We start from the raw sequence: 57,029 nt of genomic DNA on the forward strand, positions 1-57,029 counted from the left end.
CCGTTATTTCAGGATTTTTTCTCTTCAACCGACCGGGTTAACTGTGAAGTGATTCACATCCGCCGTGTCGATGGAGGCGCATTATAGGGAGTTCTCCGCAGCCCGCAACAGAAAAGTTGCAAAAAAATGACTGACTGCTGTATTCCCCAGCAAAACCCCGCCTTATACCCTTTTACGCACAGACTTATCCACAATTACAGCAAGATCCTGATGCGATCCTGCGAACTGAAAGAGAAGATCAACTATACTAGCGGCAAATATTCTTCTCCGCAGAGCTCCCCCTGATGAATACACAACGCCTGCCTCGCGACTGGCGCCTCCCTACGGCCGGATTGATGCTGCTGACCATCCTCTTCGCCGCTTTTACGCTGCATACGCATTGGAACGCCTTTATCCAGTGGTGCCTTGCCACGCAGATTACGCTGCACCGTTATCTGGTGATGTATCTACTGCAGCTTAATAACAACCAGTACAGCGGTGGATTATGGCTCTTAACAGGCGCTTTCTTTTATGGCGTCCTTCACGCCATCGGGCCGGGGCACGGGAAGTTCATCGTGACAACCTACCTGAGCACAAATAAGGAGAGCGAACTGGCCGCACGCACCGTTCCCTTTCTTGGCAGCCTGATGCAGGGCGTCAGCGCCATTCTGTTTGTCTTTATTCTGGCAGTAGGATTTAACCTCGCGTCAGGGGATATCAGCACCAGCCGCTGGTATGTCGAGAAGATAAGCGCCGTGCTGATTGGCGCGTTTGGTGCTTTCATCATTTACCAGGCGCTGAAAAGCCTGCGGCCTCAAAGAATGAGGATCTCAGCCATCACTCCCCTTCATCAGCACGATGAACACTGTGGCTGTGGTCATCACGGCGTGGGCGCAGATCTGACACAAGGTGACTGGAAAACGCGTCTGGGCGTTATTCTGGCGATTGGCGCACGTCCGTGCAGCGGTGCAATCATGATTCTGATGTTTTCGAACGCGCTGGGCATTGTCACCTGGGGAATGGCGGCCGTTATGACCATGTCTTTAGGTACGGCACTCGCTATTATGGGGCTATCACTGGCGGTTCGTTATGCCCGTGAACGCACGGTGGCATGGTTCGGGGGAGATAGCGCGTTCAGATGGCTGGTGCCGGCAGTTAAAATTGCCGGAGGTATCATCCTGATCCTGTTCGCGACCGTCCTGTTCCTGACCGTCATCCCCATTAGCGCCAACGGCGACTACATCGCCGCCGGATGCTAATAAAAGAAAACCCGCCAACGGCGGGTTTTTTATTACTCGTTAATGCGTGGATGTTGATCAACAAGACGGGAGCGTTTCTTCTGCAGCTCTTCAATCTCTGCGTCGATATCCTCAATTTTCTGCTCAACGTTATCGTAATGCTCGCGCAGGATTTCTTTCGCTTCCTGAATATCAGATGCCGCAGGCGTCGCCCCTTTCAGAGGACGGTTCGCCGTCTCCTTCATGGTCAGGCCGGTCGCCAGGCCGACTAGCGCAATAACCATCAGGTAGTAGGCAGGCATCATCAGGTTCTGCGTGCTTTCCACCAGAGAGGCGGCAAGCGTAGGCGTCAGGCCGGCAATCAGGACGGAGATGTTGAACGCCGCCGCCAGCGCACTATAACGAATGTGCGTCGGGAACATCGCAGGTAATGTGGATGCCATCACCCCGATAAAGCAGTTCAGGATCACCGCCAGCATCAGCAGACCCGCGAAAATCAGACCCAGCACGTTACTGTTGATCAGAATAAACGCCGGGATCGCCAGCGCGAACAGCGCTACGCTACCCAGGATGATAAACGGTCGACGGCCAAAGCGGTCGCTCAGCAGACCCATAATCGGCTGTACAAACAGCATACCCACCATGATGGCGATAATAATCAGTACGCCGTGATCTTCCGAGTAGTGCAGGTTATGCGACAGATAGCTCGGCATGTAGGTCAGCAGCATGTAGTAAGTGACGTTGGTGGAAATCACCAGACCAATACAGGTCAGCAGGCTGCGCCAGTGCTTTGTCGCAATCTCTTTAAAGGACACTTTCGGGCCGTCCTGCAACCCTTCGCGGTCGCCCTGCTCCAGTTTCTCAACGTGCTGCTGGAACGCAGGTGTCTCTTCCAGCGCATGTCGCAGGTAAAGACCGATAATACCCAGCGGGAGCGCGATAAAGAACGGGATACGCCAGCCCCAGTCGAGGAAGTTCTCCTCACCGACCACGGTTGAAATCAGAACCACGACGCCCGCACCCATCACAAACCCGGCAATCGAACCGAAGTCCAGCCAGCTGCCCATGAAGCCGCGCTTACGGTCAGGGGAATACTCCGCGACGAAGATCGACGCCCCGGTATACTCGCCCCCGACGGAGAAGCCCTGCGCCATCTTACAGAGCAACAGCAGAATAGGTGCCCAGATGCCGATCGTGGCATAGGACGGTATTAGGCCGATACAGAACGTACTGATCGACATAATGACAATGGTGATAGCGAGTATTTTCTGGCGACCGTATTTGTCACCGAGCATACCGAAGAACAGACCACCCAGCGGGCGGATCAGGAAAGGAACGGAGAATGTACCCAGCGCGGCAATCATCTGCAGGCTTGGGTCAGCACCGGGGAAGAACACTTTACCTAATGCATAGGCAACAAAGCCGTAAACACCGAAATCGAACCATTCCATCGCATTACCGAGCGAGGCGGCGGTGATCGCTTTACGCAGTTTAGCGTCATCAATAATGGTGACGTCGCGAAGCGTAATGGGTTTAACCTTTTTCCTTCTTAGCATAGCTTTCCTCGTAGACTTAGCCCTGTCCGTTCCACAGCCAACTCGCACTCTGTGAACCCGAGATCCGCTCCGTGCGAACCTCCATCTTCAAGCGTAGCAGGTTTACTTACATTGACGTTTTCCGTCGATACAACCGAACCTGTTGACGCCTGCCTGGGCAGTTAATGACCTTTTTACCCTACCAGCGTTTATATTTGTGATCAACTTCACACATATATTTATACTGCGTCAGGTGAAGACAGTTTTTGTCAACTTCCGCAAATAAGTACTTTCTCAACCTTCCAGAGCCCCCATTTTCGCCCTCATCTTTTTTCTTTTCCCAACAGAATAAAAAGCCATATTTTTTACAAGAGATTTACATAAATTTTCAGCTCTCACAACGCGCCGTAAAGTTTACATTCAATATGTGATGAAGATAACTAAAACACCGTTTTATTTTCATTGAATCAATATTCCATCGATCGCATGATAATTCCTGAAACATAGCGACGCATGTTTTCTGACGAGAGGAAACGAGAGCGCTAACTGAATTTCGGTGCAGGGTTATCACAAACCAATCATCAAGAGCACCCTTCATCAGATTGAATTTATTGATTTTTTTATTCGCACCTGCCGCTCACCATGAGAGGCGAAATTGTGAGGGTTAGAGATGAAGATTAAAGCCACGATAGAACGCATACCGGGGGGTATGATGCTGGTGCCGCTGGTACTCGGTGCTATTCTGAATACATTAGCACCTGAAACCGGGGCTTATTTTGGTGGTTTCACAAAGGGGATGATTACGGGTACCGTTCCCATCCTGGCGGTCTGGTTCTTTTGTATCGGCGCATCCATTAATTTGCGGGCAACCGGTACCGTATTACGCAAATCCGGAACGCTGGTGATAACCAAAATAGCGGTTGCCTGGGTGGTCGCAATGATATGCGCGATGTTCATTCCTGAAAATGGAATTCAGACCGGTTTCTTCGCCGGGTTATCCGTCCTGGCGATTGTCTCGGCGATGGACATGACCAACGGCGGGCTGTATGCCAGCCTGATGAACCAGTACGGAACCAAAGAGGAGTCCGGCGCGTTTGTTTTGATGTCTCTGGAGTCCGGCCCGCTCATGACGATGCTGATCCTGGGGTCCGCTGGCCTGGCTTCTTTTGAGCCCCATCATTTTGTCGGCGCGATCCTGCCATTCCTGATCGGCTTCGCGCTGGGCAATCTGGATCACGATCTGCGTGATTTCTTCAGCAAAGCCACGCCGGTGCTGATCCCATTCTTTGGCTTTGCGCTGGGTAACACCATCAACCTGAACGTGATTCTGGATACGGGACTGCTGGGGATTGTGCTGGGTGTCGCGGTTATCATCATCACCGGTATTCCGCTGATCATTGCTGACCGCGTAATCGGGGGAGGAAACGGCACGGCGGGCGTCGCCGCCTCTTCAGCCGCAGGCGCTGCCGTTGCAAACCCGGTGATTATCGCCCAGATTAACCCGGCCTTCGAACCGGTGGCCGCGTCCGCGACGGCACTGGTTGCCGCCAGCGTGATTGTCACCGCAATCCTGGTGCCCATCATCACGGCGCTATACGCGAAACGCTACGGAAATGTGCAAGAGATCCCGCCTGAACCGAAACCGATAGAAATGAATCACTAACACACCGCGCCAGCCATCCTCTCTCCCCTGGGGGGAGAGGGTCAGGATGAGGGGTTCAACCAAAAATCTCTTCCACCATTGCATCCACCAGCCGTTTTGCCGAACACAGCCTCGGCATACCCAGCGCGACGGTCTGCCAGTTTTGCGTCACTGACCAACTCACCGGGTGTATATCCGCCTGACACCAGTCGCCCAGCCAGCCCAGCATGTCTTTGTGATCGATTAAACCCGCAGAAGCGGGTGTGGTCAGCCATTGATGATAGAAATGGCGCGTTGTGGGAGACGCATTGATGCCCTGCGCGAGGTAGTTGGCGGCCATGCTGCGTAAATTATCCTTGAGCATTGCCGACACATCGTTGTTCGCCAGACGGCAGGCATCGCCAAATGCTCCCCAGCGCAGCTCTTCCAGAACAATGAAGCAGCGCCCGGCCAAAGACCAGCCATCATAGTGACCGGCTCGCCAGCGGGTGAAAATTTGTTCACTGTGCTCGCCCGCCTGTACCGTCAGTCCACGCTGGGTCAGCGCCTTTTCTTTATAGGCGGCACGTTGGGTAAAATGAGAGGAGAGCTCCGCATACTGTTCAAGCAGGCCGGGAGATGGCTGAGCGCGCAGGTGAGCCTGCTGGCACAGTGCAGTCAGTTTATCGGCCATCAGCGTCAGCGCAAGATGGCCTGGATCCAACATGCCGGCGAGTTTTTCCGCCAGCCCCAGGCGCAGGGCCGCGTTCTCGTTAAGCATTCCCGCCATCGCCCAGGGCCGTAGCCGGGTATGCGTCATGATCTCCTGAGTCAAACGTTCACGAAACTGCAGCTGCTGCGGCCCCAGATGGGGATGGCGCGCCGCGTCCACGCCCTGCACAAGATCGACCATAAACCTGGGATGAATACACTCCAGCGTCCGCCCGGGACCGTCCAGTAGCTGTGTTGTCATGGTTGCTCTGCTGCGAATAGAGTTTGAATGTCATCGCGTAACAGTCGGGTGTCTTCCTGAATCCACGTCGCAGTCGTAATGCTTTGCTTCAACAGCTGGCTGAGCGCTCGGGTTGAATGCTCATTTTGTTGACGCACTGCGAGGCTATCACGCAAGCTTTCCTGTAACCCGGTCAGGCATAACGAAAATTCTGCAAAGAACGTCGCCATTCCGGCCGTAACAGAGACATCGACCTGCGCGGACAAAGCTTTACGTATTTGTTCACAAAACTGATCAATATGTTGCTTAAATTTGTCATGCAGTTGCGCAATGTCGATAACATAGTGCGTGCGCGTGACCACGTACTCATCCCAGCCCCAGCCCGGATTATTGAGCCAACGCGAAACGGTTTCACGCATACTGCTCCCGGCGGAAAGTTGACCTGCCGGGCGGTTATCCTGTGCAATGGCATCGTTAAACAGTGCCCGCGTATTGAAGTCAAGCTGGTTTGCCTGAAAAGCGGGGAAGCTGATCCGCGCCCGGAAGCCGGCATGGCTCAGATGCTCTTTTATACGCGTTTCAATGGGGCGGATAGCGTCATTCAGCGAGCGCGCCAGCGTAGATTCCAGCTGATCGAAGCGTAACGCCAGCTCCCGGGCGATTTTTGCCTGCGCATCCAGCATGATGAGTTCACAGGAGGAGCGAATTTTACTCAGGACGATCTGCGCCTGACCTTCATCATCCAGAACCAGCGGTTCCCGCTCTTGCAGTTCGTCACTGCGGCGATTCAGTCGCTCAATGCCTGCCAAAGCAAGAATATTTTGACGGCTGAAAACATGGCCCACTGCCTGGTGAAGCGCCGATTTTTCGGCCTCCATAAAGTCCGCAGTCGCGTTCAGCGCCTGGTCAACTTCATGTTTCACCTCATCGCTCACCGCGCTCTGGCGCGTCTGCAGCTGCGCCATATCCTCTTCAAGACGCGCGATGTTCAGTTCCAGCCCCTCAAAGGCCACCGTCAGCCCCTGATAGCGGAAGTCGAGATACTCCCGGGCATTTTGCGCGTAGTTGAGCAGCTTATGCGAGGCCGAGCGCAGCGCGAATAGCGAGGCATTGGCATAGGCGGCGTAAATCAGTTTGCGTATCGGCTGTTCAAACAGCGAATCTTCCCAGAGCAAATCGGCTGCGTGACGGATATGGTTTATATCGTCCAGGTCCGCCGAACGCCAGCGGCGTCCGAGTGCGGCTTCGGCAAAATCCTGCACCCAGGGCTGCTCCTGATGATCCGGCAGGCGTCCACGGGCATTCATCTCGTTGCGGGCGCGGTTTGCCAGATACGCCCACATAGAGGAAACAGGGTAGATCTGGCCAGGCGAAATAGTGCCTTTCATTAAGGTACCGGAGATCATCGCCCTGACCTGCTCTTCATCGTCGCTATTGCGATCCTTCTGGTCGAATTTATTCACCAGCGCATACAGAGGCACTGATTTCCCCGCAACCGAAATAGCCTGACGGACCTCTTCATCAGAAATAGATTTAAGCTGGGTATAATCCATCACCGCCAGCACCGCCGACGCGCGGGCTAGCTGTTCGCTAAGCATTTTTTGCAGATGCGGTTGTCCGGCCTCATTGGGGCCGGGGGTATCGAGCAGCGTCAGTTGCCCGAGGTGCGCATCCAAACCCGCAAGATGCACGAACTCCACTTCAATCACCGGAATATGTTCGATGGCCGCGTATTCGGAGAACGGAAACGCCACGCCCAGCGCCTGGGAGAGCCTCACCAGGTCATTGAGACTTTTCAGGCAATGAAATATTGGCTGCGCCCCGAGATGATGCTTTTCAAAGGCCTCGCCTTTCTCAATACGCTCCAGCAGCGTATTCATGTCCTTATCAATTTCCAGTTGCAGAGCCAGCTTGCCGCGATCGTAATCGCCAAGCTTTTTCTGCAGCAGGTGAATCAAATCATCAATAGGAGAGACATGTGAGAAGTGGAGCACCGGCTCTTTTTGGCCTGGCGTATGACGGATCAGCGTAGGCAGCGCCGTCATTGGGCGGTTGCGGTTCGGCAACACTTCGGTACCCACAATGGCATTAATGGTGGTCGATTTCCCCGCTTTCATCGTGCCAACGATAGCCAGAACCATTTCCAGACGTGTTATTTTGCGTAATTCATTATTCAGCGTTGCCTGCTGCGCTTCGACGCCTCGCGCACTAAAATGCAAAGGCAGCACGTTGTTCTTTTCACCTGTAATAGCAGCCGTCGTGCTCTCCAGCTTCGCTGTCGGCATTGATTTCAGGGTATCGAGATTTTGCAGGGCAAGCTGTAACAAACGCTCAGCTTCCTGACTTAATTCAAAAATGGTCTGTGTGTGCATGATAAAAGCCTTTCCTTAACGCAAATTTATTACTTTTATTAAGCCACTTGTATTAATTATGATGTTCAGGCTTATATGATCACGTGTGGAAAACATGTTCACCAAAATATAACTAATTGAAGATAATCAGAAATAAATGGCTATCCCTGCATGGCGTGTAAAGCTCTCCTCAAGGCCTGAAAGCCAAAAGATAAAAAGCCTGGCCCATTTTAAGAAGCTTCAGGATATATCATCATTATTTACCCACCTAAAAAGAGAGGGATAGGCCGCCAACATAAGAAATGCATGGCAGTAAAGTTCGAAGATAAATAACAATGCGTTGCTTCACCTTATCCGAAATGAAGGTGCGTAGCAATTTGCCGCAATAAAATATTCGATATATTTAGCGACTTCTCTTTCCACCGTGTTAATGACGTTAGCATCGCTTAGCTGACTGACAGTAAGTGTCACTCGCAACACATTTTCTGCGTTTTTTAAATTCACAATAGCACCGACAAAAGTGTGGATTTGCGTTATACTTGCCGCCTTTTTCGGCACTCTGCCGTCATTTAGCTGGCACTTTCCAGCGCGTTAACACTTTTGAGGATACCGACATGCAACTCCCACACTGCCCAAAATGCAATTCTGAATACACATACGAAGATAATGGCATGTTCATCTGCCCGGAATGTGCACACGAATGGAATGATGCCGAGCCAGCGCAGGACGCTGATGCGCTGGTCGTCAAAGATGCCAACGGTAATCTGCTGGCGGATGGCGACAGCGTCACCGTGGTGAAAGATCTTAAGGTGAAAGGTAGCTCTTCCATGCTGAAGATCGGCACCAAAGTGAAGAATATCCGTCTGGTGGAAGGCGATCATAATATCGATTGTAAAATTGACGGCTTCGGTCCGATGAAACTGAAATCCGAGTTCGTGAAAAAGAACTGATTTACCCGCCCGGTAGCGCTTCGCTTACCGGGCTTTCGGGAACTACACTTAACGGGCTTTTCTTACGTGAGGTAAAGATTATGCCGTTAAGTCCCTACATCTCTTTTGCCGGCAACTGTGCAGAGGCTACCGCCTTCTATCAGCAGGCCGTCGGCGCAGAACTCCTCTATAAAATCACCTTCGGCGAAATGCCAAAAAGCGATAACAGCGAAGAAGGCTGTCCGTCCGGCATGCAGTTTCCGGATTCGGCTATCGCTCACTCCAACGTTCGCATTGCGGGCAGCGATATCATGATGAGCGACGGGCTGCCGCCGGGCAGCAGCGCACAGTACGCGGGCTTCACGCTGGTGCTCGACACGCAGGATGTGTCAGAAGGCAAGCGCTGGTTCGACAACCTTGCCGATGGCGGGAATATCGACATGGCCTGGCAGGAAACCTTCTGGGCGCACGGCTTCGGTAAGGTCACCGACAAGTACGGCGTGCCGTGGATGATTAACGTCGTTAAGCAGCAGCACTAATTTTCGGGCGGTGGGCGGTCTGCCTCCGCCTGTCATCAAACTCCCCTCAACTCTTCAAACTCCCGCAACCTGCACTTAACCCAAATGTCATATTGATGCGCCAGCATGAGGCCACATTTATCGTGAGGCCCAGCACATGCACACTGTCATCCGCGTCGAGAAACTGAGCAAGACCTTCAATCACAACAAGGCGCTGCATGCCGTTGATCTGAGCGTCCAGCAGGGCGAAATGGTGGCGCTGCTGGGGCCGTCCGGTTCAGGAAAATCCACCCTTCTGCGTCACTTAAGCGGCCTTATTACCTGCGATAAAACGCCGGAAAGCCGCGTCGAGCTGCTGGGTAACACCGTGCAGCATGCGGGCCGTCTGGCGAGCGATATTCGCAAAAGCCGCGCCCGGACGGGCTATATCTTTCAGCAGTTCAACCTGGTGAACCGCCTGACGGTGCTGGAGAACGTGCTGATTGGCGCGCTCGGCAGCACCCCGTTCTGGCGCACCTGCCTGCGCTGGTTCTCCCCATCACAGAAGCAGGAAGCGTTACAGGCGCTGACCCGCGTCGGCATGGCGCACTTCGCCCACCAGCGCGTGTCCACGCTGTCCGGCGGGCAGCAGCAGCGCGTCGCTATCGCCCGCGCCCTGATGCAGAAAGCCAAAATCATTCTGGCCGATGAGCCCATCGCCTCGCTGGATCCGGAGTCGGCCCGCATCGTGTTGGAAACCCTGCGCGACATCAACCAGAACGACGGCATCACCGTGGTGGTGACGCTGCATCAGGTGGATTACGCCCTGCGCTACTGCGAGCGCATCGTCGCCCTGCGTCAGGGACACGTGTTCTTCGATGGCGCCAGCCACCAGTTTGATAACGAACGTTTTGACCATCTCTACCGCAGCGTAAACCGCGTCGAAGAACGCGCGCAGGCTGCTTAACGCCCCGATAACGAGGAATGGAAATGAACTACAAAGCCGTTGCCGCGCTGGCCTTCACCAGCATGTTCAGCATCAGCACCCTGTTAAGTCCGGCGTACGCCGAAGAGCAGGAAAAAGCGTTGAACTTTGGCATCATTTCAACGGAATCACAGCAAAACCTGAAGCCGCAGTGGGAACCGTTCCTGAAAGATATGGAAACCAAACTGGGGATCAAAGTGAACGCCTTCTTCGCCCCGGACTACGCGGGCATCATTCAGGGGATGCGCTTTAACAAAGTGGACATCGCCTGGTACGGCAACCTTTCCGCCATGGAAGCGGTGGACCGCGCCAACGGTCAGGTCTTTGCCCAGACCGTTGCGGCAGATGGTTCTCCAGGATACTGGAGCGTGCTGATCGTCAACAAAGACAGCCCGATCAACAACCTCAACGACATGATCGCCAAACGCAAAGATCTGACCTTTGGCAACGGCGATCCGAACTCCACCTCCGGCTTCCTCGTCCCTGGCTACTACGTCTTCGCGAAAAACAACATCTCCGCCAGCGACTTTAAGCGCACCGTCAACGCCAGCCACGAAACCAACGCGCTGGCCGTGGCGAACAAGCAGGTGGACGTTGCCACCAATAACACCGAAAACCTCGACAAGCTGAAAACCTCCGCGCCGGACAAGCTGAAAGAGCTGAAGGTCATCTGGAAATCCCCGCTGATCCCCGGCGACCCGATCGTCTGGCGCAAAAACCTCTCCGAAAGCACCAAGGACAAGGTCTACGACTTCTTTATGAACTACGGCAAAACGCCGGAAGAGAAAGCGGTTCTGGAACGTCTGGGCTGGGCACCGTTCCGCGCGTCCAGCGATCTGCAGCTGGTCCCGATTCGCCAGCTGGCGCTGTTTAAGCAGATGCAGGCCGCGAAGGACAACAAAGGGCTGAAGGAAGAGGAGAAGACCAGCAAAGTCTCTGAAATCCAGGCCCAGCTGGAAGACCTCGACCGCCTGACCGCCGCGCTGGGTGCGATGACGAGCGTGAATAAAGCGGTGCAGTAACACAAGTCCCCTCTCCCTTGAGGGAGAGGGAGAACAGATTAAGGAGCCAACATGCAAACCATCACCCTCCCGCCGCCGAAGCGCAGCTGGTTCTCGCTCATAAGCTGGGCCATCCTGCTGGCGGTACTCGTTATCTCCTGGAAGGGCGCGGAGATGGATCCGCTGCTGCTCTTCAAAGATTCCGGCAACATGGCGACCTTCGCCGCCGACTTCTTCCCGCCGGATTTCAGCCAGTGGCAGGACTACCTCAGCGAAATGGCCATCACCCTGCAAATCGCCGTCTGGGGCACCGCCCTCGCCGTCGTTCTCTCCATTCCGTTCGGCCTGATGAGCGCCGAAAACATCGTACCGTGGTGGGTTTACCAGCCGATGCGTCGCCTGATGGACGCCTGTCGCGCCACCAACGAAATGGTCTTTGCGATGCTGTTCGTGGTCGCCGTTGGCCTGGGTCCGTTCGCCGGCGTGATGGCGCTGTTCATCCACACCACCGGCGTGCTCTCCAAGCTGCTCTCGGAAGCGGTCGAAGCCATCGAGCCCGGCCCGGTGGAAGGTATTCGCGCAACCGGCGCCAACAAAATCGAAGAGATCCTCTACGGCGTCCTGCCGCAGGTGATGCCGCTGCTGATCTCCTACTCCCTATACCGCTTCGAGTCCAACGTTCGCTCCGCCACCGTGGTCGGTATGGTGGGCGCAGGCGGGATTGGCGTCACCCTGTGGGAAGCGATTCGCGGTTTCCAGTTCCAGCAAACCTGCGCTCTGATGGTGCTCATCATCGTCACCGTCAGCCTGCTGGATTTCCTCTCTCAACGCTTGCGTAAGCACTTCATCTGATTAGCGAGGCTTTGATTGGTATGCACTTATCCAGACATCCGACCAGTTACCCTACCCGCTGGCAAGAGATTGCGGCCAGGCTCGAAGTGGAGCTGCGTACACATTACCGCTGCGGAGACTACCTGCCCGCCGAGCAGCAGCTTGCCGACCGCTACGAGGTGAACCGCCACACTCTGCGCCGCGCCATTGACCAGCTGGTGGAGCGCGGCTGGGTCCAGCGCCGTCAGGGCGTCGGCGTGCTGGTGCTGATGCGCCCGTTTGACTACCCGCTCAACGCCCAGGCGCGTTTTAGCCAGAATCTGCTTGATCAGGGTAGCCATCCAACCAGCGAAAAGCTGCTCTCGGTACTGCGCCCGGCCTCCCGCCACGTGGCGGATGCGCTCGGGATTCAGGAGGGTGACAACGTCGTACACCTGCGCACGTTGCGCCGGGTCAACGGCGTGGCGGTCTGCCAGATCGACCACTACTTCGCGGACCTCACCCTCTGGCCAGTGCTGCAACATTTCGCCAGCGGTTCCCTGCATGATTTCCTTCAGGACGCGACGGGTATCGCGCTCAAACGCACCCAGACGCGCATCAGCGCCCGCCGTGCACAGGCGAAAGAGAGCAAGGTGCTGGAGATCCCCAACATGGCCCCGCTGCTCTGCGTGCGCACCCTCAACCACCGTGACGGCGAGATCAACGCGACGGAATACTCCGTCAGCCTGACCCGCGCCGACATGATTGAATTCACCATGGAGCACTGAATGCACTTCGACACCTCCACCCGACAGCGCTGGATGCGCGTGCTGGCCCATAGCCAGCCTGCTGCGCTGGCCGCCCGCATGAACGCACTCGGCCTGACGCCGGACTACGACACGATCCGCGCGCCGGAGATCGGCCTGGTGCAGGTCCAGGCACGCATGGGCGGCACCGGCGAGCGCTTCTTCGCCGGCGATGCCACCCTCACCCGCGCGGCTATCCGCCTTAACAGCGGCACGCTGGGTTATAGCTACGTACTTGGGCGAGACAAAACGCACGCCGAGCGCTGCGCGGTGATCGACGCGCTTTTACAGGAACACCCGCATTTCCAGACGTTAATGGAAACCCTTATTGCCCCGCTGGAAGCCGACCGCGCCGCACGCCTTGCCGCGCGTCAGGCCGAAGTGAACACCAGCCGGGTCGACTTCTTTACGCTCGTTCGCGGAGACAACGCATGACGCTTCAACCTGCTTTTACCCTGGCCGTCCAGGATGCCCAACAGAGTTTCCGTCGCCTGCTGAAGGCCATGAGCGAGCCGGGGGTGATTGTTTCCTTGCACCAGCTCTCGCAGGGCTGGCTGCCGCTGAACCTCGCCTCTACCAGCGTGCTGCTGACGCTGGCGGACAACGACACCCCGGTATGGCTGTCAGGCGCATTGCTGAACGATATCGCCAGCCAGAACCTGCGCTTTCACACCAGCGCGCCGCTGGTCGATCAGCCCCAGCAGGCGGTCTTTGCCGTGGCCGACGAACAGATCAGCCATGAACAGCTTAACGCCCTGAGCGAAGGCAGCGCCGTCGCACCGGAAACCAGCGCCACGCTGATTTTGCAGGTCTCCAGCCTGAGCGGTGGCCGCATGCTTCGCCTGACGGGCGCAGGCATCGCCGACGAGCGGATGGTCGCGCCCCAGCTACCGGAGTGCATCATCCATGAGCTGACCGAGCGCCCGCACCCGTTCCCGCTCGGCATTGACCTGATCCTGACCTGCGGCGAGCGCCTGCTGGCAATCCCGCGGACTACCCACGTGGAGGTGTGCTGATGTACGTTGCCGTCAAAGGAGGCGAAAAGGCGATCGCCGCCGCTCATGCCTTACAGGAGCACAGACGCCGGGGCGATGAACAGCTTCCCGAGCTGAGCGTCGCCCAGATTGAGCAACAGCTTAACCTCGCGGTTGACCGTGTGATGACCGAGGGCGGCGTTGCTGACCGCGAGCTTGCAGCGCTGGCGCTGAAGCAGGCCAGCGGCGATAACGTGGAAGCCATCTTCCTGCTGCGCGCCTGGCGCACCACCGTTCCCCGTCTGGCAGTCAGCGAGCCGGTGAACACGGCGGAAATGCGTTTAGAGCGCCGTATTTCAGCGGTGTACAAAGACATTCCCGGCGGCCAGCTGCTTGGCCCGACTTACGACTACACCCATCGTCTGTTGGACTTCACGCTGCTGGCGAACGGCGAAGCCCCAACACTCAGCACTTCAGACGTCGAACAGGAACCGTCTCCGCACGTCTTCAGCCTGCTGGCAAACCAGGGGCTGGCGAAAGCGGAAGAAGACACTGGCGCCACGCCGGACGACGTCACCCGCACGCCGCCGGTCTACCCGTGCTCACGCTCGTCCCGCCTGCAACAGCTGATGCGCGGCGACGAAGGGTATCTGCTGGCGCTGGCCTACTCCACACAGCGCGGCTACGGGCGCAACCACCCGTTCGCGGCAGAGATCCGCAGCGGCTATCTCGACGTCGAAATCGTGCCGGAAGAGCTGGGTTTTGCGGTGAACGTCGGCGAACTGCTGATGACCGAGTGCGAAATGGTCAACGGTTTCGTCGCGCCAGAGAATGAAGACCCGCATTTTACCCGCGGCTACGGGCTGGTGTTTGGCCTCGGCGAGCGCAAAGCGATGGCGATGGCGCTGGTTGACCGCGCCCTGCAGGCGCCGGACTACGGCGAGCACATTGCCGGCCCGGCGCAGGACGAAGAGTTCGTGCTGGCCCACGCGGACAACGTCGAGGCCGCAGGTTTTGTCTCGCACCTCAAGCTGCCGCACTACGTCGATTTCCAGGCCGAACTGGAACTGCTGAAACGCCTGCAACGGGAGCGCGCCAATGGCTAACTTAAGCGGCTACAACTTTGCCTATCTGGATGAGCAAACTAAACGCATGATCCGCCGCGCCATTTTAAAAGCGGTGGCTATTCCGGGCTATCAGGTGCCGTTTGGTGGCCGTGAAATGCCGATGCCGTACGGCTGGGGCACGGGCGGCATTCAGATCACCGCCAGCGTGATTGGCGAAGCGGACGTGCTGAAGGTTATCGACCAGGGCGCGGACGATACCACCAACGCCGTGTCGATCCGCAACTTCTTTAAGCGCGTGACGGGCGTCAACACCACCGAAAAAACCGAAGACGCGACGCTGATCCAGACTCGCCACCGCATTCCGGAGACTCCGCTGACGGAAGATCAGATTCTGATTTTCCAGGTGCCGATCCCGGAGCCGCTGCGCTTTATCGAGCCGCGCGAAACCGAAACCCGCACCATGCACGCGCTGGAAGAGTACGGGATCATGCAGGTCAAACTGTATGAAGATATCGCCCGCTTCGGCCATATCGCCACCACCTACGCCTACCCGGTGAAGGTCAACGGGCGCTACGTCATGGACCCGTCGCCGATCCCAAAATTCGATAACCCGAAGATGGACATGATGCCTGCCCTGCAGCTCTTTGGTGCCGGACGTGAAAAACGCATCTACGCCGTACCGCCGTATACGCGTGTCGAAAGCCTGGATTTCGACGATCACCCGTTTACGGTGCAGGAGTGGGACGAGCCGTGCGCCATCTGCGGATCCAAACACAGCTATCTCGATGAAGTGGTGCTGGACGATACGGGCAAACGGATGTTTGTCTGCTCCGACACCGATTACTGCCGCCAACAGAGCGAGGCGAACGGCCAATGAAACCGCTGCTTTCGGTTAATAACCTGACCCACCTTTATGCGCCGGGAAAAGGCTTCAGCGACGTGTCGTTCGAGCTGTGGCCGGGCGAAGTGCTGGGCATTGTCGGCGAGTCCGGCTCCGGCAAAACCACCCTGCTGAAGTCCATCTCCGCGCGTCTGACGCCGCAACACGGCGAGATCCTGTATCAGGGACGCTCCCTCTACGACATAAGCGAGGCCGAGCGCCGTCGCCTGCTGCGCACCGAGTGGGGCGTGGTGCATCAGCACCCGATGGACGGCCTGCGCCGTCAGGTGTCGGCAGGAGGCAATATCGGCGAACGGCTGATGGCCACCGGCGCGCGCCACTACGGCAACATCCGCGCCACCGCACAGCACTGGCTGGAGGAGGTGGAGATCCCCGCCTCGCGTATTGACGACCTGCCTACCACCTTTTCCGGCGGTATGCAGCAGCGTTTGCAAATTGCCCGCAATCTGGTCACTCATCCAAAGCTGGTGTTTATGGATGAACCCACCGGCGGGCTGGACGTCTCCGTGCAGGCCCGCCTGCTCGACCTGCTGCGCGGCCTGGTGGTGGAGCTGAACCTGGCGGTGGTAATTGTCACCCACGATCTGGGCGTTGCGCGCCTGCTGGCGGATCGCCTGCTGGTGATGAAGCAGGGTCAGGTGGTGGAAAGTGGGCTGACCGACCGCGTGCTCGACGACCCGCATCATCCATACACCCAGCTGCTGGTGTCCTCGGTATTACAGAATTAAGAGGCCAACATGATCCACGTTGAAAATGTCAGTAAGACCTTTGTGCTCCACCAGCAAAATGGCGTGCGCCTGCCGGTGCTGCAAAACGCCTCGCTAGAGGTGAGTCAGGGTGAATGCGTGGTGCTGCACGGCCACTCCGGCAGCGGTAAATCGACCCTGCTGCGCTCCCTGTACGCCAACTATTTACCGGACGAAGGCCACATCCATATTCGCCATAACGAAGAGTGGGTCGATCTGGTTCAGGCCCCGGCGCGCAAGGTGCTGGAAGTGCGCCGCTCAACGATCGGCTGGGTTAGTCAGTTCCTGCGGGTGATCCCGCGGATCTCCGCCCTGGACGTGGTGATGCAACCCCTGCTGGATCTCGGCGTGCCGCGCGAAACCTGCGCCGCCAGGGCCGCCAGCCTGCTGACGCGCCTCAACGTGCCGGAGCGCCTGTGGCACCTCGCCCCGTCGACCTTTTCCGGCGGCGAGCAGCAGCGCGTGAATATCGCGCGCGGGTTTATCGTCGACTATCCGATTTTACTGCTGGATGAACCCACCGCCTCGCTCGACGCTAAAAACAGCGCAGCGGTGATAGCGCTGATCGAACAGGCCAAAGCGCGCGGGGCGGCGATCGTCGGGATCTTCCACGACGACGCCGTCCGCACCCGCGTGGCGGACAGGCTGCACCCGATGGGGACAAACGCATGATTATCAATAATGTCAGGCTGGTGCTGGAAAATGAGGTCGTGAAGGGTTCGGTTGAAATCCAGGACGGCGTCATCCGCGCCTTTGCCGAAACCCAAAGCCGTTCTCCAGAAGCGATGGACGGCGACGGCGGTTGGCTGCTGCCGGGGCTGATTGAGCTGCATACCGATAATCTGGATAAATTCTTCACCCCACGCCCGAAGGTGGACTGGCCCGCCCATTCGGCAATGAGCAGCCACGACGCGCTGATGGTCGCCAGCGGCATTACCACGGTGCTGGACGCGGTGGCGATCGGCGACGTGCGCGACGGCGGCGATCGTCTGGAAAATCTGGAAAAGATGATCAACGCCGTGGAGGAGACGCAAAAGCGCGGCCTCAACCGCGCCGAGCACCGCCTGCACCTGCGCTGCGAGCTGCCGCACCACACCACCCTGCCGCTGTTTGAAAAGCTGGTCGGGCGCGAGCCGGTCTCGCTGGTCTCCCTGATGGATCACTCCCCGGGACAGCGCCAGTTCGCCAACATTGAAAAGTACCGTGAATACTATCAGGGCAAGTATTCACTCAGCGATGCGGAGATGGCGCGCTATGAAGAAGAGCAACTGGCGCTTGCGGCACAATGGTCGCAGCCGAACCGTCTCTCCATTGCCGCGATGTGTCGGGACCGCAACATTGCGCTGGCCAGCCATGACGATGCCACTCACGATCACGTGCGCGAATCCCACCAGCTTGGCAGCGTGATCGCCGAATTTCCCACCACGTTCGAGGCGGCAGAGGCATCGCGCAAACACGGCATGAACGTGCTGATGGGCGCGCCGAACATCGTGCGCGGCGGATCGCACTCCGGCAACGTGGCGGCAAGCAAACTCGCTTCCCTCGGCCTGCTGGATATCCTCTCGTCTGACTACTACCCCGCCAGCCTGCTGGACGCGGCCTTCCGCGTTGCAGACGACGAGGACAACCGCTTTACGCTGCCGCAGGCGATTCGACTGGTGACGAAAAACCCGGCCAGCGCGCTCAACCTTCACGACCGCGGTGAGATTGCCGAAGGCAAACGGGCAGACCTGGTGCTGGCGCACCGCAAGGGCGAGCACGTTCATATCGACCACGTCTGGCGTCAGGGAAAAAGGGTGTTCTGATGGGAAGACTCATCTGGTTAATGGGCCCGTCCGGCTCGGGAAAAGACAGCCTGCTGTCGGTGTTACGGCAGCGGGAACATTCACAGCTGCTGGTGGCGCACCGCTACATTACCCGCGCGGCGAACGCTGGCAGTGAAAACCATATCGCCCTGAGCGAGCAGGAGTTTTTTACCCGCGCCGGGCAAAATCTGCTGGCGCTGAGCTGGCACGCGAACGGCTTTTATTACGGCGTCGGCATCGAGATCGACCTCTGGCTGCACGCGGGCTTCGACGTGCTGGTTAACGGCTCGCGCGCGCATCTGCCGCAGGCCAAAGCCCGGTACGAAGCGGCGCTGCTGCCGGTCTGTTTGCAGGTTTCTCCGGATATTCTGCGCAGCCGCCTGCAAAGCCGGGGGCGCGAAAATGCGCGTGAGATCGACCAGCGGCTGGAACGTGCGGCGCGCTACACTCCGTCGGGCTGTCACGTCCTCAATAACGACGGAAGTTTGCTACAGTCAGTCGAGACCTTTTTATCGCTTATTCGCCAGAAGGAGAGACAGCATGCCTGACTGCCAGCTTCGCCCCGCCACCGCCGACGACGCGCAAATCGTTTACGCTCTGATCTGCGAGCTTAAGCAGTGTGAATTTGACCATCAGGCGTTTCACGCCGGATTTCTGGCCAATCTGCAGGATCACAACATGCGCTACCAGCTTGCCGAGCTGGACGGAAAAGCTGTCGGCATGATCGGCCTGCACATGCAGTTTCACCTCCATCACGCCCGCTGGATCGGCGAGATCCAGGAACTTGTGGTGATGCCGCAGGCGCGCGGGTTAAAGATTGGCAGCCAGTTACTGGCATGGGCAGAAGACGTTGCGAGGCAGGCCGGTGCCGAGCTAACGGAGCTCTCCACCAGCGTGAAGCGCACGGACGCCCACCGCTTTTACGTTCGTGAGGGATATACGCAGAGCCATTTTCGCTTCACCAAACCGCTGTAGAGGTGCGTTATGAGTCTGACCATCACGTTAACGGGAACCGGAAGCGCCCAGCTGGTCCCGGTCTTTGGCTGCGACTGCGCGGCGTGTCGCAGGGCGCGTTTGCAGGACAACTATCGCCGTCGCCCCTGTAGCGCGGTGGTCAAATTCAACGATGCAGTCACCCTGCTGGATGCGGGCATTCCGCACCTGATGGACGACTGGCCGGCGGGAAGCTTCCAGCAGTTTTTGCTCACGCACTATCATATGGATCACGTCCAGGGGCTGTTCCCCCTGCGCTGGGGCGTGGGCGCAACCATCCCGGTCTACGGCCCGCCGGATGAAGCGGGCTGTGACGACCTGTTTAAACATCCCGGCATTCTGGATTTCAGCCACACGGTCGAGCCGTTCGTGATGTTTGAGCTGCAGGGACTGCGGGTCACGCCGCTGCCGCTCAACCATTCAAAACTGACCTTCGGGTATCTGCTGGAATCGGCCCATAGCCGCGTGGCGTGGCTTTCTGATACCGCCGGGCTGCCGGATAAAACGGTGAGGTTTCTGCTCAACAATCAGCCACAGGCGATAATCATCGACTGCAGCCATGAACCGCGTCCGGAGACACCGCGCAACCACAGTGATTTAAATACGGTGATGGCCCTGAACGAGGTGATTGGCTGTCCGCAGGTGATCCTGACGCACATTAGCCATCAGTTTGACGCATGGATGATGGATAACCCGCTGCCGGACGGCATTGAAGCGGGATATGACGGGATGGTACTGGTGCTGGATTAGGTTTTCTCCCTCTCCCGTGGGAGAGGGTTGGGGTGAGGGCAACAGGCCGCACTTAGCCGCGATCGTAATCGTCTTCCAACCTGCGCTCGTCCTCTTCTAACCGACGCCTGTCGTCGTCCAGCTGACGCTGACGCTCGTCTAAGCGGCGGCGTCTGTCTTCGAGCTGCCGACGACGATCGTCGTACTGTCGGCTGTCGATTTGACGGCTGCGGTCGTAACGATCGTCGTCATCGTCATTACGGCTGCTGCTGGGGTTGTAGGCATCGTTGATCGCCTGCTGAATGTTGCCAATGGCGTCATCAATCACATCGGCATGCGCCAGTTGGCTTGTGAGTGACAGCAGACCAAATAACAGAGCGGTAGAGTAACGTTTCATAAGGCCAGACTCGCAGGTGAACTGGCCTTACGGTAATGAATGGCTGGGAACCGGGGTAGCGGAGGATTCTCAAATTACCATCACCTTCCGCAGCGCCTGCGCCAGCTGCTGGCGGGTAAACGGCTTACGCAGTAACGGAACGTCCGGCAGTTGCGGGTTATGCGCCGGGCGCAAATCCTGCCCGCTGATCAGCAGCACCGGAAGCTGCGGATAATGGCTGCGCACATGGTTAATCACCTCGGCTCCGCTCAGGCTTCCGGGCAGCATCAGATCGCTGATAAACATGCCAATATCCGGCGACGCCGCCAGCATGTTCAGGGCCTGTTCGCCGCTGTCCGCTTCGAGCGTCAGGTAGCCAAGCTGATGCAGCTGTTCGCACAGGGTCTGGCGAACGTCCGCCTCATCTTCCAGCACCAGTACAAGCCGCTCGTTATCCACGGACGTTGTGGCAGCCAGCGCTTCATCCTCCGAAACGGCGGGCAGCGTCGAGCGCGGGAGGTGGAGCCGCACGGTCGTTCCTTGTCCCGGCGCGCTTTCGATCTCTACCCGCCCCCCGGACTGACGCACAAAACCGTACACCATCGACAGGCCCAGCCCGCTTCCGCTTCCGGTCTGCTTGGTGGTGAAGAACGGTTCAAAAACCCGGGATTTCACCTCCTGCGACATCCCGCTGCCGCGATCGATGACCTCCAGCGCTACCATATCCTGCCTGCGTCCGTCGCTGCGGGTCACGCGCTGGTTCCAGGTGCGAATTTTGATCGCCCCGCTCTGGCCTTCCATCGCATCCCGGGCGTTCATCACCAGGTTGATAATGGCGTTTTCCAGCTGGCTGACGTCAATCCACGCGGGCCATGCCGGGGTTTGCGCTTCAATCTCCAGGGTAAGCGTGGCGGGCAGCGAGTGGCGCATCAGTTCCCGAAGGTTTTCCAGCAGGGGCAGCATCTCTACTGCATGCGGCGTCAGGGACTGTTTGCGGGAAAACGCCAGCAGCCGCTGGGTCAGCAGCGCGCCGCGTTCGGCTGCCTTCAGCGCACGGGTAATGCGCGGCGCGTCGTTTGATTCGGGGTCTGTCAGCTCAAGGCTGCCGATAATTACCGCCAGCAGGTTGTTAAAATCATGCGCCAGCCCGCCGGTCAGCTGTCCGACGGCCTTCATCTTCTGGCTGTGCAGCAGCGCCTCTTCCAGCCCCTGACGCTCGATGCGGTCGATCTCCATCTGCGTGGTTTTCTCTTTCAGCAGACGTGTGGTGTGCTCAAGCGAGGCGGTGTTGCGGGCAAAAACGTTAAACGCGCGCGCCAGCTCGCCCAGCTCGTCGCGCCGCTGCAGCGCAGGAACAGAAACATCCTGTTCACCGTGGGCAAGTCGCGACATCGCCCGGGAGATGGCCGTCAGGTTGGAGCCCAGATTGCGGTAGATATACCAGCAGGCGCAGCCGGTGATGATCAGCGCCAGCACGGCGAAGATGCTGATAAACACGCTGATGGATTGCAACTCGTGATGGCTCTGGGCCGTGCGAAGCCGGGAAGCCTGCGCCACCTGCTCAACGTACTGATTAATATCGCTATTAAGGATCGCCACCAGCGCCTTAATGTGGAACATATACCAGCTGATGGACAGATCGCTCTCCTCCAGCTGCTTCGACAGCGGGGCAAGCTTGCGCAGCTCGGCGTTAAAATCGGGCAGAACGCCCTCCACGACCGGCTGTATGGCGCTTCGGGGCAGCGTGGCGGTCACGGCGTCCAGCTGCTGAACGGTAGCACGCGGCGAAGGTGTATCAATCGCGGCCGCGATCAGCCGATCCATCTCCATCAGCTGCCGCGCGTCCGGCACGTTGCTGCCGAAGCGACGGTTGATGTCCTGAAGATGGCGTAAATAGCTCTGGCTTTGATAGAGCGAGCTCAGCAGCGCGTTACGCTCAAGATGCCGCTTTTGCCCGCGCTCCAACATCCCCGTTACGCTTTGCTGTAATTCATTGCTTCTGCGAATAATCCGCGCCACCAGCGCCGGCTCCTGCTGCGCCAGCGGGGCATCCGCCAGCTGTTCCAGCGAGCGGCGCAGCGCCGTTTGCATCTGCTTCAGCCGCTCGGCCTCGCCTTTGTACTCCAGCGCCCCTACCACCTGCGAAAGCCGCACCGCCGCCGTTGCCACGTTGGCCGTGTCGCGCGCGAGGTTCATGCTCCCGGTCATGTCGTCCAGCGTTTGCTGTTGGACCTGCTCCTGGATCTGGCTGGCATGACGAAAGCCGAGCACCGCCACGCCGCTCACCATCAGCGTGACGGCGACCACCAGCAGGTTAAATATCAGCAGGCGACCGCGGGCGCTGGAGAAGAACGGGGGGCGTGAAGACATGTTGACTCCGTAACTGTGATCCACATTCGCTATTCATAACTATGACAAATATGAACAGCTTCTGACATTTTGCATTTACGCACCTGTGATGAAGTGCAGATATCGACATTCACAGGAGATCCGCCATGAGCAGAACCCCGGTTTTAGAGATGCGCCACATTGCCAAAACCTTTGGCAATTTCCACGCGCTCAAGGGCGTGGATTTGACGGTCTTCCCCGGTGAGATCCACGCGCTGATGGGGGAAAACGGCGCGGGAAAAAGCACGCTGATGAAGATCCTCGCGGGGGCCTATACCGCCACCGGCGGCGAGATCCTGATCGACGGCCAGCCGTTTCACATCAAAGGGCCGAAGGACGCGCTGGCCGCAGGCATTACCCTGATTTACCAGGAGATGCAGCTCGCCCCCAATCTGACCGTCGCGGAAAATATCTTCCTCGGCAGCGAGTTGTCGCGCGGCGGGCTGGTGCAGCGCAAGGAGATGGCCGCCCAGGCGCAGGCGGTGATTGACCGTCTCGGCGCGCAGTTCAGCGCCACCGACCTGGTGATGAAGCTGACCATCGCCGAGCAGCAGCAGGTGGAAATCGCCCGCGCGCTGCACCGCAACAGCCGCATCCTGGTGATGGACGAACCCACCGCCGCCCTCTCCTCCCGCGAAACCCACCGCCTGTTCGAACTGATTTTGCGCCTGCGCGATGAAGGGATGGCGATCATCTATATCAGCCACCGCATGGCGGAAGTGTATGAACTCTCTGACCGCGTGAGCGTTCTGCGCGACGGGCAGTACGTCGGCAGCCTGACGCGTGACAAGCTCAACGCCTCCGAGCTGGTAAAAATGATGGTGGGCCGCCCGCTCAGCGATCTGTTCAACAAAGAGCGCGATATCCCTCTCGGCAGCCCGCGTCTCAACGTGCACCACCTCACCGACGGTAAAAAAGTGCAGCCATGCAGCCTGCAGGTGCGCTCCGGTGAAATCGTCGGGCTGGCGGGGCTGGTCGGGGCCGGACGCTCCGAGCTGGCGCAGTTGATTTTCGGCGTGCGCAAGGCCACCGGCGGGATGATTGAGGTGGACGGCGAGCCGGTGGTGATCCACTCCCCGCGCGCGGCCATTGAAAACGGGATTGGTTTTCTCACCGAGAACCGCAAGGAGCAGGGGCTGTTTCTGGAGCTGGCGGCGCAGGAGAACATCACCATGGCGACGCTGGAGCGCGACGCCACCTTCGGCATGCTTAACCGCAAAAAAGCCCAGTCCATTTCCGATGATGCTATCGCCCTGCTTAACATCCGCGTGCCCCATTCTCAGGTGCGCGCGGGCGGGCTCTCCGGCGGCAACCAGCAAAAGCTGCTGATCTCCCGCTGGGTGGCGATTGGCCCGCGCATTCTGATTCTCGACGAACCCACGCGCGGGGTGGACGTCGGTGCCAAAAGCGAGATCTACCGCATCATGAACCAGATGGCGCGCAAGGGGGTGGCGATTCTGATGATCTCCAGCGAGCTGCCGGAAGTGGTAGGCATGAGCGACCGGGTGTACGTAATGCGGGAAGGCAGCATTGCGGGTGAACTGCACGGGCGCGACATCTCTCAGGAAAATATTATGACGCTGGCAACCGGCGTGAACGACACACATCATCAGGCGGTGCAATCATGACAACTCCAACCCATCCGCAGCAGGTGGCGAAATCCGCCTCCGCCAAAAAAATGCTGATGAGCGATCTGATGCAAACGGTCGGCATTTTGCCGATTTTAATCCTGATTGTGGCGGTGTTTGGCTTTATCGCCCCGAACTTCTTTACCGAAAGTAACCTGCTCAACATTACCCGTCAGGCGTCGATCAACATCGTGCTGGCGGCGGGAATGACCTTCATCATTCTGACCGGCGGGATTGACCTCTCCGTGGGCTCGATTCTCGGCACCACGGCGGTGGCGGCGATGGTGGTCTCGCTTATTCCTGAATTCGCGATGCTCTCCATTCCGGCGGCGCTGATGCTCGGCATGGTGCTGGGGCTGTTCAACGGCGCGCTGGTGGCCTTCGCCGGGCTGCCGCCGTTTATCGTCACGCTCGGCACCTATACGGCGCTGCGAGGCGCGGCGTATCTGCTGGCGGACGGCACCACGGTGATTAACTCCAACATCAGCTTCGAGTGGATCGGCAATAACTACCTCGGCCCGATTCCGTGGCTCGTAGTCATTGCCCTGGCGGTCATCGCTATCTGCTGGTTCATCCTGCGCCGCACCACGCTCGGCGTTCATATCTACGCGGTCGGCGGCAACATGCAGGCGGCGCGCTTAACCGGCATCAAAGTCTGGCTGGTGCTGCTTTTTGTCTACGGCATGAGCGGCCTGCTCTCCGGCCTCGGCGGGGTGATGAGCGCCTCGCGCCTCTACAGCGCCAACGGCAACCTCGGCACGGGTTACGAGTTGGATGCGATTGCGGCGGTGATCCTCGGCGGCACCAGCTTCGTCGGCGGGATCGGCACGATCACCGGCACGCTGGTGGGGGCGCTGATCATCGCCACCCTCAACAACGGCATGACGCTGATGGGCGTCTCCTACTTCTGGCAGCTGGTGATCAAAGGGGCGGTGATCATCATAGCGGTGCTGATCGACAAATACCGTACCCGACACCATCAAAGTGCATAACAACAATACCCTACAAGCGAGGAAGACAAGATGCGTTTGAAACCCTTAGTGACCGCGCTCTGTGCTGGCGCCCTGCTGGCCGCAACGCCGTTTGCGCAGGCAAAAGATCTGAAGTCCATCGGCGTGACGGTGGGCGACCTGGCTAACCCGTTCTTCGTGCAGATCACCAAAGGTGCCGAGCTGGAAGCACGCAAGCTGGCTGGCGATAACGTCAAGGTGACGCTGGTTTCCAGCGGGTACGATCTGGGCCAGCAGGTGTCGCAGATCGATAACTTCATCGCCGCGAAGGTGGACATGATCATCCTCAACGCTGCGGATTCCAAAGGGATCGGCCCGGCGGTGAAGCGCGCGAAGGACGCCGGGATCGTGGTCGTGGCGGTTGACGTCGCGGCGGAAGGGGCTGATGCGACCATCACCTCCGATAACACCCAGGCGGGTGAGATGGCCTGTAAGTACATTACCGACCGCCTGAAAGGCAAAGGCAACGTGGTAATCATCAACGGACCGCCGGTCTCAGCGGTGCAAAACCGCGTGGAAGGTTGCCAGACGGAGTTCAAAAAACATCCGGATATCAAGGTGCTCTCGGACAACCAGAATGCCAAAGGCAGTCGTGAAGGCGGTCTGGAAGTCATGACCTCCCTGCTGGCGGCCAATCCGAAGATCGACGGCGTGTTTGCGATTAACGATCCGACCGCGATCGGTGCCGATCTGGCCGCGAAGCAGGCGCAGCGCAACGAGTTCTTTATCGTTGGCGTGGATGGTTCGCCGGACGGTGAGGAAGCGCTGAAGCGCGAAAACTCCCTGTTTGTCGCAACCCCGGCGCAGGATCCGCAGGTCATGGCGGCAAAAGCGGTGGAGATCGGCTATGACATTCTTCAGGGTAAACCCGCGCCGAAAGAGCCTGTGCTGATCCCGGTGACGATGATCGATAAAAAGAACGTCGGCACGTATAAGGGGTGGACGGTTAAATGATCCTTTTCCCTCTCCCACAGGGAGAGGGAACTGTTTTCAAGGAGTCCCCATGAAACGCTCCGACATTAACAAAATCCTCGGCCACACGCGGCAGTTCTTTTCCATGCACGACGTGCATCTCCCGCCGTTTGCCAGCTTTCCACCCACAAAATGGCAGCAGCTTGATCGGGCCGCATGGCAGGAAGTGTTTGACCTCAAGCTCGGCTGGGACGTGACCGCTTTCGGCGGCAACAGCTTTGCCGCGCAGGGTCTGACCCTGTTTACCCTGCGCAACGGCTCCCCCAACGGCGTGCCCTATGAGAAGTGCTACGCCGAAAAAATCATGCACGTGCGCGACGGCCAGGTGACGCCGATGCATTTTCACTGGCGCAAGCGGGAAGACATCATTAACCGGGGCGGCGGGAACCTGATTATTGAGTTATGGAATGCCGGGGCGCATGAAGAGACCGAAAACACCGACGTGACCGTCACGATTGACGGCTGTCGGCAAACCCATGCTCCCGGCAGCCAGCTGCGCCTCACACCAGGGGAAAGCATCTGTCTCACGCCCGGTCTGTATCACAGCTTCTGGGGCGAACGCGGCTTTGGCGACGTGCTGGTGGGCGAAGTGTCGTCGGTGAATGACGACGAGCACGACAACCACTTTTTGCAGCCCGTTGCCCGCTATAACAACATCGAAGAAGACGAACCGGCGGTGCTGGTGCTGTGCAACGAGTACAACCTGTTTCGGAGATAAGGAGTGAATGATGCCACTGATTTCTCTTGCCGACGGTCTTGAGCACGCCAGGAAACACCGCTACGCGCTGGGCGCGTTCAACGTGCTCGACTCCCATTTCCTGCGCGCGCTGTTTGCCGCCGCAAAGCAGGAACGCTCGCCGTTTATCATCAACATCGCCGAAGTGCACTTTAAGTATGTGTCCCTGGATTCGCTGGTCGAAGCGGTTAAGTTCGAAGCCGCCCGCCACGATATTCCCGTGGTGCTGAATCTCGACCACGGTCTGCATTTCGAGGCCGTCGTGCGCGCCCTGCGCCTGGGGTTTAGCTCGGTGATGTTCGACGGCTCGACGCTGAGCTACGAGGAGAACATTCGTCAGACCCGGGAAGTGGTGAAGATGTGCCACGCGGTGGGCGTCTCGGTGGAGGCGGAGCTGGGCGCGGTCGGCGGGGATGAAGGCGGCGCGCTGTACGGACATGCGGATGAAGCGTTCTTTACCGACCCGCAGCTGGCGCGGGAGTTTGTCGATAAGACCGGCATCGACGCGCTGGCGGTCGCCATCGGCAACGCGCACGGCAAGTATAAAGGCGAGCCGAAGCTCGATTTCCCGCGCCTGGAGGCCATTCGTCAGCAGACGGGACTGCCGCTGGTTTTACACGGCGGCTCCGGGATTAGCGATGCCGACTTCCGCCGCGCCATCGAGCTGGGCATTCATAAAATCAATTTCTATACCGGCATGTCGCAGGCCGCGCTCGCCGCCGTGGAGCAGCGCATGGCGAACCGCCAGCCGCTGTACGACGAGTTTGCCGAACTGCTGCTCGGCATTGAAGAAGTGATTACCGATACGGTCGCCGAACAGATGCGCATCTTCGGCAGCGCGGGGCAGGCATGATGGAACGCAAAGGTATCATCGCCGCAGGCAATATGCTGGTGGACCACGTCCACCAGATCGTGCAGTGGCCGGAGCGCGGCTGGCTGGCGGAAATCACCCACAGCGAACGCTCAACCGGCGGCGCGCCGCTCAACGTCCTGCTGACGCTGGCAAAAATGCACGTTGGCCTGCCGCTGCAGGCGGTGGGGCTGATTGGCGAAGACGGCGACGGGGACTACATTCTGGCAATGCTCGACCAGTACCACGTCAACCGCCAGCGCTTACAGCGCACCACCTTTGCGCCAACCTCCATGTCGCAGGTGATGACCGATCCCAGCGGACAGCGCACCTTTTTCCACTCGCCCGGAGCCAACCGCCTGCTGGATCTTCCCGCCTTCGATCGCTTAGACGGATCGATGAAGATCTTCCATCTCGGCTATCTCCTGCTGCTCGACAGCCTGGATATGCCCGATGACGAATTTGGCACCCGCAGCGCGCGACTGCTGGCGCAGATGCGTGACCAGGGGTATGAAACCTCGCTCGATCTGGTTTCCCGCAAGGGCGACCCGCGCTATCAGCCGCTGGTGCTCCCTGCCCTTCGCCATCTCGACTATCTGGTAATTAACGAGCTGGAGGCCGGTGAGTTTAGCGGCCTGACAATGCGTGACGAAAACGATGCCCCGCACATTGCCCATATCGCGGACGCCGCGGCGCAGCTGCTAGCGGCCGGCGTACGCCAGCGGGTGGTGATCCACTGTCCGGAAGGCGCATGGGGAGAAGCTCGCGGTGAAGCGGGTCGCTGGATCCCGTCATGGATGCTGGAGCAGGAAGAGATTATCGGCAGCGTCGGCGCGGGCGATGCCTTTTGCGCGGGCTTTTTATACGGCTGCCATGAATCGCTGCCGCTGACAGAAAGTATTTATCTGGCGCACGCCTGCGCGCGGGCAAGCCTGCTGGCCGCCAATGCGATTGACGGCGCAAAAACGCTGGCCGAGCTGCAGGCGTTTATTCGCGAGAGTATTTAATTTAACAATAATTGCGATTTTTCATTACAGTTCTATGAATTTTATATTCCCGAACTACACTCTCTCCATCTGGCATATTCGGCGTGGGCAGCACTCTGTCCGCACGCTTTTCCGAAATGAGATAGAAAGAGGACAAGGGAAAAATGTTCGCAGTCATCATCATCGGTATTTTCATTATCAGCGTTATTTATGCGCATTCCCGCGGCAAAGAAAAACAGACGCTTTCCCGTCAGCTCTTCGACCATTCGACGTTTATGGCGCCCATCAATATGTTTATGACGGCGTTTTCTTCCCTGCCCGCCAGGCAGCCTTTCTTTGAAACAGAGCGCTTCCCGGAATTAAATAAGCTGACGGAAAACTGGCTGGTTATTCGCGAAGAGGCGCTGCGTTTGCAGCATCATATTAAGGCAGCGGAAAATAATAACGACGCCGGCTTTAACACCTTTTTTAAACGCGGCTGGAAACGTTTTTATCTGAAGTGGTATGCCGATGCCCATCCCTCCGCGCAGTCTTTATGCCCGGTGACGACCCGGCTGGTGAGTGAAATCCCTTCGGTGAAGGCGGCCATGTTTGCCGAGCTGCCGGCGGGTGCAAAGCTTGGCAAGCACCGGGATCCGTATGCGGGCTCGGTTCGTTACCATCTGGGCTTATTCACCCCGAATGACGATCGCTGCTTTATTGAAGTCGACGGGCAGCGCCACAGCTGGCGGGATGGTGAAGCCGTTATTTTTGATGAGACCTACGTCCACTGGGCAGAAAATAAATCGGATCAAACGCGCATTATTCTCTTCTGCGATATCGAGCGTCCGATGAAATGGCGCTGGGCGCAGGCGGTTAACCATTGGGTGGGAACCACGCTGATGTCTGCGGCCAGGTCACCGAATGACGAGAATGACAGCACCGGCGGCATTAACCGCATTTTTAAATACGTTCATGCGGGCCGCGAACGGGGGCAGCGTCTGAAAAAAAGGAACCGTAAGGCCTATTACGCCCTCAAGTATTTGTGCATCATCGCGATTTTTGCCGCCATCATTGTTCCGGCAATAACGTAAGCCTTATGCCGCTTGTTCGGGCCGGCTCACGTCAGTGGCAAACACGTAACCCAACCCGCGGATGGTTTTGATGAGCGCAGGCTGATGCGGGTTAGCCTCTATTTTCCGGCGCAGGCGCATGATCAGCACGTCAATCGTGCGGTCGAACACGTCGGCGCTTTCGCTGTGGGTCAGCTCAAGCAGCCGATCGCGGCTCAGCACCCGGCGGGCATTTTGCGTGAGCGCCAGCAGCAGGCCGTACTCGCCCTGGGTTAAGGGCACGGTATTACGCTGCGGATCAATCAGCTCACAGCGGGCGGTGTCCAGCGTCCAGTCGTTGAAGGTTATCCCCGCTGCACGTGGCATCGGCGCTTCGGCTGCCAGCGCTCCGGTACGACGCAGCACGGCCTTAACGCGAGCCACCACCACGCGTGGATTAAACGGTTTGCCAATATAATCGTCAGCCCCCATCTCCAGCCCCACCACCACGTCTGATTCACTGCCCAGCCCGGTTAACATGATCACCGGTAGCGCCGGGCGCTGCTTTTGCAGCTGCAGCAAAACCTGCAGGCCGTTGATGTCCGGCAGCATCATATCCAGCAGAACAAGGGCGATAGCCGGCTCCTGTTGGACCTGCCGCAGCGCATCCTGGCCGTTGTGGCAGACAAGTACGCTAAAGACATGCTCGCTCAGCACATCCTGCAGCAGTTCACACACTGCCATATCGTCATCAACCACCAGAATCGCCGGTTTCATCATATGCTTCCGTCAGGGGATTATGTTAAGTCTGAACCATTCTGCCGTCGGCTCCAGTGAAATGAATTTTTCCGTGACGGAAATTCAACCCATGTCACATCCGCCGCTCATTCGACACGTCAATTTTGACGATTGTCTGCTTTTCGTCAGGGATTTCGCCGGGAATGCACCGTAAAGCCGGTGAGTAACCCCACTAAAAACATGGCATAGAAGCTGCATTAGTCGGTGCGAAAGATTTGATTAACTGGAGCAGACTGATGAAAAAAGTCGTCACGGTTTGCCCTTATTGTGCCTCAGGTTGCAAGATCCACCTGGTGGTCGATAACGGCAAAATCGTCCGGGCGGAGGCCGCTCAGGGGAAAACCAACCAGGGCACGCTGTGCCTGAAGGGGTATTACGGCTGGGATTTTATTAACGATACACAAATCCTCACCCCACGCCTGAAAAACCCTATGATCCGCCGCGAGCGCGGCGGCAAGCTGGAAGCCGTCTCCTGGAACGAGGCGCTGGATTACGTCGCCACGCGCCTGAGTGCCATTAAGGCCAAGTATGGCCCGGATGCCATTCAGACCACCGGCTCCTCACGCGGGACCGGGAATGAAACCAACTACGTGATGCAAAAATTCGCGCGCGCCGTTATTGGTACCAATAACGTCGACTGCTGCGCTCGCGTCTGACACGGCCCATCGGTTGCAGGTCTGCACCAGTCGGTCGGTAACGGCGCAATGAGTAATGCCATCAACGAGATAGATAACACCGATCTGGTGTTTATCTTCGGTTATAACCCAGCGGATTCTCACCCTATCGTCGCGAACCACGTGATTCGCGCTAAACAGAACGGGGCGAAAATCATCGTCTGCGATCCGCGCAAAATCGAAACCGCGCGCATTGCGGATATGCACATTGCGCTGAAAAACGGCTCGAATATCGCGCTGTTGAATGCGATGGGGCACGTCATTATCGAAGAGAACCTGTACGACCAGGCGTTTGTCGCCACACGTACGGAAGGGTTTGAAGAGTACCGGAAAATTGTCGAAGGCTACACGCCGGAGTCGGTAGAGGCGATAACCGGCGTGAGCGCGCAGGAGATCCGCCAGGCGGCACGGATGTATGCCGGAGCGAAAACCGCCGCCATCCTGTGGGGCATGGGCGTGACCCAGTTCTACCAGGGCGTGGAAACCGTGCGCTCCCTGACCAGCCTCGCGATGCTGACCGGGAATCTGGGCAAAGCGCACGTCGGCGTTAACCCGGTTCGCGGCCAGAATAACGTCCAGGGTGCCTGCGACATGGGCGCGCTGCCGGACACGTATCCGGGCTATCAGTACGTGAAGTACCCGGAAAACCGCGAGAAGTTCGCGAAGGCCTGGGGCGTGGAGAGCCTGCCGGCACATACCGGCTATCGCATCAGCGAGCTGCCGCACCGCGCGGCGCACGGTGAAGTGCGGGCGGCCTACATCATGGGTGAAGATCCGCTCCAGACCGACGCCGAGCTGTCTGCGGTGCGCAAAGGCTTTGAGGATCTGGAGCTGGTGATTGTCCAGGATATCTTCATGACCAAAACCGCGGCGGCGGCGGATGTGATTCTCCCGTCGACCTCCTGGGGCGAGCATGAAGGCGTCTATACGGCGGCGGACCGCGGCTTCCAGCGCTTCTTTAAGGCGGTCGAGCCGAAGTGGGATTTGAAAACGGACTGGCAGATCATCAGCGAAATCGCCACCCGCATGGGCTACCCGATGCACTACAACAACACCCAGGAGATTTGGGACGAGCTGCGGCATCTGTGCCCGGACTTTTATGGGGCAACCTATGAAAAAATGGATGAGCTGGGCTACATCCAGTGGCCGTGCCGGGACGAGTCGGAGGCTGACCAGGGGACGTCGTATCTCTTTAAAGAGAAATTTGACACGCCGAACGGGCTGGCGCAGTTCTTCACCTGCGACTGGGTTGCGCCGATCGATAAACTCACCGACGAATACCCGATGGTGCTCTCTACCGTGCGTGAAGTAGGCCACTACTCCTGTCGTTCAATGACCGGCAACTGCGCCGCGCTGGCGGCGCTGGCGGACGAACCGGGCTACGCGCAGATCAACACCGCCGATGCGGAGCGCCTCGGCATTGAGGATGAAGCGCTGGTGTGGGTGAATTCGCGCAAAGGCCGCATCATTACCCGCGCGCAGGTCAGCGACCGTCCAAACAAAGGGGCGGTCTATATGACCTACCAGTGGTGGATTGGTGCCTGTAACGAGCTGGTGACGGAGAACCTCAGCCCGATAACCAAAACGCCGGAGTATAAATACTGCGCCGTCAACGTGGAGCCAATTGCGGATCAGCACGCGGCGGAACAGTATGTGATCGACGAATATAACAAGCTGAAAGCACGGCTGCGTGAAAGCGCAATGGGTTGATGCCGTTAATTAATCGATGAATAAAGGGAGTGAGATATTCACTCCCTTTTTATTTCCGCTTAACACATTAAAAATATCAATTGTTATTCTGGAAAGCGGCTCGCAGAAATAATGTAATTCGTGCGAAAAAGAATTACATCTTTGCATTTTAATTCAGAAGGATAAGATGTGTGGCGGGTGCTTAAGACTTTCTGTCTTGAGCATTGTTGAGGGACAGAAAGTGGAAAGCCCCGGGAAATTTTCATTCACCCGAGGCTACCCCTCAACTACCAACAGGTTGAGAGTAGCCTCTTATTCTTTTTTTGACAAGGAGTAAAAGGCATGACGCCATTAAAAACTGCGTTAGGCATCGTCTTTATTATCTGCCTGACGATAGTGATATTTACCTTTATTACTCGCGGTAGACTGTGCGAGTTTTCAATAAAGAGTGAACATCAGGAGGTGGCGGCGAAATTAGCCTGCGTGGCAGGCTAACCTCTACGGGCGAAACCACGGTTTCGCCCGGCTTGTAGGATGCTGAGGTCTTAATGCACCCATTTTTTTCTTTTGCTACCGCGATTATACTGCGCGGCGTGTACCCAGATGATAAGAATCCATGAAAGCCATTTTTCTGTTGTTGTTATTTTTTACGTCGTTCGCCCGCGCGGATGAGATAGGCAGCCAGTATCAGAAGCAGGCGGAAGCCGGCGATGCCCGCGCCCAGTATTATCTCGCCGATACCTGGTTCAGCTCCGGTGACAGAAAGCAGGCAGCGCTGTGGGCCGAGAAAGCCGCGAAAGGCGGTGATGTCGACGCCATGGGGTTACTCTCGCAGATCCTCTTTACGCAGGGGGATTACGCTCAGGCTAAAGCGCTGGCGCAGCAGGCCACCATCGCCGGCAGCAAGCGCGGCACGATTATGCTGGCGCGTATTATGGTGAACACGCAGGCGGGTAAAACCGACTATCCTCAGGCCATCAAGCTCCTGCAAACGGCGGCCGAAGATATCGACAACGACTCGGCGGTCGATGCGCAACTGCTGCTGGGGCTGATTTATGCCAACGGTGTAGAGGTGCCGCAGGATGACGTACAGGCGGCATCATGGTTTAAGCGCAGCTCGTCCCTGTCACGTACGGGCTATGCGGAGTACTGGGCAGGGATGCTGTTCCAGCAGGGTGAGAAAGGCTTTATCACGCCGAATAAGCAGAAAGCGCTCTACTGGCTAAACCTGAGCTGTACCGAAGGGTTTGATACGGGGTGTGAGGAGTTTGATGCGTTGAGCGGAGAATAACGTGCCGGGTGGCGGCTTCGCCTTACCCGGCCTACAAAACCCGTAGGCCCGGTAAGCGCAGCGCCACCGGGCTTAGGATGTTACTGGTCAGCCGTCTTATCAAAACGACCCAGCACTTCGCGTTCATACGCCAGCGCTTTTTTACGGTCGAATTTGTGTTCCCACTTGGCGATCACCAGCACCGCCAGCGCATTACCCACCACGTTCAGCGCGGTACGCGCCATGTCGAGGATACGGTCCACACCGGCAATAAACGCCAGGCCTTCCAGCGGAATGCCCACGCTGCCCAGCGTCGCCAGCAGCACCACGAAGGAGACGCCCGGCACGCCTGCGATGCCCTTTGAGGTCACCATCAGCGTCAGAACCAGTACGATCTCCTGCCACAGTGACAGGTCAATGCCGTACAGCTGCGCGATAAAGATCGCCGCAATACTCTGGTACAACGTCGAGCCATCCAGGTTAAAGGAGTAGCCGGTCGGCACCACGAAGCTCGTTATCGACGCTGGCGCGCCGTACGCCTCCATCTTCTCAATGATGCGCGGCAGCACGCTCTCAGAGCTTGCGGTGGAGTACGCCAGAATCAGTTCATCCTTCAGGATACGGATCAGGATCCAGATACTCAGCCCGCACAGGCGCGCCACAATCCCCAGCACCACCAGTGCGAAGAACAGAATGGCGAAGTGCACCAGGATCACCAGCTTCGCCAGCGGCCACAGGGAGGCAAAACCAAAGTTCGCCACGGTCACGGCGATAAGCGCGAACACCCCAACCGGCGCGTAGCGCATCACCATGTGGGTCACTTTGAACATGGTTTCGGAGATAGAGCGGAACACGGTGACCAGCGGCTCACGGTGTGTTGCCGGCAGGGAGGAGAGCCCCAGACCAAACAGCACCGAGAAGAAGATGATCGGCAGCATCTCGCCTTTCGCCATGGAAGCAATGATGTTGGTCGGCACCAGCGACAGAATAGTCCCCATCAGACCATGGGAATGGCTCTGCACGTCAGCGGTGGTGCTTTGGTATTTCGAAATATCCACCGTCGCCAGCTGCGACATATCGATCCCGGAGCCTGGCTGGAATACGTTCGCCAGCGTTATGCCGAGGATAATCGCAACCGTGGTGATCACTTCGAAATAGAGAATAGTTTTCGCGCCAATGCGACCTAACTGCTTCGCATCGCCGACGCCCGCGATACCGACCACCAGCGTCGAGATCACAATGGGCACAACAATCATCTTAATCAGATGAATAAAAATATCGCCTGCCGGAGAGAGCAGGTTCGCAATCAGCCACTCGCGGCTGTCGCTATGATAATGAAGATAACTGCCCAGCAAGATGCCCAGCACAAGGGCCAGCAGGATCTGCCAGGCCAGGCTGACTTTCAAATTTTTCATAGAAACTGACTTCCTCAATGAAATCTCCGCACCAGCAAAACTGCATGAATATGGAGACATACTGAAAGGGTATGAATTGTGTTGCGTTGGTTTATGGGATTTTTTAACGCGGCGTATGAGTATCATTTGCACGACCTGTTGCGCAAGCCTTAAAGAACGACGCATTTCACTATCAAAAGCGGTTATGACGCGAGTTTGTCATAATTCTGATAAATAACCTTTTGTTATAAAAACGCTTTTTTATAAAGAATTGTGAATAATCGGCATCGTGAATTATTTCCCTTCAAAGTTTCATTCGCTCAATTTTCAACCTGTTCAAACAATGCGTGATCTGTCGCCCAAATACTAAACAAAGCTTGTAAAGCCCCTACTATTAACGTTTTTGCGACATATTATTAACATCTTGCAAGGAGAAAAAAAGCCATGAGCCAAATACACAAACACGACATTCCCGCAAACATTGCGGACCGTTGCCTGATCACCCCGGAGCAGTACCACGAGAAATATCAGCAATCTGTTACCAACCCGGACGCCTTCTGGGGCGAGCAGGGTCACATCCTTGACTGGATCAAACCTTATCAGAAGGTGAAGAATACCTCTTTCGCGCCAGGCAACGTCTCCATTAAATGGTATGAAGACGGCACGCTGAACCTGGCGGCGAACTGCCTTGACCGCCATCTTGCCGAACGCGGCAACGAAACGGCCATTATCTGGGAAGGCGACGATGCCTCTCAGAGCAAGCACATCTCTTATAAAGAGCTGCACCGCGACGTCTGCCGCTTCGCTAACGTGCTGCTGGACCAGGGGATTAAAAAAGGCGACGTGGTGGCGATCTACATGCCGATGGTACCGGAAGCGGCGGTAGCTATGCTCGCTTGCGCGCGTATCGGCGCGATCCACTCCGTCATCTTCGGCGGCTTCTCCCCTGAAGCGGTTGCCGGGCGCATCGTTGACTCGAACTCGAAGCTGGTGATCACCGCCGACGAGGGCGTACGCGCCGGGCGCGGTATTCCGCTGAAGAAAAACGTCGATGAAGCACTGAAAAACCCGAACGTCAAAACGGTCAGCAACGTCATTGTCCTCAAGCGTACCGGCGGCAAGATCGACTGGCACGAGGGGCGCGACCTGTGGTGGAGCGACCTGATTGAAAAAGCGAGCGACCAGCATCAGCCGGAAGAGATGAACGCGGAAGATCCGCTGTTTATCCTTTACACCTCCGGCTCAACCGGTAAACCGAAAGGCGTACTGCACACCACCGGCGGCTATCTGGTCTATGCGGCCACCACCTTCAAATACGTCTTCGACTACCATCCGGGCGACATCTACTGGTGTACCGCCGACGTGGGCTGGGTCACCGGACACAGCTACCTGCTGTACGGCCCGCTGGCCTGCGGCGCAACGACGCTGATGTTTGAGGGCGTACCGAACTGGCCGACCCCGGCGCGCATGTGTCAGGTGGTCGATAAGCACCAGGTCAACATTCTTTACACCGCGCCAACGGCGATCCGCGCGTTAATGGCGGAAGGTGATAAGGCCATCGAGGGCACTGACCGCTCCTCATTGCGCATCCTCGGCTCCGTGGGCGAGCCCATCAACCCGGAAGCCTGGGAGTGGTACTGGAAGAAAATCGGTAACGAGAAGTGCCCGGTGATGGACACCTGGTGGCAGACCGAAACCGGCGGCTTCATGATCACCCCAATGCCGGGTGCCACGCAGCTGAAGGCCGGCTCGGCAACCCGTCCGTTCTTCGGCGTGCAGCCTGCGCTGGTGGATAACGAAGGTAATCCGCAGGAAGGCGCCACCGAGGGTAACCTGGTGATCACAGACTCCTGGCCGGGCCAGGCGCGCACGCTGTTTGGCGATCACGAGCGCTTCGAGCAGACCTACTTCTCGACCTTTAAAAACATGTACTTCAGCGGCGACGGCGCGCGCCGGGATGAAGATGGTTATTACTGGATCACCGGACGCGTGGACGACGTGCTGAACGTTTCCGGCCACCGTCTGGGTACGGCAGAGATTGAGTCCGCGCTGGTGTCGCATCCGAAGATTGCCGAAGCGGCGGTGGTCGGCATTCCTCACAACATCAAGGGCCAGGCGATCTACGCCTACGTCACCCTGAACCACGGTGAAGAGCCGTCGCCGGAGCTGTATACCGAGGTGCGCAACTGGGTACGTAAAGAGATTGGCCCGCTTGCCACGCCGGACGTACTGCACTGGACAGACTCGCTGCCGAAAACCCGTTCCGGCAAGATTATGCGCCGTATCCTGCGCAAAATCGCGGCAGGCGATACCAGCAACCTCGGCGATACCTCAACGCTTGCCGATCCTGGCGTGGTGGACAAACTGCTCGAAGAGAAGCAGGCCATCGCAATGCCATCGTAGTGTTTTCTCCCTCTCCCCGTGGGAGAGGGCCGGGGTGAGGGCATCAGACCGCACCTTCCTCCCCTCACCCTAACCCTCTCCCCATAGGGGAGAGGGGATAAAACAAACCAACCTTACCTCTGGAGATTTCTGTGATGAATAACGATATTTGTCAGCAGATAGAGAATAGTGCGCACTACAGGGAGCTCGTCGATAAGCGGCAACGGTTTGCCTTCACCCTTTCCATCATCATGCTGATTATCTACGTCGGCTTTATTCTGCTGATCGCCTTTGCGCCGCACTGGCTGGGCACCCCGTTACATGAGGGCACCAGCGTGACGCGCGGTATCCCCATTGGCATTGGCGTGATCGTGATTTCGTTTGTGCTGACCGGCGTCTACGTCTGGCGCGCGAACGGTGAGTTCGATCGTCTTAATAAAGCGGTACTGCAAGAGGTAAAAGCATCATGAAGCGAGTCCTGACGGCGCTAGCCGCCACACTTCCCTTTGCCGCCCACGCGGCGGATGCCATTACCGGCGAGGTACAGCGCCAGCCAACCAACTGGCAGGCGATTATCATGTTCCTGATTTTCGTGGTGCTGACGCTGTACATTACGTACTGGGCATCGAAACGCGTTCGCTCCCGTAACGATTACTACACTGCGGGCGGCAACATTACCGGCTTCCAGAACGGCCTGGCGATTGCGGGTGACTTTATGTCCGCCGCCTCGTTCCTCGGGATCTCCGCGCTGGTGTACACCTCCGGCTATGACGGCCTGATCTACTCCCTCGGCTTCCTTGTCGGCTGGCCGATCATTCTGTTCCTGATTGCCGAACGCTTGCGCAACCTGGGACGTTACACCTTCGCTGACGTGGCATCCTATCGCCTGAAGCAGGGGCCGATTCGTACCCTCTCCGCCTGCGGCTCGCTGGTGGTGGTGGCGCTGTATCTGATCGCCCAGATGGTGGGCGCGGGCAAGCTTATCGAACTGCTGTTTGGCCTGAACTACCACGTCGCGGTGGTGCTGGTGGGCGTGCTGATGGTGATGTACGTTCTGTTCGGCGGCATGCTGGCCACCACCTGGGTGCAGATCATCAAAGCCGTACTGCTGCTGTTCGGCGCGAGCTTTATGGCCTTTATGGTGATGAAACACGTCGGCTTCAGCTTCAATAACCTGTTCACTGAAGCGATGGCTGTCCACCCGAAAGGAGAAGCGATCATGAGCCCGGGCGGGCTGGTGAAAGATCCGATCTCCGCGCTCTCTCTCGGTCTCGGCCTGATGTTTGGTACCGCTGGCCTGCCGCACATTCTGATGCGTTTCTTCACGGTGTCAGACGCGCGTGAAGCGCGTAAGAGCGTCTTCTACGCCACCGGCTTTATGGGTTACTTCTACATCCTGACCTTTATCATCGGCTTCGGCGCGATCATGCTGGTGGGCGCGAACCCGGCGTTTAAAGACGCGGCGGGTGCGCTGATTGGCGGTAACAACATGGCGGCGGTGCACCTGGCCGACGCGGTGGGCGGCAATCTGTTCCTCGGCTTTATCTCCGCCGTGGCCTTCGCCACCATCCTTGCGGTGGTCGCCGGGCTGACGCTGGCGGGCGCGTCTGCGGTATCGCACGACCTCTACGCCAACGTCTTCCGTAAAGGCGCGAGCGAGCGCGACGAGCTGAAGGTTTCCAAAATCACCGTGCTGGTGCTGGGCGTGGTCGCTATTCTGCTGGGGATCCTGTTTGAGAAGCAGAACATCGCCTTTATGGTGGGACTGGCCTTCTCGATTGCGGCAAGCTGTAACTTCCCAATCATTCTGCTCTCCATGTACTGGTCCAAACTGACCACCCGTGGGGCGATGATAGGCGGCTGGCTCGGCCTGCTAACAGCGGTAATTCTGATGATCCTCGGCCCGACCATCTGGGTGCAGATCCTCGGTCACGAAAGCGCTATCTTCCCGTACGAGTACCCGGCGCTGTTCTCCATTGCCGTGGCGTTTATCGGTATCTGGGTCTTCTCGGCTACCGACAACTCGCCGGAGGGTAACCTGGAGCGTGAGAAATTCCGCGCCCAGTTTATCCGCTCGCAGACCGGCCTCGGCGTTGAGCAGGGCCGCGCGCACTAAGCCTTTCTCCCCGGTTACTCTGGCCGGGGAGCTTAAAACATCACCCACGCCACCAGCGGCGCAATCAGCACCATCGTTACGCCCGAGAGCATCATCACCAGGCTTGCAACGACCCCTTCCTGCTGACCCAGCTCATACGAACGCGCCGTGCCTGCCCCATGAGATGCCGCGCCAAACCCTGCTCCTTTCGCCATCCCTTCCCGAATGGACAGCCGCAGAAACAGCACATCCCCCACCGCCATGCCGAATACGCCGGTGACGACCACAAACAGCGCCACCAGATCCGGCTGCCCGCCGAGCGGTTTGGCGGCCGCCAGCGCAAACGGCGTGGTCACCGAGCGCACGGCCAGGCTGCGCTGAATTTCATCGGAGAGGGTAAACAGCCTCGCCAGCCAGACGGAGCTACAGACCGCCACCACCGTGGCGGTGACGACGCCCGCGCTGAGCGACATCCAGTGGCGTTTGATAATGGCCAGGTTTTCATAAACGGGTACGGCAAAAGCGATGGTTGCCGGGCCGAGCAGCCACAGCAGCCAGTGGGATTCACCAATGTAGTTCTGCCAGGAGATATGGCCGAAGACCAGCATCAGCACCAGCAGGATGGGCGTGAAGACCAGCGGCATCAGCGGCAGCGTGCGAAAGCGGCGATACAGGCGTTTGTTGGCAAAGTAGATGGCGACCGTCACGATCAGGCACAGCACGCTTATCTGAAAGTTAGTCATGCTTTTGCCTGCTGATTTCGAACCGGTACACCTTATCCACCACCCAGGCGGTGGCACCCAGCACCATCAGCGTGCTCAGGGCAATAACCGCGAAGATGCGCCAGCCGTCGACCATCAGCAGCTGCGCATAGTTCACCACCGCCACCACGGCCGGAACGAAGAACAGCAGCATCTCCGCCAGCAGCCAGCGCGCGCCGGCGCGCACCCAGCTGAGGGGCAACGCGCGGCAGAGGATCAGCACCAGCATCAGCACCATTCCCACCAGGTTGGCGGGTAAAGGCAGGTGCAGCCAGTCGACAAGGTATTCCGCAAAAATAAACAGTCCCGCGTAGAGCAGTACCTGAACCGGGACCTGGAGTCGTTGCACAACGGCAGGCGTAACACGGCTTAACGCCACGGCCATGGGGGTTTTCCTCAGAAATGAGACGAGGCGCCAGTATAGTGAGCGTACGTCATCGACTGAAATGAATTAAAATCATCGAAGGTATAGTTTCGAGGAATAATCATGGACATAAGAACGCTGCGCTATTTTGTCGAGGTGGTTCGCCAGCAAAGTTTTACCCGCGCAGCGGAGAAGTTGTTCGTTACCCAGCCAACCATCAGCAAAATGCTGAAAAACCTCGAAGACGAGCTGAACTGCACCCTGCTGATCCGCGACGGACGCAAGCTGCTGCTGACCGATACCGGACGCGTGGTGTTCGAGCGCGGGCTGGCGATCCTGGCGGAGTTTCGCCAGCTTGAGGCCGAGCTTGCGGACATCAACCACCTGACGAAAGGTCTGCTGCGGCTCGGCATTCCGCCGATGGTTGGCATGATGATGGCCGGGCCGATAAGCCTGTTCCGCCAGCGCTACCCCGGCGTTGAGCTTAAAATATCTGAGTTTGGCGGCCTGACCGTGCAGCAGGCGGTGATCAACGGCGAGCTGGACGTGGCGATGACGGCCCTTCCTGTGGAGGAAGAGAGCGGGCTGGCAACGCTGCCGCTGTTCAGCCATCCACTGTGCGTGCTGGTGCCCCGCTCCGGCGACTGGCTGAAGATAGACTCAGTGAAGCCCGATCTGCTCGGCGAACACCCGCTGCTGATCTACAACGAAGACTTCGCCTTAAGCCGCCAGCTGATGACCCTGTTTAACCACCATAACGTGAAGCCGCGCATTGCGGTGCGCAGCGGCCAGTGGGATTTCCTCGCGGCAATGGTGCAGGCGGGCGTGGGAATTGCCATTCTGCCGCAGCCGATCTGCGAGCGGCTGGATAAAAACACGCTGCGCTGGATCCCGCTGGAGAGTGACCTGCACTGGCAGTTGGGGATGATTTGGCGTGAAGGGGTGTATCTTTCGCACAGCGCACAGGCGTGGCTGCAATGTTGTGAGGGGTTTTGGGTGCGGTCTGAATAGTGCCGGGTGGCGGCTTCGCCTTACCCGGCCTACGGTTCAAACGTAGGCCCGGTAAGCGCAGCGCCACCGGGCAAAAGCGCGCTACTGATTCTCTATTAACAGCGCTTCTAACAGGTCCAGATCGTGCAGCAGCTTTTGCAGCGTCTCGTTGCTGATCTGGCGCGTGGCGCGCAGGTGATACAGCTCGGCACGCTCGGAGCGCAGCGCCGCCAGGCGGAAACGACGCTCCAGGTTCTCTTCCTGCAGCGAGCTTTCCACGTCGTTACGTCCGTCAGCACGACGGCGCAAATTACCAATTACGCGTGAACTGACTTCCTTCAGCAGCTGGTTATCAATGTTCTCTTCGGCATCGGCAGCCAGACGCTCCTCCATCTTCTCAATGGCCACTATCGCCACTTCCGCCGTCGCCGCGCGGGCTATCCGCTCCTCTTTGTGCTGTTGGGTCGAGTCACCGGCATCAATGTGCTGGAGTAAAATCGGCAGCATAATCACGCCGACAAACAGCGAGAAGAGGATCACGCCCGCCGCCAGGAACACCAGCTCGTAGCGCGCCGGGAAGACGTCGCCCGTCGGCAGCAGCAGCGGAATAGAGAGCACACCGGCGAGGGTTATCGCCCCGCGTACGCCCGCGAAGGAGGCAATCAGCAGCTCGCGCGTGGTCCAGGAGCCAAACTCCATCGGTTTTTTGGTCAGGAAGCGCATGCTGAATTTTTTCATCGTCCACAGCCAGCCGAAACGCACCAGCATTAATGCCATGTAGATCAGCACGATATCGGTAAACAGCATCCAGACTTCAACGTTTGGATCCGCCTCCGCCGCGATCAGCGAGGATTCCATGATGCCCGGCAGCTGCAGGCCCAGCAGCAGGAAGACCATGCCGTTAAAGACAAACTCCAGCATCGCCCAGGTGCTGTTGGCGCGCAGGCGCATCGCCAGCGGCGCGCGGCGCATCACGCCGGAACGGGTGATGGTCATCCCCGCCGCTACCGCCGCCAGAATGCCCGAGACGCCGATATGTTCAGCGATAAGGTAAGAGGCAAACGGCAGCAGGAACAGCAGAACGATTTGCGTCGCCGGTTCATCGCCGCCCCAGCGGCTGAGGAAGCGCAGCGAACGACCGTATAGCCAGCTCACCACGAAGCCCGCGAGAATACCGCCAATCGCCACCTTGAAGAATTCCAGGGTCGCGCCACCAATGGTAAAGACCATGGTGCCCATGGCTACCGCCACGGCAAACTTCAGGGCCACCAGGCCGGAAGCGTCGTTCATCAACGCCTCGCCCTGCAAAATGCCCATTATTTTCTTCGGAATGCGCCCTTCACCCACAATGCCGGAAAGGGCCACGGCGTCGGTCGGCGACAGCACGGCGGCCAGCGCAAAGGCGGGAATTAACGGGATACCCGGTACGGCCCAGTAGATCAGGAAACCAATCCCAACCACGGTAACGACCACCAGCGCCAGCGCCAGGCCGAAGATCTCTCGCCCGTGCTCAAGAAATTCGCGCGTCGGCGTTTTCCACCCATCAGCAAACAGCAGCGGCGGGATAAACAGCACGAGGAACAGTTCCGGATCGAACTCCACGTGCAGACCGAACGTCGGCCACGCCAGCAGCGCGCCGATGGCTATTTGCATTAAAGGCAGGGGGACCTGGAAGGGCAGTACGCGTGTAACCACCCCGGATAATGAGACCACAAGGGTCATGATGAGTATTGTGAAGAAAATTTCCATGCGTTCCCTGTTTGCTGTGTTTCTTTTTAAGCCAAACCTGAGGCGTCGTGCCTCTTATTCTATCCTCTCCAGAGTAACGCAAAAGGCAACGGGATGAGTCCTGAAAATAAAAACGGGCGGCCTGAGCCACCCGTTTTCGCATCAATGGATAATTTAGATTGCCCAGCCGCCCGCGTAGAATGCCACCAGCGCAACGGCGATCACCACGGTGCCGATGTTCAGCTTGCGCCACTCACCGGAGACCAGGCGGCCAATCACCAGCGAGGCAAAGCCGATCATAATGCCGGTCACGATGTTACAGGTCAGGACGATAAACACTGCGGTAATCAGGCCGGACATCGCATCCACGAAGTCCGCAAAATCGATTTTCGCCACGTTGCTCAGCATCAGCAGGCCGACGTACATCAGCGCTGGCGCGGTCGCATACGCAGGCACCAGGTAGGAGAGCGGAGAGAGGAACAGGATCAGCAGGAACAGCACGCCAACGGTGATGGCCGTCAGGCCGGTTTTACCGCCTGCCGCCGTACCCGCTGCAGATTCGATATACACCGCCGCAGGCGCCGCACCCACCAGACCAGAGAAGACGCTGCTCAGGGAGTCGGTGGTCAGCGCTTTGCCGCCATCAATAATCTGACCGTCTTTATCCAGCAGGTTGGCCTGCCCGGCCACCGCGCGAATGGTACCGGTGGCGTCAAATACCGCGGTCATCACCAGCGCCAGCACGCTTGGCAGGATCACCGGGTTCAGCGCGCCGACGATATCCAGGCTGCCGATCAGGGAGTTGCCTTTGTCATCGCTCAGCGACGGCATGGCGAAAATACCGGAGAAGTGAACGGTCGGATCGAAAATCAGGCCGACAATGGAAATGCCAATAATGGTCAGCAAAATGCCGCCCGGCACCTTCAGTTTTTCCAGGCCGATAATCACCGCCAGACCGATGAGCGACATAATGACCGGGAAGCTCGCGAAATGACCGAGCGCTACCGGCAGGCCGTCCAGCGGGTTCTTGATGACCAGACCCACGCCGTTGGCAGCGATCAGCAGCAGGAACAGGCCGATACCGATACCGGTGCCGTGCGCCACGCCCTGCGGCAGGTTGCGCAAAATCCAGCTACGGATGCCGGTGGCAGAAATAACGGTAAACAGTACGCCCATCAGGAACACGGCGCCGAGGGCAACCGGTACGCTGATCTGCTGGCCCAGCACCAGACTGAACGCGGTAAAGGCGGTCAAAGAGATGGCGCAACCAATCGCCAGCGGCAGGTTCGCCCACAGGCCCATTACGATGGAGCCCACGCCGGCCACCAGGCAGGTGGCGACAAAGACAGCCGCAGGCGGGAAGCCCGCCTTGCCCAGCATGCCCGGCACCACGATGACGGAGTAAACCATCGCCAGAAACGTGGTCAGACCGGCAACGACTTCCTGGCGCACGGTGCTGCCACGAGCCGAAATTTTAAACATGGCGTCAAGTGAACCGCCGGTACGCGCAGATGGCGTAGACATAGAAAACATCCCCTGAGAGTTTTTATAGAACGTCCATAAGCGTGGTGGAGACACCGCTGCCAGCTAAAACGTCAAATCCGTGTGTTGCGTTTGCGACGAAAGGGCGTCACAAAAAAAGCAAACGTTTAGCTCCGCGCTTATAAAACGGGTGGTCAAATTAAGGCAAACGATTATCCAGCCTAATACCCGCCCTTTTCAACTGAACTTTGCCGTTTTTCGCTAAAATTCACTTATGACGATGAAGAAATAAACAGAGGATGCGCAAACGTTATCGTCTATGCGCAATTTGTTTACATTTCAATCCTCGCCCGGGATCGTTAACGGGCCACCTTGTTGCAGGGTTCTTTGCCAGCCAGGACTAGTTTCCACTTTTTGCTTCCATGCCTGAATATGCGGCAGATTAGCAATGCCGCCGCGCGCCAGCAGGGCAAAGAGGGGGAAGCTCATCTGAATGTCGGCCATGCTTAACGTCTCTCCGGCAAACCAGCTGTTTTTAGCAAGATGTGAGTCAATAAAGCGCGCATGGGTCTCCAGCTGGGGGTTGAGATACCCTTTCTGTACCCCCTGCCCCAGAGCCTTGCCCAGCGTTCGGATGCCAAACGGCACGGGCGGCTTTCCCAGGCTGCTGAAGACCAGCTTCATGAGCAGCAGCGGCATCAGCGACCCTTCTGCGTAATGCAGCCAGAAGCGGTATTGCACCTTATGCGCGGGGTCTAAAGGCTTCAGCCGCGATTCGGCATCATAGGTTTCCTGCAGATACTCCAGAATGGCGCCTGACTCCGCAAGGATCAGCCCGTTATCTTCAATGACCGGCGATTTGCCCAACGGATGCACCTTTTTGAGGGACTCGGGTGCCAGCATGTTCTTTTCGCGCTGGTAGTGAACAATCTCATAAGGCAGGGCGAGCTCTTCCAGCGCCCAGATCACGCGGTGCGAGCGCGACTGGTTAAGGTGATGTACCGTGAGCATGATTTTCTCCTGTTATTCATACTTTTTAACTATAGAAAATCGAACAACACCGCGAAAATATTTCGTCTAAAAAACGGCTAGCGCGGCTGGCGAAAATACGGGTCTTGCATAGAATTAAAGTGTCAGCACAATCCGGAACCTCCCCAACCAGCTCGACACGAGGGGTGCTGATGTCGGGGGAAACCCTCCCGTGAACCAGCGGGATAGAGAGAAAGACAAAGACCGGGAAAAACTAAAGCGCCCTTAGTGGCGCTTTAGTTCTTTATTATGCTTTTTGCCGCAAGAACTTAATCCTCCTCCAGCAGCCGCGCCCCGGTCCCCTGCTCGCCCAGCCTGTCGCCAGGGTTACGTAGCGGGCAGTCGCTACGGGACAGGCAGCCGCAGCCGATACAGCCGTCCAGCTCGTCACGCAGCGCCACCAGCGTGTGGATACGCCTGTCCAGCTCTTCACGCCACTGGGATGAAAGCTCTTTCCACTCTTTCGGGCTAAGCGTATGCCCTTCCGGCAACACGCCGAATGCCTCACCGATCGTCGCCAGGGGAATGCCGATGCGTTGCGCAATTTTGATAATCGCCACGTAGCGGAGCACGTCACGGGTGTAGCGGCGCTGGTTTCCGCCGTTACGGATGCTTTTAATTAACCCTTTGCTTTCATAGAAGTGGAGCGCCGATACCGCAACGCCGCTTCGCTTTGCCACTTCGCCGGGGGTTAAAAGCGCTTTAATGCGCGGCAATCTCTTTTCCATAAAACCTCTTTACCTCAAGTTAACTTGAGGAATTATACTCCCCCGCAGAGAAAACGACGAATCAACCGAGAAAGTTGTATCTACAGAGGGGCAACCTTATGTCGCATCAGCAAATTATTCAGACACTTATTGAATGGATTGACGATCATATCGACCAACCGTTGAACATTGATGTGGTCGCAAAAAAATCGGGCTATTCGAAATGGTATTTACAGAGAATGTTCCGCACGGTCATGCACCAGACGCTGGGGGAATACATTCGCCAGCGCAGGCTCCTGCTGGCGGCGCAGGCGTTACGCTCAACGCAGCGGCCGATTTTTGATATCGCGATGGATCTTGGCTATGTTTCGCAACAAACCTTTTCCCGCGTGTTTCGCCGCGAGTTTGACCGTACGCCGAGCGATTATCGCCACCAGTTGAATTAATGCATATCAGTGCAAAGGTTGCTGCTGCCAGGTCATAAACTCCTGGGGCGGCATCGCTTTCGCGAAGTGCCATCCCTGACAGAACTCAACGCCGCGCTTCAACAGCCAGCTCACCTGCTCAGCCGTCTCAACCCCTTCCGCAATGGTTTTAAGCCGCAGGCTTTGCGCCATCTCGATAATATGCTCGGCGATCAGGTGGCTGGTACTGTTGGTGGTTAAGGTGTCGATAAACGATTTATCGATTTTCAGAATATCCACGTTCAACGAGTAGAGGTTGTGCAGGTTGGAATAACCGGTCCCGAAATCATCGATCGCCACTTCATAGCCCGCCTGACGGAAGGCCTGAATCACCGGCGTGGTTTTTGGCACATCGATAAAGCCGCGTTCCGTCACTTCAATTTTAATTTGCTGGGCGCGTACGGCGTAGTGCCGGGCCTTGTCAGAAATCATGGCGATCAGCCGCGAGGAGTGGAAGTCCGTGGCCGACAGGTTGATCGAAATATAGAGATGCGGATGCGCCGCCAGGAAATGGCCCAGATCGCTGAACACCTCCTCAACGACATAATCCGTGATCCGCTCGCTCATTCCCTCTTTTTCCGCAAGCGGAATAAAGTCAGCCGGGCTCATTACCTGCCCATTGAAACCAGGCCAGCGCAACAGCGCCTCTGCCCCCACACACTGGTTGTTCTTGATATCAATAATCGGCTGATAGTGCACACAAAGCTGGCGCTTGTTCAGCGCCCGGTGCAGTAAGCGCCCCGGCGAATTAAGCTCACGATGGGTGCGGGACCACACCAGCAAAATAATAATGCTGCAGATCATTCCCAGCGGTAGCGTCAACGTCGCCTGGTGATAGAGCGTTTCATAAAAACGTTTATCTGACGTCGACACGATGGCGGCAATAGGCCGATTTGTCGATTTCACGACGGTATAGAAACGGTTATCTTTTTGAAATACCGATTCCTTATCCCGAATCATCGAATTTAATAAAGTCGCATTGGCTTTCTGGCTGACGGAAAAGAAGGCATTAGTTACCGTGTCGTATACCCCCCATGCGAGGGAATGATCGGTAGACATCACTTCACTGTAAGAAAGCGGATTGACAACCACGACATAATTTCCGCGCTGCATATATGTCATTTTATAGCCAGTATAAAATGGCGTATCGCGAAAATAATAGATAGCAACGTCAGGTTTACGCGTGTAATTAGCGACCGGAATGACGTAGGGTTGATCCGGTGTAAAAACGGTCGAACAAAGAAAATTCTGACCTTCAGCATAAATTAAATCGGCGACAAACAGGCGGCCACGAACAACGTTCAACATATATTGACGATGTTCCGGCGTACAACGTTCACCCTGATATTTTTCTGCCTCGTCCCTGGCCAGGTCAACTTGTTGAATTACCAGTTCTGTTTTGTCTAAAGCCAGTTCAGCAAATGTACGTAGCTGAGCGCTCGTTTCCGACTCGGCTCTCAGCTGGGCAAACCATAGAGCAAGCATCACCGGCAGCATAACTACCATGATGATTCCTACCACCCTGAGTATTTTGCGCCGCGCGCTACGATTCATTTCCCGCCCTATATCCCTGCATGTTGTACGCCTGTAGTAATGAAGGCCGGATGCTTTGTTAAACAGGTGATTACGTTGCATGAATCATGCGAAGTTAGCAACTGACTTTTAGTATTAAAAATCTTAAATTTCGTTATGACGATAATATTTTCCCGTAAGCTAAACTGTAAGTATTCGTTCCGTTTCAATTAAGGAAAATAATTATCCACCACGCCTGGGTGGTTTTGAGAGAACACCACAGAGGATCGCTGATTAAGCCAAACTTCTGGCGGCATGAAAAAAGCACAACGCCAACGTGACGTTTTATCCTATTTATGCGGGTGTATTTTGTTCGTTGATTTATAAATAATCAGACATCATCACAATATTATCAGAAAATAATGCTTCTCCTAAAAACGGCACGGCTGGACGTCTCTTTGCCTCCAGATGCTCTTCCCCACTTACCCGACGGGATTACCTCAGCGCGTTGTGGATCCGCCTCCCCCTGTGCGAAGGCGGTCCCGAACCGCATGCTCTTTTTTTCGGGTAATAAAATCCCCTTTTTTGGCTACGCAGACACTGGCGAATAAATCAACAAATGTGATATAGTTCACACATAATGTGTAACGAGAAACACTGTTTCATTCAGTTCGTCTGTTTTGTAGAGGATGGGTTTTATGGCAACCATTACTACCAGCATGGTTCTCCTGCGCTGGCCCTTGTTGAGTGCGTTTTTGATGTTTTTAGCCAGCACGCTGAACATTCAGTTTCGTAAATCCGACTACGCGGGTCTTGCCGTCATCAGTACCCTGCTAGGGCTTGGCGCGGCTTGCTGGTTCGCAACGGGCCTGCTGGGCATCACCCTGCTGGATATGGCCGCCGTCTGGGAAAATATTAAAGTAGTGATGGTTGAGGCGATGAGCCACACGCCACCAGACTGGCCGATGGTCATTACCTGATCCCTTCAGCAACAAAAAACCCAGACGATGTCTGGGTTTTTTGTTTTAGCATCCGTTGATCAGAACGGGATATCGTCGTCGAAGTCCATTGGCGGTTCGTTAGACGGTGCCGGAGCAGACTGCTGCTGCGGACGAGACTGCGCGCCGCCGCTGAACTGGTTGCCGCCCTGCGGCTGCTGAGGCTGACCCCAACCGCCCTGCTGCTGGTTCTGACCGCCACCTGCCGGTGCGCCACCGCCCTGACGGCCACCCAGCATTTGCATGGTACCGCCCACGTTCACCACCACTTCCGTGGTGTATTTTTCCTGACCGGATTGGTCGGTCCATTTGCGGGTACGCAGCTGGCCTTCGATATAGACCTGAGAACCTTTACGCAGATACTCACCGGCCACTTCGGCCAGTTTGCCAAACAGCACAACGCGGTGCCATTCGGTCTGCTCTTTCATTTCACCGGTCGCTTTATCACGCCAGGATTCGGAAGTAGCCAGCGTAATGTTGGCAACTGCGCCACCACTCGGCATGTAGCGTACTTCCGGGTCCTGGCCCAGATTACCGACGAGAATCACCTTGTTTACGCCTCTGCTGGCCATGTTCGTGTCTCCTGAATACGTTTCTTAATAGTGTAAACGCGCGAGTGTACCATTTCCATGCTGCACTTTGATAGTTGCGTAGCACGTTCCAGAGTTCTCTCGCCACTCGACATTGTTACACAGCGAATCAGAAAATGCATTCCAATACTGTATATTCAAACAGGTCATTTTGTGTCATAATTAGCCGTTTCTGACAGCCGTTTGTCCTTCAAACAAACCAGGCAATCCGTGTTCCAACCGGGAAAGGTGAATGGATAAGATCGAAGTTCGGGGCGCCCGCACCCATAATCTCAAGAATATCAACCTCATAATCCCTCGCGACAAACTCATCGTCGTGACCGGGCTTTCGGGGTCAGGCAAATCCTCACTGGCTTTCGACACCTTGTATGCCGAAGGACAGCGTCGTTACGTTGAATCGCTCTCGGCGTACGCGCGTCAGTTCCTGTCGCTGATGGAAAAACCGGATGTCGACCATATTGAAGGGTTATCGCCTGCTATCTCTATTGAGCAGAAGTCTACCTCGCATAACCCGCGTTCAACGGTCGGTACCATTACCGAAATCCATGACTACCTGCGTCTGCTGTATGCCCGCGTGGGTGAGCCGCGCTGCCCGGACCACGATGTCCCGCTGGCGGCACAGACCGTGAGCCAGATGGTGGATAACGTGCTGTCGCAGCCGGAAGGCAAACGCCTGATGCTGCTGGCACCGATCATCAAAGAGCGTAAAGGCGAGCACACCAAAACGCTGGAGAACCTGGCAAGCCAGGGCTATATCCGCGCCCGTATCGACGGCGAAGTGTGTGACCTGTCCGATCCGCCAAAGCTTGAGCTGCAAAAGAAACACACCATCGAAGTGGTGATTGACCGCTTTAAGGTGCGTGACGATCTCGCCACGCGTCTGGCTGAATCCTTTGAAACCGCGCTGGAACTCTCTGGCGGCACGGCCGTGGTCTCCGACATGGACGACCCGAAAGCGGAAGAGCTGCTCTTCTCCGCCAACTTCGCCTGCCCGATTTGCGGCTACAGCATGCGCGAGCTGGAACCGCGCCTGTTCTCGTTCAACAACCCGGCGGGCGCGTGCCCGACCTGTGACGGTCTGGGTATGCAGCAGTATTTCGATCCGGATCGCGTGATCCAGAACCCCGAGCTGTCGCTCGCGGGCGGTGCGATTCGCGGCTGGGATAAGCGTAACTTCTACTACTTCCAGATGCTGAAGTCGCTGGCGGAGCACTACAAATTCGACGTTGAAGCGCCGTGGGCGAGCCTGAGCCCGAACGTGCACAAAGTGATCCTGTTCGGTTCCGGCAAAGAGAACATCGAGTTCAAATACATGAACGATCGCGGCGATACCTCCGTGCGTCGCCACCCGTTCGAAGGGGTGCTGCACAATATGGAGCGCCGCTACAAAGAGACCGAATCCAGCGCGGTGCGCGAGGAGCTGGCGAAGTTCATCAGCAACCGCTCCTGCGCCACCTGCGAGGGCACGCGTCTGCGTCGCGAAGCGCGCCACGTGTTTGTGGAAAACACGGCGCTGCCGACCATCTCAGACATGAGCATCGGCCACGCAATGGACTTCTTCAACAACCTGAAGCTTTCCGGCCAGCGTGCGAAAATCGCCGAAAAAGTGCTGAAAGAGATCGGCGATCGCCTCAAGTTCCTCGTGAACGTTGGCCTGAACTACCTGACGCTTTCCCGCTCGGCGGAAACGCTCTCCGGCGGTGAAGCCCAGCGTATCCGTCTGGCGAGCCAGATTGGCGCGGGCTTAGTCGGCGTGATGTACGTGCTGGATGAACCGTCCATCGGCCTGCACCAGCGCGACAACGAGCGTCTGCTCGGCACACTGATCCACCTGCGCAATCTCGGCAACACGGTAATCGTGGTGGAGCACGACGAAGACGCAATTCGCGCCGCAGACCACGTGATCGACATCGGCCCGGGCGCGGGCGTGCACGGCGGCCAAGTGGTGGCGGAAGGTACGCTGAAGGACATTATGGCGGTGCCCGAGTCGCTGACCGGCCAGTACATGAGCGGCAAGCGCAAAATTGAAGTGCCAAAACAGCGCGTCGCGGCGAACCCGGAAAAAGTGCTGAAGCTCACAGGAGCGCGCGGCAACAACCTGAAGGACGTCACCCTGACGCTGCCGGTTGGCCTGTTTACCTGCATTACCGGCGTGTCCGGTTCCGGTAAATCGACGCTGATCAACGATACGCTGTTCCCGATTGCGCAGACGGCGCTGAACGGCGCGACGCTGGCCGAGCCTGCACCGTACCGCGATATTCAGGGGCTGGAGCATTTCGACAAGGTTATCGACATCGACCAGAGCCCGATTGGCCGTACGCCGCGTTCCAACCCGGCGACCTATACCGGCGTCTTCACGCCCGTACGTGAACTCTTCGCCGGCGTACCGGAAGCGCGTTCGCGCGGGTATACACCAGGACGTTTCAGCTTTAACGTGCGCGGCGGCCGCTGTGAAGCGTGTCAGGGCGACGGCGTGATCAAGGTTGAGATGCACTTCCTGCCGGATATCTACGTGCCGTGCGACCAGTGCAAAGGCAAGCGCTATAACCGCGAAACGCTGGAGATTAAATACAAAGGCAAGACCATCCACGAAGTGCTGGACATGACCATCGAAGAGGCGCGCGAGTTCTTTGACGCCGTCCCTGCGCTGGCGCGTAAGCTGCAGACGCTGATGGACGTAGGCCTGACCTACATTCGCCTGGGGCAGTCAGCAACAACCCTGTCCGGCGGTGAGGCGCAGCGCGTGAAGCTGGCGCGCGAGCTGTCCAAGCGTGGTACCGGCCAGACGCTCTACATTCTGGATGAACCGACCACCGGCCTGCACTTTGCGGATATCCAGCAGTTGCTTGAGGTGCTGCACCAGCTGCGCGATCAGGGCAACACGATTGTGGTCATCGAACATAATCTGGACGTGATTAAAACCGCGGACTGGATTGTCGATCTCGGCCCGGAAGGCGGCAGCGGCGGGGGTGAAATCCTCGTCTCCGGTACGCCAGAGACCGTTGCAGAGTGCGAAGCCTCGCACACCGCGCGCTTCCTTAAACCGTTGCTGTAATTGTTACACGGAGAGCTGCTGTCGGGTCGCTTCCGGCAGCAGTTCAACCGCCTGCTTATAGGACGCATCCACCAGATAGTAAATTTGCGAGCCGGGCAGCGAGCCGTCCAGATAAACGGTACTCCAGTGCGCCTTATTGAGGTGCTGGCTCGGCCTCACATCATCATGCTGCTGACGTAATAGATCCGCCAGTTCCGGGCTGGTTTTCAGCGACGCCGCCGGGCGCCCTTCAACCTCTTTCACCATCGCAAACAGCACGTCTCCCACTTTGATCTGCGTGGCTTTCCAGTCGCTGTGAACGCTTTGTTCCGCGCCAGGCTTGCTCATGCAGTACTGAAGTATATCCGAAATTGTCATCTTTATTCCCCTTGTAGCGTTGCGATAATTTTACGCGAACCACCGTGAATGCGATGTTCTCCCAGCCAGATCCCTTGCCACGTTCCCAGCATTAGCCGCCCGTTATGAACCGGTAGCATCAGCGATACGCCCAGCAGAGAAGATTTGATATGCGAAGGCATGTCATCTGCGCCTTCATAATCGTGCTCGTAGGGGGCGTTGTCCGGAACCGTCTTCAGGAAATGGTGTTCCATATCAGACCGGACGGTAGGGTCGCAATTTTCATTAAGCGTGAGGGAGGCTGACGTGTGCTGAAGCAGCAGATGCAGTAAACCCGTTTTGACGCGCGACAGGTCGCGGAGTTGCCCGATGACTTCGTCCGTCACAAGGTGAAACCCGCGGGGTTTAGCGCTTAAGGTCAGGGTCTGTTGATACCACATGAGCTGCTCCGTTCTGAAAGATGAATCTTTCTAAGTGTGCAGCAAGAAGGCGAAAGGTAAAACCCGCAGCGGCGGATTTGTTCAAAAAAGAATCAAACCCGCCGCTCAAGAACTAATACTCGGAGTTAACAATCACCTCCTCGCCAAACTTTCCTGCCATCGGCAGCGGTCGATAGGTCGAGTTAGAGGCACGCAGCACCCGGATCGCTCTGGCTCCCACATCCTGCGCCGCGGTAATGTCGTTATCCGAATCACCGTAGAACACTTTGATGTTTTTCTGCTCCAGCCACTGGGTTTTGGTGTTTTGTCCCTCTTTATCACCGGCAAAAATGACCGGATTCATGCTGGCTGCCGGGATCTGAAAATCGTCCTGCAGGGTTTTGGAGACGGTCTCCGTTTTGGTCTGGCTACGGCCGGTGACAAAGTAAATGCTGTCGCCGCGCTTAACGTGCATGGCGATCAGCGCGCGGGCCACCTCTTTCGGAATGCTGAACTCATCCCAGCCGTTATTCATTTTTTCCCAGAACTCCGGGTTCTTCAGATACGCTTCGCTGTCCGGAGAATACGTTTTCTTGCCACGCCAGAAGCCAGGGCTTGAGAACAGCACGGTATCGTCAATGTCGAAGCCCACGGCCATTGGCGGGCGGCCCATCAGGCTGTTTTCGATTTGGGCCACGGAAACCCAGTGAATGGGTGCCTGCTCGGCAAGGATGGCGGCGGTGGTACCGGTGTAAAGCGGCGTCGGTGCGGAAGCTCGCGCGACGACGGCGCTATTAAGCGAGAACAATAAGCAGGCGGCGCTGAGCGCCAGTGTGATCTTGCGCATATTTTCCCCTGTATATTCAGTTTGTTATCTTTATATTTTGAGTGGATGGTCAAAAATCTATCCGACCATAACCCCGGCGGGAGGGGAAGGAAAGGAGTTTTTACTTATAAAGATGAATAAAAAGAAGACGATCACAAAGTGCCGGGGGACGTGTTTATGCGGTCTGATGCCCTCACCCCAGCCCTCTCCCGGTGGGAGAGGGCTGGGTTAGTGAGCATTTACATTACAGCAGCAAACGCCTGCGCCACGCGCTGGACGTTGCCGGCATTCAGGCCCGCCACGCACATACGGCCGCTGGCGATCAGGTAGACACCGAACTCGTCACGCAGGCGATCGACCTGTGCCGCGCTCAGTCCGGTATAGCTGAACATCCCGCGCTGCTTGAGCAGATAGTCGAAGTTATGCCCCGGCACCGCCTCTTTCAGCACGTTAACAAGTTCCTGACGCATCGACAGAATGCGCTTGCGCATCGCTTCCACTTCCGCAAGCCAGGTGGCTTTCAGCTGTTCGTCGCCCAGAACGGTCGCCACCACCTGCGCACCAAAGTTCGGCGGGCTGGAGTAAATACGGCGGACCGTCGCTTTCAGTTGGCCGAGAACGCGCCCCGCGGCTTCGGCGTCTTCACACACCACGGACAGACCGCCAACACGCTCACCGTAGAGAGAGAAGATTTTTGAGAAGGAGTTGCTGACCAGCGCTGGCAGCCCGGCGCTGGCAACGGCGCGGATGGCGTAAGCATCTTCTTCCATGCCCGCGCCAAAGCCCTGATAGGCGATGTCGAGAAACGGGATCAGGTTACGTGCCTTCAGCACCTCGATCACCGCATCCCACTGGGCATTGGTGAGGTCCGCCCCGGTCGGGTTATGGCAGCATGGGTGCAGCAGCACGATGCTGCGCGCCGGCAGGGTGTTCAGTTTTTCCAGCAGCGCTTCGACGCGCACGCCGTTGGTTTCGCTGTCGAACCACGGATAGATCTCGACCTTAAAGCCCGCGCCTTCAAAGATGGCCACGTGGTTTTCCCACGTCGGGTCGCTGACCCACACGCCGGAATCCGGGAAATATTTTTTCAGGAAATCTGCGCCTACCTTCAGCGCACCCGAGCCGCCCAGCGTCTGGATAGTCGCCACGCGCTTTTGCGCGAGCACCGCGTGGTCCGCACCAAACAGCAGCGGCGCAATCGTATTACGGTAGGTGTTTAACCCTTCCATCGGCAAATAAAGCGAAGCACCGTGCGGGGTTGCGTTAAGACGCGCTTCGGCTTCGGCAACGGCTTTCAGTTGAGGAATGATGCCGTCCTCGTTGTAATAAAGACCAATGCTGAGGTTCACTTTATCGCTGCGAGGATCTTCTTTGAAACGCTCCATCAAGGAGAGAATAGGGTCGCCGGCGTAGGCGTCTACTTTCTGAAACACGCGATGTTCTCCGGATTATTATGAGGCAGGGTTTTCAACAATAAACCGGAAGCGGAATAAGATCGAGGGGGATGTTAACAGAAGCGGGATGCATCGCATCCCGTTAAAGCTCAGTCGATGTATTTCATCGCCACCCG

General features: G+C 57.3%; 55 protein-coding genes (1 of these 55 running past the window's edge). 35 read left to right on the plus strand and 20 right to left on the minus strand.

Translation table 11 applies throughout. From position 1 onward, the window contains the following. Positions 1-284: 284 nt before the first annotated feature. Positions 285-1,238, plus strand: a complete 954-nt coding sequence (locus AC2FAJ_RS19110) for a nickel/cobalt transporter (RefSeq protein WP_048957488.1) — start codon at positions 285-287, stop codon at positions 1,236-1,238. 32 nt (positions 1,239-1,270) lie between these two features. Here the strand turns inward: AC2FAJ_RS19110 and proP are convergent, their stop codons facing one another. Beyond that, entirely contained in the window at positions 1,271-2,773 is a 1,503-nt protein-coding gene (gene proP / locus AC2FAJ_RS19115; RefSeq protein ID WP_485454417.1) for a glycine betaine/L-proline transporter ProP, read from the minus strand. Between the two features lie 649 nt (positions 2,774-3,422). Here proP and kdgT point away from each other — a divergent pair. Next, a complete protein-coding gene (gene kdgT / locus AC2FAJ_RS19120) occupies positions 3,423-4,415 on the plus strand; it encodes a 2-keto-3-deoxygluconate transporter (RefSeq protein WP_028015220.1) in 993 nt (330 codons plus the stop codon). A gap of 55 nt (positions 4,416-4,470) precedes the next feature. On the opposite strand, the gene AC2FAJ_RS19125 is transcribed toward kdgT, so the two are convergent. Together AC2FAJ_RS19125 and crfC are read right to left on the minus strand one after the other, a co-directional pair. Next, a complete protein-coding gene (locus AC2FAJ_RS19125) occupies positions 4,471-5,346 on the minus strand; it encodes a diguanylate cyclase regulator RdcB family protein (RefSeq protein ID WP_028015219.1) in 876 nt (291 codons plus the stop codon). Next, positions 5,343-7,697: a clamp-binding protein CrfC gene (crfC, locus tag AC2FAJ_RS19130; RefSeq protein ID WP_485454418.1), complete on the minus strand. Its 2,355-nt coding sequence runs from the start codon at positions 7,695-7,697 to the stop codon at positions 5,343-5,345. Before crfC ends, AC2FAJ_RS19125 begins: the two co-directional genes overlap by 4 nt. A gap of 593 nt (positions 7,698-8,290) precedes the next feature. On the opposite strand from crfC, the gene AC2FAJ_RS19135 reads away from it, so the two are divergent. The 16 genes from AC2FAJ_RS19135 (at position 8,291) to phnP (ending at position 19,940) form a co-directional block, all read left to right on the plus strand. Beyond that, entirely contained in the window at positions 8,291-8,626 is a 336-nt protein-coding gene (locus AC2FAJ_RS19135) for a zinc ribbon domain-containing protein YjdM (protein ID WP_028015217.1), read from the plus strand. A gap of 80 nt (positions 8,627-8,706) precedes the next feature. Continuing rightward, positions 8,707-9,144 (plus strand): VOC family metalloprotein YjdN, encoded by a 438-nt coding sequence (gene yjdN / locus AC2FAJ_RS19140; RefSeq protein ID WP_028015216.1) that lies wholly within the window; start codon positions 8,707-8,709, stop codon positions 9,142-9,144. A 136-nt stretch (positions 9,145-9,280) separates the two neighbouring features. Beyond that, positions 9,281-10,069 carry a phosphonate ABC transporter ATP-binding protein gene (phnC, locus tag AC2FAJ_RS19145; protein WP_485454419.1) on the plus strand — a complete coding sequence of 263 codons (789 nt, stop codon included), beginning with the start codon at positions 9,281-9,283 and terminating at the stop codon, positions 10,067-10,069. A gap of 23 nt (positions 10,070-10,092) precedes the next feature. Next, complete coding sequence (phnD, locus tag AC2FAJ_RS19150) at positions 10,093-11,109, plus strand: phosphonate ABC transporter substrate-binding protein (protein WP_485454420.1); 1,017 nt, start codon at positions 10,093-10,095, stop codon at positions 11,107-11,109. A 51-nt stretch (positions 11,110-11,160) separates the two neighbouring features. Beyond that, complete coding sequence (phnE, locus tag AC2FAJ_RS19155; protein WP_485454421.1) at positions 11,161-11,940, plus strand: phosphonate ABC transporter, permease protein PhnE; 780 nt, start codon at positions 11,161-11,163, stop codon at positions 11,938-11,940. A gap of 20 nt (positions 11,941-11,960) precedes the next feature. Beyond that, positions 11,961-12,686 carry a phosphonate metabolism transcriptional regulator PhnF gene (gene phnF / locus AC2FAJ_RS19160; protein WP_041911508.1) on the plus strand — a complete coding sequence of 242 codons (726 nt, stop codon included), beginning with the start codon at positions 11,961-11,963 and terminating at the stop codon, positions 12,684-12,686. After that, positions 12,687-13,139 (plus strand): phosphonate C-P lyase system protein PhnG, encoded by a 453-nt coding sequence (gene phnG / locus AC2FAJ_RS19165; RefSeq protein ID WP_485454422.1) that lies wholly within the window; start codon positions 12,687-12,689, stop codon positions 13,137-13,139. Continuing rightward, a complete protein-coding gene (gene phnH, locus AC2FAJ_RS19170) occupies positions 13,136-13,720 on the plus strand; it encodes a phosphonate C-P lyase system protein PhnH (RefSeq protein WP_045630769.1) in 585 nt (194 codons plus the stop codon). The genes phnG and phnH overlap by 4 nt, the downstream gene beginning before the upstream one ends. Beyond that, positions 13,720-14,784 (plus strand): carbon-phosphorus lyase complex subunit, encoded by a 1,065-nt coding sequence (locus AC2FAJ_RS19175; protein WP_028015209.1) that lies wholly within the window; start codon positions 13,720-13,722, stop codon positions 14,782-14,784. The genes phnH and AC2FAJ_RS19175 overlap by 1 nt, the downstream gene beginning before the upstream one ends. Then, on the plus strand, positions 14,777-15,622 hold the full coding sequence (gene phnJ, locus AC2FAJ_RS19180) for an alpha-D-ribose 1-methylphosphonate 5-phosphate C-P-lyase PhnJ (RefSeq protein WP_041911512.1): 846 nt from the start codon (positions 14,777-14,779) through the stop codon (positions 15,620-15,622). Before AC2FAJ_RS19175 ends, phnJ begins: the two co-directional genes overlap by 8 nt. Further along, positions 15,619-16,374: a phosphonate C-P lyase system protein PhnK gene (gene phnK, locus AC2FAJ_RS19185; RefSeq protein ID WP_045261067.1), complete on the plus strand. Its 756-nt coding sequence runs from the start codon at positions 15,619-15,621 to the stop codon at positions 16,372-16,374. Before phnJ ends, phnK begins: the two co-directional genes overlap by 4 nt. A 9-nt stretch (positions 16,375-16,383) precedes the next feature. Further along, entirely contained in the window at positions 16,384-17,064 is a 681-nt protein-coding gene (gene phnL / locus AC2FAJ_RS19190) for a phosphonate C-P lyase system protein PhnL (RefSeq protein ID WP_045630766.1), read from the plus strand. Then, positions 17,061-18,197, plus strand: a complete 1,137-nt coding sequence (phnM, locus tag AC2FAJ_RS19195; RefSeq protein WP_041911515.1) for an alpha-D-ribose 1-methylphosphonate 5-triphosphate diphosphatase — start codon at positions 17,061-17,063, stop codon at positions 18,195-18,197. Before phnL ends, phnM begins: the two co-directional genes overlap by 4 nt. Next, positions 18,194-18,745 (plus strand): ribose 1,5-bisphosphokinase, encoded by a 552-nt coding sequence (gene phnN, locus AC2FAJ_RS19200; RefSeq protein ID WP_248113797.1) that lies wholly within the window; start codon positions 18,194-18,196, stop codon positions 18,743-18,745. Before phnM ends, phnN begins: the two co-directional genes overlap by 4 nt. Next, a complete protein-coding gene (phnO, locus tag AC2FAJ_RS19205) occupies positions 18,738-19,172 on the plus strand; it encodes an aminoalkylphosphonate N-acetyltransferase (protein ID WP_041911516.1) in 435 nt (144 codons plus the stop codon). The genes phnN and phnO overlap by 8 nt, the downstream gene beginning before the upstream one ends. 9 nt (positions 19,173-19,181) lie before the next feature. Further along, positions 19,182-19,940, plus strand: a complete 759-nt coding sequence (gene phnP, locus AC2FAJ_RS19210) for a phosphonate metabolism protein PhnP (RefSeq protein ID WP_047362633.1) — start codon at positions 19,182-19,184, stop codon at positions 19,938-19,940. Positions 19,941-19,992: 52 nt separating this feature from the next. Here the strand turns inward: phnP and yjdP are convergent, their stop codons facing one another. Beyond that, the gene (gene yjdP, locus AC2FAJ_RS19215; RefSeq protein ID WP_047362632.1) at positions 19,993-20,316 is read right to left on the minus strand and encodes a DDRRRQL repeat protein YjdP; all 324 of its coding nucleotides are present in this window, start codon (positions 20,314-20,316) and stop codon (positions 19,993-19,995) included. Positions 20,317-20,385: 69 nt separating this feature from the next. Then, positions 20,386-22,665 carry an ATP-binding protein gene (locus tag AC2FAJ_RS19220; RefSeq protein ID WP_041911518.1) on the minus strand — a complete coding sequence of 760 codons (2,280 nt, stop codon included), beginning with the start codon at positions 22,663-22,665 and terminating at the stop codon, positions 20,386-20,388. Between the two features lie 125 nt (positions 22,666-22,790). Here AC2FAJ_RS19220 and AC2FAJ_RS19225 point away from each other — a divergent pair, with 125 nt between their 5' ends. The 7 genes from AC2FAJ_RS19225 (at position 22,791) to lpxO (ending at position 29,938) form a co-directional block, all read left to right on the plus strand. Continuing rightward, positions 22,791-24,311, plus strand: coding sequence for a sugar ABC transporter ATP-binding protein (locus tag AC2FAJ_RS19225; RefSeq protein WP_028015199.1), 1,521 nt, complete (start codon positions 22,791-22,793; stop codon positions 24,309-24,311). Then, positions 24,308-25,303 carry an ABC transporter permease subunit gene (locus AC2FAJ_RS19230; protein WP_032662554.1) on the plus strand — a complete coding sequence of 332 codons (996 nt, stop codon included), beginning with the start codon at positions 24,308-24,310 and terminating at the stop codon, positions 25,301-25,303. Before AC2FAJ_RS19225 ends, AC2FAJ_RS19230 begins: the two co-directional genes overlap by 4 nt. 30 nt (positions 25,304-25,333) lie before the next feature. Beyond that, the gene (locus tag AC2FAJ_RS19235; protein ID WP_485454423.1) at positions 25,334-26,275 is read left to right on the plus strand and encodes an ABC transporter substrate-binding protein; all 942 of its coding nucleotides are present in this window, start codon (positions 25,334-25,336) and stop codon (positions 26,273-26,275) included. Between the two features lie 49 nt (positions 26,276-26,324). Beyond that, positions 26,325-27,011: a D-lyxose/D-mannose isomerase gene (locus tag AC2FAJ_RS19240; RefSeq protein ID WP_485454424.1), complete on the plus strand. Its 687-nt coding sequence runs from the start codon at positions 26,325-26,327 to the stop codon at positions 27,009-27,011. A gap of 10 nt (positions 27,012-27,021) precedes the next feature. Further along, entirely contained in the window at positions 27,022-27,882 is an 861-nt protein-coding gene (locus AC2FAJ_RS19245) for a ketose 1,6-bisphosphate aldolase (protein ID WP_485454436.1), read from the plus strand. After that, a complete protein-coding gene (locus tag AC2FAJ_RS19250) occupies positions 27,882-28,886 on the plus strand; it encodes a carbohydrate kinase family protein (protein WP_485454437.1) in 1,005 nt (334 codons plus the stop codon). The genes AC2FAJ_RS19245 and AC2FAJ_RS19250 overlap by 1 nt, the downstream gene beginning before the upstream one ends. Positions 28,887-29,029: 143 nt before the next feature. After that, positions 29,030-29,938 (plus strand): lipid A hydroxylase LpxO, encoded by a 909-nt coding sequence (gene lpxO / locus AC2FAJ_RS19255; protein ID WP_021242939.1) that lies wholly within the window; start codon positions 29,030-29,032, stop codon positions 29,936-29,938. A gap of 3 nt (positions 29,939-29,941) precedes the next feature. Here the strand turns inward: lpxO and AC2FAJ_RS19260 are convergent, their stop codons facing one another. Beyond that, positions 29,942-30,673: a response regulator gene (locus AC2FAJ_RS19260; RefSeq protein ID WP_041911524.1), complete on the minus strand. Its 732-nt coding sequence runs from the start codon at positions 30,671-30,673 to the stop codon at positions 29,942-29,944. Between the two features lie 257 nt (positions 30,674-30,930). On the opposite strand from AC2FAJ_RS19260, the gene fdhF reads away from it, so the two are divergent. The 3 genes from fdhF (at position 30,931) to AC2FAJ_RS19275 (ending at position 34,348) form a co-directional block, all read left to right on the plus strand. After that, positions 30,931-33,078, plus strand: a complete 2,148-nt coding sequence (gene fdhF / locus AC2FAJ_RS19265; protein ID WP_447087779.1) for a formate dehydrogenase subunit alpha — start codon at positions 30,931-30,933, stop codon at positions 33,076-33,078. A gap of 321 nt (positions 33,079-33,399) precedes the next feature. Continuing rightward, entirely contained in the window at positions 33,400-33,552 is a 153-nt protein-coding gene (locus tag AC2FAJ_RS19270; RefSeq protein ID WP_028015189.1) for a Hok/Gef family protein, read from the plus strand. Between the two features lie 121 nt (positions 33,553-33,673). Next, entirely contained in the window at positions 33,674-34,348 is a 675-nt protein-coding gene (locus AC2FAJ_RS19275) for a tetratricopeptide repeat protein (protein WP_028015188.1), read from the plus strand. An 80-nt stretch (positions 34,349-34,428) separates the two neighbouring features. Here the strand turns inward: AC2FAJ_RS19275 and gltP are convergent, their stop codons facing one another. Then, positions 34,429-35,742 carry a glutamate/aspartate:proton symporter GltP gene (gene gltP, locus AC2FAJ_RS19280; protein WP_028015187.1) on the minus strand — a complete coding sequence of 438 codons (1,314 nt, stop codon included), beginning with the start codon at positions 35,740-35,742 and terminating at the stop codon, positions 34,429-34,431. A 423-nt stretch (positions 35,743-36,165) separates the two neighbouring features. On the opposite strand from gltP, the gene acs reads away from it, so the two are divergent. From acs to actP, 3 genes are all read left to right on the plus strand, one after another. Next, positions 36,166-38,124 carry an acetate--CoA ligase gene (acs, locus tag AC2FAJ_RS19285; RefSeq protein WP_126327276.1) on the plus strand — a complete coding sequence of 653 codons (1,959 nt, stop codon included), beginning with the start codon at positions 36,166-36,168 and terminating at the stop codon, positions 38,122-38,124. A gap of 134 nt (positions 38,125-38,258) precedes the next feature. Then, positions 38,259-38,573 (plus strand): DUF485 domain-containing protein, encoded by a 315-nt coding sequence (locus tag AC2FAJ_RS19290; RefSeq protein WP_028015185.1) that lies wholly within the window; start codon positions 38,259-38,261, stop codon positions 38,571-38,573. Next, positions 38,570-40,219, plus strand: a complete 1,650-nt coding sequence (actP, locus tag AC2FAJ_RS19295) for a cation/acetate symporter ActP (RefSeq protein WP_045261053.1) — start codon at positions 38,570-38,572, stop codon at positions 40,217-40,219. Before AC2FAJ_RS19290 ends, actP begins: the two co-directional genes overlap by 4 nt. Positions 40,220-40,251: 32 nt before the next feature. Here actP and AC2FAJ_RS19300 read toward each other — a convergent pair whose 3' ends face one another. Both AC2FAJ_RS19300 and AC2FAJ_RS19305 read right to left on the minus strand, forming a co-directional pair. Continuing rightward, on the minus strand, positions 40,252-40,941 hold the full coding sequence (locus AC2FAJ_RS19300) for an LrgB family protein (RefSeq protein WP_045261052.1): 690 nt from the start codon (positions 40,939-40,941) through the stop codon (positions 40,252-40,254). Continuing rightward, on the minus strand, positions 40,934-41,344 hold the full coding sequence (locus AC2FAJ_RS19305; RefSeq protein WP_028015182.1) for a CidA/LrgA family protein: 411 nt from the start codon (positions 41,342-41,344) through the stop codon (positions 40,934-40,936). Before AC2FAJ_RS19305 ends, AC2FAJ_RS19300 begins: the two co-directional genes overlap by 8 nt. 102 nt (positions 41,345-41,446) lie before the next feature. Here AC2FAJ_RS19305 and AC2FAJ_RS19310 point away from each other — a divergent pair, with 102 nt between their 5' ends. Beyond that, entirely contained in the window at positions 41,447-42,334 is an 888-nt protein-coding gene (locus AC2FAJ_RS19310; protein ID WP_041911529.1) for a LysR family transcriptional regulator, read from the plus strand. An 81-nt stretch (positions 42,335-42,415) separates the two neighbouring features. On the opposite strand, the gene AC2FAJ_RS19315 is transcribed toward AC2FAJ_RS19310, so the two are convergent. The 4 genes from AC2FAJ_RS19315 to soxR all read right to left on the minus strand — a co-directional run bounded on the left by AC2FAJ_RS19315 (position 42,416) and on the right by soxR (position 47,280). Beyond that, positions 42,416-44,062 (minus strand): Na+/H+ antiporter, encoded by a 1,647-nt coding sequence (locus AC2FAJ_RS19315; RefSeq protein WP_041911530.1) that lies wholly within the window; start codon positions 44,060-44,062, stop codon positions 42,416-42,418. A gap of 153 nt (positions 44,063-44,215) precedes the next feature. Further along, positions 44,216-45,565, minus strand: coding sequence for a guanine/hypoxanthine transporter GhxP (gene ghxP / locus AC2FAJ_RS19320; RefSeq protein ID WP_028015179.1), 1,350 nt, complete (start codon positions 45,563-45,565; stop codon positions 44,216-44,218). A 297-nt stretch (positions 45,566-45,862) separates the two neighbouring features. After that, positions 45,863-46,534, minus strand: coding sequence for a glutathione S-transferase family protein (locus AC2FAJ_RS19325; protein WP_047362626.1), 672 nt, complete (start codon positions 46,532-46,534; stop codon positions 45,863-45,865). Between the two features lie 287 nt (positions 46,535-46,821). Further along, on the minus strand, positions 46,822-47,280 hold the full coding sequence (soxR, locus tag AC2FAJ_RS19330; RefSeq protein WP_023331806.1) for a redox-sensitive transcriptional activator SoxR: 459 nt from the start codon (positions 47,278-47,280) through the stop codon (positions 46,822-46,824). 98 nt (positions 47,281-47,378) lie between these two features. Between soxR and soxS the strand changes: the two genes are divergently transcribed. Beyond that, complete coding sequence (soxS, locus tag AC2FAJ_RS19335; RefSeq protein ID WP_008503387.1) at positions 47,379-47,705, plus strand: superoxide response transcriptional regulator SoxS; 327 nt, start codon at positions 47,379-47,381, stop codon at positions 47,703-47,705. A gap of 6 nt (positions 47,706-47,711) precedes the next feature. Here the strand turns inward: soxS and AC2FAJ_RS19340 are convergent, their stop codons facing one another. Beyond that, on the minus strand, positions 47,712-49,277 hold the full coding sequence (locus AC2FAJ_RS19340) for an EAL domain-containing protein (RefSeq protein WP_060573097.1): 1,566 nt from the start codon (positions 49,275-49,277) through the stop codon (positions 47,712-47,714). 656 nt (positions 49,278-49,933) lie between these two features. Between AC2FAJ_RS19340 and AC2FAJ_RS19345 the strand changes: the two genes are divergently transcribed. Then, complete coding sequence (locus AC2FAJ_RS19345) at positions 49,934-50,215, plus strand: YjcB family protein (RefSeq protein ID WP_048957473.1); 282 nt, start codon at positions 49,934-49,936, stop codon at positions 50,213-50,215. A gap of 59 nt (positions 50,216-50,274) precedes the next feature. On the opposite strand, the gene ssb1 is transcribed toward AC2FAJ_RS19345, so the two are convergent. Next, entirely contained in the window at positions 50,275-50,805 is a 531-nt protein-coding gene (ssb1, locus tag AC2FAJ_RS19350) for a single-stranded DNA-binding protein SSB1 (protein ID WP_006810470.1), read from the minus strand. A 250-nt stretch (positions 50,806-51,055) separates the two neighbouring features. On the opposite strand from ssb1, the gene uvrA reads away from it, so the two are divergent. Next, positions 51,056-53,878, plus strand: a complete 2,823-nt coding sequence (uvrA, locus tag AC2FAJ_RS19355) for an excinuclease ABC subunit UvrA (RefSeq protein ID WP_485454425.1) — start codon at positions 51,056-51,058, stop codon at positions 53,876-53,878. A 3-nt stretch (positions 53,879-53,881) separates the two neighbouring features. Here the strand turns inward: uvrA and AC2FAJ_RS19360 are convergent, their stop codons facing one another. The 5 genes from AC2FAJ_RS19360 to alr all read right to left on the minus strand — a co-directional run. After that, the gene (locus AC2FAJ_RS19360) at positions 53,882-54,235 is read right to left on the minus strand and encodes an MmcQ/YjbR family DNA-binding protein (protein ID WP_041911535.1); all 354 of its coding nucleotides are present in this window, start codon (positions 54,233-54,235) and stop codon (positions 53,882-53,884) included. 2 nt (positions 54,236-54,237) lie between these two features. After that, positions 54,238-54,654: a secondary thiamine-phosphate synthase enzyme YjbQ gene (locus AC2FAJ_RS19365; RefSeq protein WP_041911536.1), complete on the minus strand. Its 417-nt coding sequence runs from the start codon at positions 54,652-54,654 to the stop codon at positions 54,238-54,240. A gap of 112 nt (positions 54,655-54,766) precedes the next feature. Next, a complete protein-coding gene (aphA, locus tag AC2FAJ_RS19370; RefSeq protein WP_041911537.1) occupies positions 54,767-55,480 on the minus strand; it encodes an acid phosphatase AphA in 714 nt (237 codons plus the stop codon). Between the two features lie 218 nt (positions 55,481-55,698). After that, the gene (gene tyrB, locus AC2FAJ_RS19375; RefSeq protein ID WP_041911538.1) at positions 55,699-56,892 is read right to left on the minus strand and encodes an aromatic amino acid transaminase; all 1,194 of its coding nucleotides are present in this window, start codon (positions 56,890-56,892) and stop codon (positions 55,699-55,701) included. A 110-nt stretch (positions 56,893-57,002) separates the two neighbouring features. Next, positions 57,003-57,029, minus strand: the 3' end of a protein-coding gene (gene alr / locus AC2FAJ_RS19380; protein ID WP_028015170.1) for an alanine racemase. The gene runs 1,053 nt beyond the window's last position; 27 of the gene's 1,080 nt are visible here — the last part of the coding sequence; its start codon lies off the right edge, out of view; the stop codon is at positions 57,003-57,005.

The organism is Enterobacter cloacae complex sp. 385G4, assembly GCF_057320665.1.

Coding starts and splice junctions, on each gene's coding strand:
- AC2FAJ_RS19135 (WP_028015217.1), top strand. CDS start 8,291: ATGCAACTCCCACACTGCCCAAAATGCAATTCTGAATACACATACGAA.
- actP (WP_045261053.1), top strand. CDS start 38,570: ATGAAGCGAGTCCTGACGGCGCTAGCCGCCACACTTCCCTTTGCCGCC.
- phnF (WP_041911508.1), top strand. CDS start 11,961: ATGCACTTATCCAGACATCCGACCAGTTACCCTACCCGCTGGCAAGAG.
- phnE (WP_485454421.1), top strand. CDS start 11,161: ATGCAAACCATCACCCTCCCGCCGCCGAAGCGCAGCTGGTTCTCGCTC.
- AC2FAJ_RS19340 (WP_060573097.1), bottom strand. CDS start 49,277: ATGAATCGTAGCGCGCGGCGCAAAATACTCAGGGTGGTAGGAATCATC.
- AC2FAJ_RS19220 (WP_041911518.1), bottom strand. CDS start 22,665: ATGTCTTCACGCCCCCCGTTCTTCTCCAGCGCCCGCGGTCGCCTGCTG.
- AC2FAJ_RS19225 (WP_028015199.1), top strand. CDS start 22,791: ATGAGCAGAACCCCGGTTTTAGAGATGCGCCACATTGCCAAAACCTTT.
- AC2FAJ_RS19315 (WP_041911530.1), bottom strand. CDS start 44,062: ATGGAAATTTTCTTCACAATACTCATCATGACCCTTGTGGTCTCATTA.
- phnP (WP_047362633.1), top strand. CDS start 19,182: ATGAGTCTGACCATCACGTTAACGGGAACCGGAAGCGCCCAGCTGGTC.
- ghxP (WP_028015179.1), bottom strand. CDS start 45,565: ATGTCTACGCCATCTGCGCGTACCGGCGGTTCACTTGACGCCATGTTT.
- AC2FAJ_RS19325 (WP_047362626.1), bottom strand. CDS start 46,534: ATGCTCACGGTACATCACCTTAACCAGTCGCGCTCGCACCGCGTGATC.
- aphA (WP_041911537.1), bottom strand. CDS start 55,480: ATGCGCAAGATCACACTGGCGCTCAGCGCCGCCTGCTTATTGTTCTCG.
- acs (WP_126327276.1), top strand. CDS start 36,166: ATGAGCCAAATACACAAACACGACATTCCCGCAAACATTGCGGACCGT.
- AC2FAJ_RS19125 (WP_028015219.1), bottom strand. CDS start 5,346: ATGACAACACAGCTACTGGACGGTCCCGGGCGGACGCTGGAGTGTATT.
- phnD (WP_485454420.1), top strand. CDS start 10,093: ATGAACTACAAAGCCGTTGCCGCGCTGGCCTTCACCAGCATGTTCAGC.
- AC2FAJ_RS19110 (WP_048957488.1), top strand. CDS start 285: ATGAATACACAACGCCTGCCTCGCGACTGGCGCCTCCCTACGGCCGGA.
- uvrA (WP_485454425.1), top strand. CDS start 51,056: ATGGATAAGATCGAAGTTCGGGGCGCCCGCACCCATAATCTCAAGAAT.
- AC2FAJ_RS19175 (WP_028015209.1), top strand. CDS start 13,720: ATGTACGTTGCCGTCAAAGGAGGCGAAAAGGCGATCGCCGCCGCTCAT.
- AC2FAJ_RS19365 (WP_041911536.1), bottom strand. CDS start 54,654: ATGTGGTATCAACAGACCCTGACCTTAAGCGCTAAACCCCGCGGGTTT.
- AC2FAJ_RS19245 (WP_485454436.1), top strand. CDS start 27,022: ATGCCACTGATTTCTCTTGCCGACGGTCTTGAGCACGCCAGGAAACAC.
- AC2FAJ_RS19310 (WP_041911529.1), top strand. CDS start 41,447: ATGGACATAAGAACGCTGCGCTATTTTGTCGAGGTGGTTCGCCAGCAA.
- soxR (WP_023331806.1), bottom strand. CDS start 47,280: ATGGAAAAGAGATTGCCGCGCATTAAAGCGCTTTTAACCCCCGGCGAA.
- proP (WP_485454417.1), bottom strand. CDS start 2,773: ATGCTAAGAAGGAAAAAGGTTAAACCCATTACGCTTCGCGACGTCACC.
- phnK (WP_045261067.1), top strand. CDS start 15,619: ATGAAACCGCTGCTTTCGGTTAATAACCTGACCCACCTTTATGCGCCG.
- AC2FAJ_RS19360 (WP_041911535.1), bottom strand. CDS start 54,235: ATGACAATTTCGGATATACTTCAGTACTGCATGAGCAAGCCTGGCGCG.
- gltP (WP_028015187.1), bottom strand. CDS start 35,742: ATGAAAAATTTGAAAGTCAGCCTGGCCTGGCAGATCCTGCTGGCCCTT.
- AC2FAJ_RS19250 (WP_485454437.1), top strand. CDS start 27,882: ATGGAACGCAAAGGTATCATCGCCGCAGGCAATATGCTGGTGGACCAC.
- AC2FAJ_RS19240 (WP_485454424.1), top strand. CDS start 26,325: ATGAAACGCTCCGACATTAACAAAATCCTCGGCCACACGCGGCAGTTC.
- AC2FAJ_RS19345 (WP_048957473.1), top strand. CDS start 49,934: ATGGCAACCATTACTACCAGCATGGTTCTCCTGCGCTGGCCCTTGTTG.
- lpxO (WP_021242939.1), top strand. CDS start 29,030: ATGTTCGCAGTCATCATCATCGGTATTTTCATTATCAGCGTTATTTAT.
- AC2FAJ_RS19270 (WP_028015189.1), top strand. CDS start 33,400: ATGACGCCATTAAAAACTGCGTTAGGCATCGTCTTTATTATCTGCCTG.
- soxS (WP_008503387.1), top strand. CDS start 47,379: ATGTCGCATCAGCAAATTATTCAGACACTTATTGAATGGATTGACGAT.
- AC2FAJ_RS19305 (WP_028015182.1), bottom strand. CDS start 41,344: ATGGCCGTGGCGTTAAGCCGTGTTACGCCTGCCGTTGTGCAACGACTC.
- crfC (WP_485454418.1), bottom strand. CDS start 7,697: ATGCACACACAGACCATTTTTGAATTAAGTCAGGAAGCTGAGCGTTTG.
- AC2FAJ_RS19300 (WP_045261052.1), bottom strand. CDS start 40,941: ATGACTAACTTTCAGATAAGCGTGCTGTGCCTGATCGTGACGGTCGCC.
- phnO (WP_041911516.1), top strand. CDS start 18,738: ATGCCTGACTGCCAGCTTCGCCCCGCCACCGCCGACGACGCGCAAATC.
- phnH (WP_045630769.1), top strand. CDS start 13,136: ATGACGCTTCAACCTGCTTTTACCCTGGCCGTCCAGGATGCCCAACAG.
- yjdN (WP_028015216.1), top strand. CDS start 8,707: ATGCCGTTAAGTCCCTACATCTCTTTTGCCGGCAACTGTGCAGAGGCT.
- AC2FAJ_RS19260 (WP_041911524.1), bottom strand. CDS start 30,673: ATGAAACCGGCGATTCTGGTGGTTGATGACGATATGGCAGTGTGTGAA.
- phnG (WP_485454422.1), top strand. CDS start 12,687: ATGCACTTCGACACCTCCACCCGACAGCGCTGGATGCGCGTGCTGGCC.
- AC2FAJ_RS19290 (WP_028015185.1), top strand. CDS start 38,259: ATGAATAACGATATTTGTCAGCAGATAGAGAATAGTGCGCACTACAGG.
- phnL (WP_045630766.1), top strand. CDS start 16,384: ATGATCCACGTTGAAAATGTCAGTAAGACCTTTGTGCTCCACCAGCAA.
- AC2FAJ_RS19230 (WP_032662554.1), top strand. CDS start 24,308: ATGACAACTCCAACCCATCCGCAGCAGGTGGCGAAATCCGCCTCCGCC.
- AC2FAJ_RS19235 (WP_485454423.1), top strand. CDS start 25,334: ATGCGTTTGAAACCCTTAGTGACCGCGCTCTGTGCTGGCGCCCTGCTG.
- AC2FAJ_RS19275 (WP_028015188.1), top strand. CDS start 33,674: ATGAAAGCCATTTTTCTGTTGTTGTTATTTTTTACGTCGTTCGCCCGC.
- kdgT (WP_028015220.1), top strand. CDS start 3,423: ATGAAGATTAAAGCCACGATAGAACGCATACCGGGGGGTATGATGCTG.
- phnJ (WP_041911512.1), top strand. CDS start 14,777: ATGGCTAACTTAAGCGGCTACAACTTTGCCTATCTGGATGAGCAAACT.
- yjdP (WP_047362632.1), bottom strand. CDS start 20,316: ATGAAACGTTACTCTACCGCTCTGTTATTTGGTCTGCTGTCACTCACA.
- phnC (WP_485454419.1), top strand. CDS start 9,281: ATGCACACTGTCATCCGCGTCGAGAAACTGAGCAAGACCTTCAATCAC.
- phnM (WP_041911515.1), top strand. CDS start 17,061: ATGATTATCAATAATGTCAGGCTGGTGCTGGAAAATGAGGTCGTGAAG.
- ssb1 (WP_006810470.1), bottom strand. CDS start 50,805: ATGGCCAGCAGAGGCGTAAACAAGGTGATTCTCGTCGGTAATCTGGGC.